Origin of the sequence: Hymenobacter ruricola (genome assembly GCF_015694525.1) — a bacterium.
Classification (GTDB): Bacteria; Bacteroidota; Bacteroidia; order Cytophagales; family Hymenobacteraceae; genus Hymenobacter; species Hymenobacter ruricola.
Map to the genome: position 1 here is coordinate 173,015 of NZ_JADQDM010000003.1, position 57,671 is coordinate 230,685.

The following is a 57,671-nucleotide window of genomic DNA, read 5'->3' on the forward strand; positions in this document are numbered from 1 at the left end:
GCTGCCAGTCGGCTTCCGTCACCAGTCCCGATACTTTGCAACTCACGTTTTCGTGCGCGGCCAGCGCCTGCAAGTCCCGGCGCCACGGCTCCATTTCGCCCGCCTTGATGAGGGGCTTGGCCAGGTGGTCGAGCACGAAGGGCTGGTTTGGAAAGGCGGCTGCCAGTTCGGCGGCGTAGCCCAGCTGGTCGGGAAAAATCAAGACGTCGTAAGTGAAGCCGTGCGCGGCCAGTGCGCCGATGCCTTGCCGAAAATTGGGCTTCAGCATCAGGGCACGGTCGGCTTCGCCTTGCAGCACGTGCCGGAAGCCTTTCAGCTTCTCGAACCGGCTGTAGTAAGCCAGTCGCTCGGCCACGTTTTGCGCTTGCAAATCAACCCAGCCCACCACGCCTCGGATGAAGTCGTGCGCGGCGGCATTGGCTAGCTGAAACTCGTTCTCGGCTTCGGTCTGGTCAGATTGCACCGCCACGCAGCCGTCGAAGCCGTGCTGCTGCAGAATGGGCGCCAAATCCGCCGGCAAAAAGTCGCGCCGGATGGTGGCCATGTCGTCGCTTATCCAGGCGTCGCGCACGGCATCGAACCGCCAGAAGTGCTGGTGGGCGTCAATTCTGGCCATAGGCTTTCACGGTTTGGCGCGAGGTGCCCAGGCCGGTGATGCCCAGCTCCACCACGTCGCCGGGCTTCAGGTACACGGGCGGCTTCAGGCCCAGGCCCACGCCGGCGGGCGTGCCCGTCGAGATGATGTCGCCGGGCAGCAGCGTCATGAACTGGCTGAGGTAGGAAATCAGGAAGGGAATCCGGAAAATGAGGTTGGCCGTGGTGCCGTCCTGCATCATCTGCCCGTTCACGCTCAGCCAGAGGCGCAGGTTGTCCACGTCGCCCACCTCGTCGGGCGTGGCCAGGAAGGGGCCCACCGGCGCGAAGGTGTCGCAGCCCTTGCCCTTGTCCCAGGTGCCGTGGCGCTCCAGCTGAAACTCGCGCTCCGACACGTCGTTGTGCAGCGCGTAGCCGGCGATGTACTCGTGGGCGTCGGCCTCGTCCACGTAGCTGGCCCGCTTGCCTATGACGACGGCCAGCTCCACTTCCCAGTCGGTTTTCACCGAGTTTTTGGGAATCACCAGGTCGTCGTTCGGGCCCACGTAGGCCGTGGTCGATTTCATGAACAGCACCGGCTCGGGCGGCGGGGTGGCGCCGGTTTCGCGGGCGTGGTCGGCGTAGTTCAGCCCGATGCAGAGCAGCTTGGACGGCCGGGCCACCGGCGGGCCCAGCCGCTCGCCGGCCGGGATTTCGGGGAGCGTGCCGTCGTTCGCTTGCAGAAACTGGGCGAGGCGCGCGAGGCCGTCGGTGGCAAAAAAGGCTTCGTTGTAGTCTTCGCCAAAAGCCGAGGCGTCGTAGCGCCGGTCGTGGAGGATGACGCCGGGCTTTTCCTGGCCGGGCTGGCCGTAGCGGATGAGTTTCATGGGGATGTTCTGGGTTGGTGTGAGAACGTCATGCCGAGCGCAGCGAAGCATCGTTACCTCGGAAGTAAATAATTACGCTGCTCGGTAAAGATGCTTCGCTGCGCTCGGCATGACGTTCCTGTAGTGTCCTGTATGGCCGGACTACCGTGAATGCGCGCTACGTGTTCAGCTTGATGAACCCGCCGTCCAGCGGGTAGTCGCAGCCGGTCACGAAGCCGGCTTCATCCGAGCTCAGGTACAGGGCCAGGGCGGCCACTTCGTCGGGCTGGCCCATGCGGCCGATGGGCTGGCTTTGGGAAAGCTTGTCGAAGATTTCGGTTTCCCGGCCGGCGTAGTTTTTGGCGATGAAGCCGTCCACGAACGGCGTGTGCACGCGGGCCGGCGAGATGCTGTTGCAGCGGATGTTGCTGCCGAGGTAGTCGCGGGCCACCGAGAGCGTCATGGCGAAAAGGGCGCCCTTGCTCATGGAGTAGGCCAGGCGGTCGGTGAGGCCCACGTGGGCCGCGATAGAGGCCATGTTCACGATGGCGCCGCCGCCCTGGGCCTTCATTAGCGGCACGGCGGCGAAGAGGCAGTTGTAGGCGCCCTTCACGTTCACCTGGTACACACGGTCGAAATCGGCCTCGGAGGTGGTTTCCACGGTGCCCACGTGCGCGATGCCCGCGTTGTTGACCAGAATATCGACCCGGCCCAGGGCCTGGAAGGTGGCCACCACAGCGGCCTGTTGGCTGACGTCGGCGGCGTGCACGGCGGCCGTGCCGCCGGCCTCTTGGATTTCGGCCACCACTGCCTGGCCGGCGTCGGCGTTCAGCTCGATGAGGTGGACGGCGGCGCCCTGGCGGGCAAAGAGCAGCGCAATGGCCCGGCCAATGCCGCTGCCGCCGCCGGTGATGACGGCGGTTTTTCCGGTTAAACTAAACATAGGGAAGGAACTAGGAAGAGAGTAGCGAATGAAGGCGAGAGGGCGTCCGGCCGTAGCCGGCCGGGGGCTCATGGCCCGCCAGATATGCCAATGCGCCGCCATCCGGGTAGGACAACGACGCATTGACAGGTAAGCTGTTAAATCAGCGTGGCCGCGGGGCCTTACATCATGGGGTCGAAGCTGCCGCCCCAGCCCTTGTTCTGCTGGATTTGGGGGTCGTTGTCGATGGCGGCCTGCGGAATGGGGAAGAAGTAGTAGTTGGCGTCCCACTTGATGCCGGTCGTCGAGATGGGCGTCGTTTCCAGCGTCTTGGACGTTATGGTGAAGTAGTTGGTGTACACGTCGTCCAGGTTCCGGGTGTCGCGCGTGGTGGCGAAATCAGCCGGCGCGGTGGTGCTCAAGGTGATGGTTTTGCCGGTGCGCTTGAGGCCGTTGAGGCTTTCCATCTTGCGCCAGCGGCGCAGGTCCCAGAAGCGCTTGCCCTCAAAAGCCAGCTCCAGCTGCCGCTCGTAGAGGATGGCGTCGAACATCTCGGTGCGGGTCATGTTGGGTTTGAGGCCGTAGAGCTGGTCGGCGCCTGGCTCGATGCCCGCCCGTAGCCGGATGGCTTTCAGTTCGGTGTACGCTTCGTTGAGCTTGTTCACGCCGCAGGCGCTTTCCGCCAGGTTCAGCAGCACTTCGGCGTAGCGGATTTCAATCCAGTCGGTGCCCAGGTACTGTACTTCGCTGGCCGACGCCGTGGGGTTGATGGCCTTGCGGGTGTAGAAGCCGGTGTTGGTAGAGCCGCCGGTTTCGACCGTGCTGCCGTTGCGGATGTACGTCCAGAGGCGGTAGCCGGTGTTGCCGTTCAGGGGCCAGGTAGAGCCGTTGTAGGCAATGGTTTTGTCGAAACGCGGGTCGCGGTTTTTGTAAAACAGCTGGTCGGTGTAGGCGTATTTGGTCGACTCGTTGCGCTTCTTGCCGTCCAGCATGGGGAAGGCCTGCACCATTTCCCAGGTGGGCTGGTTCTGGCCGCCGCCGGTGCCGTTGGCGGCGGGGCGGGTGGAGTTGTCGTACTGGTTGTTGCGCTTCAGCTGGTCGCCGGTGGCGGTGTTGTAGCTGGTCACAAACACCGCTTCCGGGTTGCCCACTTCCTGAAACCAGAGCTGGTCGAAGGACGTGTGCAGGCGGTAGCCGTTGGCCAGCAGCGTGGCTTTGGCCTGCACGTTGGCGTCGTAGGCAGCCTGCCACTTGTCGGTGGTGGTAAACTGGGGGCTGGCGGCGTACACCAGCACCCGGCCTTTGAGGGCCAGGGCGGTGCCTTTGTTCACGCGGCCCCAGTCGGCGTTGGCCGTCCATTTGGGGGGCAGCGTCTGGAAGGCCGAATCCAGGTCGGCCACGATGGCGGCGAAGGTTTCGGCGGTGGTGTTGCGCGGCAGGTAGGTCAGGTCCCGCGCTTCGGGCCCTACGCCGTTGAGGGGGCTCATCACCAGCGGCACGCCGCCGTACTGCCGCACGAGCTCGAAGTAGCGCCAGGCCCGGAAAAACTGGGCCTGGCCCCGCAGGCGGCCTTTGGTGCCGGCGGGCAGCGGGCCGTTGCGCACGTTGCTCAGGAACATGTTGATGGTCCTGATTTTGCCGTAGTTGTTGGTGGCGCTCAGGCCGGTGCCAAACTCACCGCCCACGTCCGACACGAGCAGCGTGCCGGCCAGTAGGCGGTTGCTGGAGTAGGCCTCGTCGGTCAGGCCGGCCACGTTGAAGTTGCTGGCGTTGTTGTTGGCCGTGTTGATGGTGGCGTTGATGATGGGGTCGCCCCACTCCGGCAGGTTCTGGTTGTAAATGAAGCTCAGGTTGAGGTTGGCCAGCGTGGAGTCTTTGAACACGAGCTCCGTGGTGGACTGCCCCAGGTTCTCCTTGTCCAGCACTTTCTCGCAGCTGCTCAGCCCGAACGCGGAGCCGATGGTGGCGAGGGCGATGTAATGAAATGGTTTCATGATGCGGATGGGTGGGAATTAGAAGCCGACGTTCAAACCCAGCGAGAGCGAGCGCAGCGTGGGGTACGCGTCGAAGGCGCCCGAATAGGTTTTGTAGCTGTAAGGGTTGTAAAAGTTCACGGGGTTGATGGCCGTGAAGAACACGCGCACCGAGCCCACGCCCACCCGTTCGGTGAGGGAAGCGGGCAGGCTGTAGGAGATGTTGGCGTTGCGCATGCCCGCCGAGAAGGAGTTGCGGAACCAGAACGCCGAGTTCACGTCATAGGTGGAGCCGTAGGCCGGCGCGGGGTACGCCGCGTTCGGGGTTTCGGGCGTCCAGTGGTCGGCCCAGAATTCGGGCCGGTTCGAGGTGGCCGTGCCCTGCTTGCGGGCCCCTGATTCCACCATGTCCTGGCCGCCCCAGGACATGCCCATCGTGGCCGAGATGCTCAGCGACTTGTAGCTGATGGTGGGGTTGAAACCGATGCTGTAGTGGTTGCTGGCCTTGGGGGTCAGGAAAGTCTGGTCCACGTCCGTGATTTTGCCGTCCGGGCCGGTGTAGTTGCCCGACGCGTCTTTGGGGCCGCGGATGTCCCGGTAGTAGAGCATGCCGGGCTTGGGGGCCGTCCCGAACAGGGTGTAGGTTTTGTCGTAGCCGGGGTTGGCCTGGAAGTAGGCGTCGATGTCGGCCTGGCTCCGGAACATGCCCTGGTAGTCGTAGCCCACCACGCCCATATCGGTCGAGCGGCCCGTGGGGTCGTCCCACTGGCCGAGCTGGCCGCGGCTCACGTCCACTTTCACCTGCTTGTTGTCGCTCCAGGAGAAGAAGGTGTTCACGCGGAACCCGAGGTCCTTGGTGATTTTGTCGCCGTAGCCCACCGACACTTCGTAGCCGAAGCCGTCCACCGACGAGAAGTTTTCCGAGGGCAGCGCGGCCCCAATCACCAGCGGGGCCGAGTTCACCAGCTGAGTGAGCATGTTGTAGCGGTGGTCGTAGAAGCCGTCCACGGTCAGCGAGAGGCGGTTGCCCAGGAACTGGGCGTCGATGCCGGCGTTGTACTTGGTGTCGTCGTCCCAGCGGGCGGCGCGGTTGGCCATGGCGTTGTTGGCCGCAAACACCAGCGACCGGTCGCCGTTGCCGCCGAACACGGCGCCCTGGCCGGTTTTCAGGCCGTAGCTCGTCTGCCAGTTGTAGGGCTTGGTGGCGTCGCCGCCCAGGAAGCCCAGCGAAGCGCGCAGCTTCAGCAGGTTCACAAACGACACGTTGTCCTTAAAGAACCGCTCTTCCGACATTACCCAGCCCACCGACACCGACGGGAACAGGCCCCAGCGGTACTCCGGCGCGAAGTTGGTGGAGGCGTCGTAGCGCAGCGTAGTTTCCAGCAGGTACTTGCCGTCGTAGTCGTAGTTGAAGCGGCCGGCGTAAGACAGGGTGCCCGCCTCGCTGGCGGTTTCCGTGGTGGTTTGGGCGCCGGTGGCAAAGTTCTGGTAGTCGAGGTTGGGCACATCCTGGGCAATGATGGCACCCTCGGCCATGGCCGCCACGCCGTCCTGCATGGTTTCCGACTGCTCAAACAGGGCAATGGCCGACACGTGGTGCTTACCAAACTGCCGGTCGTAGCTCAGGTAGCCGTTCAGCTGGTAGCTGTCGAAGGTGGTCGGGTTCAGGCGCACCCGGTCGCCGTTGTTCAGCACGATGGGCGCGCCGCTCACGTCGCCGCCGTAGATGTGCTTGTTGGTGCCCAGCATGGTCAGGCGGTACACGTTGTACTTCGTGCCGTACTGCTTGCCGAAGCCGTTGTCCATGGTTTTGCCAAACAGCACCCGCGCTTTCAGGCCCTTGATGAAGGGCAGCTCGTACTCGGCGCTGGCCGTCACGTTCAGGCCGGTGTTGCGGGTCGAGGTGTAGTTGTCCGAGTTCTGCACCTCAAAAAAGTGGAAGGCGTCCACCGTGTTCAGGTTGGCGCCGTTGGCGTTGGTCAGCAGCGTCGGCAGGCCGTTCACGTACGTGGGCACCCACTGCGGCGTGTAAAGCAGGCCCTTCATGTCGTTTTCCACGTTTTCACCGCCCTGCTTGAGGTAGTACATCCGCTTCTGCGACAAGTCGCCGCTCACCGACAGCGCCACTTTCAGGCCGCGGGCCACCTTCACGTCGGTGCTGGCCCGGTAGGTCCACTTGTTGGCGTTGATGTTGTCGAAGTTGGCGTTCTGGTAGTTGTAGCTGATGCCGGCGAAGTAGGTCACCCGGTCGGTGCCGCCGCTCATGTTCAGGGCGTGGCGCGTCACGGTGGCCGGTTTCCAGGCCGTTTTCAGCCAGTCGGTGTTGTTGTTGGCAAAATAGGCCAGCTCGTCCGGCGCGTAGTACGCCGTGTTGGTGGGGGCCACGTTGTTGCCGCGGTTGATGTCATTCAGGTAGGTGGCCTGCTGCACGGCATTCATCATTTTGGGCAGCTGCACCGCGTCGGTCACGCCCACCGAGCCGCTGTAGCTGAACTTGGGCGCACCCAGCTGGCCGCGCCGGGTGGCCACCAGCACCACGCCCTGGGCGCCGCGGGCACCGTAAATGGCCGCCGCCGCGTCCTTCAGCACCGAAATGGATTCTACTTCTGACTGGTCGAGCACGTTGAAGTCGTCCTCCGTCCGCACCACGCCGTCGATGACGAACAAGGGGCGCAGCGTGCCGCCGTCCTTCGACAGGATGATGGGGTTGCGCACCGTGATGGCGCCCGGGTCGCCGGGGCGGCCGGTGCCGCCCGCCACGCCCACGCCCGGCAGCTGGCCCGACAGTGCCGTGGAGAGGCTGCCTACCGGCAAATCCTGAATTTTCTGCATGTCGACCACCGCCACGGCCCCGGTCAGGGTGGCGCGGGTCTGCGTGCCGTAGCCCACCACCACCACTTCTTCCAGGGCGGCGTTGTCGTCTTCGAGGGCCACTTCCAGCGTGGTGCGGCCGTTCACGGCCACTTCCTGGCTCTTAAAGCCGATGAAGCTGAAAATCAGCGTCTCGTTGCCGGTGGGCAGGTTGAAGTGGAAGGTGCCGTCGGGGCCCGAGCTGGTGCCGCTCTTGGTGCCCTTGATGAGCACCGTCACGCCGGGCAGCGGGTTGCCCTTCGAGTCTTTCACCAGGCCGGTGAAGCCCACGGTGATGCCTTTGCCGGACTTGGTTTTGACCGGCGGGCCAGCCACGGCGGCGGCCTGAGCAGGGTCGGTGCCCAGCAACACGCCGCCCACAAGCAGCGCGCAGGCTAGCCGGGTGGGCGCCCCCGCGGGCAGGGGCAGTTGGGCTCGTAACGATTGGGACATAACAGTTTGGTGGGTTAAACTGAAAAAAAGAGGTGAGAATGCTTATTGGGGAGCGGGCGTGCCGGCGCCGGCGGCTTTGCGGGCCGCGATGCGGGCCTGCCAGTCCTTACCGGCCTGGTTCATGTCAATGCCGGCGGCCGAGAGGTAGTTGTTAATCCGGCCTTTGTACTTGCCAAACCAGGCGTGCTTTTGCTCGGAGGTGCCGCCGTCCATGGCGTGCTCGCGGGCTTCCGTCAGCCAGGCCAGCATCTGGGCGCGCTGCTCGGCGGTGAGGTTGGGCAGCATGTCGTTGTAGGCCGTCATCGTGAGGGGCAGCACGCCGTAGGTCATGCCGTCCTTCACCTGCTCAATCTGGGCCGGCGTGAGGCGGCGGCTTAGCTTCTTGAGGTACTGCGGGTGCAGCTTGGCCAGGGCCGCTTCGGTGTCGGCGTCCACCCGGGCGAGTTCGGCCTTGGTGGCGTCGGTGGCGGGCTGGGCTTTGAGGGCGGCCTTGCGGGTCTTTTGCTGCTCGTAGATGTCGTTGAGCTGGCGGTACTGGTCGGCAATGAGGTCGCGCACCAGCACCGAGTCCTTGTCTTTCAGGCCGTCGATTTTGGCCACAATCTTGGCCGCGCGCTCCGTGATGGTGCGCGTGTAGGCGGCTTCTTTGGTTTCGGCCGGCGCGGGCGCCTGCGCCGATGCCTGGCCGAGGGCAGTTGCAGCAAACAGACCCGTTAAAAACAGGCCCCGGATTGTTTTATTCATGTTTCACAGATACCGCTAGGATAGTAGCAAGTTATCTGTGTTTTTTAGGCTAATTCTGTCTGTTTTAACTAACTTATTGTACGATATTATCATGAGTATGAAGTTTCGATTAAGATTGGGCTAATATGTAAGAGAACCCCCTTCTTAAGAGGCTCTAACGTGCTTAGGTATAGAGTTTAAACAGGATACGTCCACGGCTGACCGAACGGCCGCCCAACTGCCAAATGGGCTCGAAACGGACCCAAACGTTACCATTTTCCAGGCCTTTGTAACGCGCACTGCCTTTGGAATCAGCGCTAGCTCCCGGGCACCGCCGCCAGCGGCTGTGGCACTGCTGCCGCCGCGGCAGCAGTGGCGGGCCGTTTGCGCCAGTAGTTGGCCAGAATGGAGCCCGAAATGTTCATCCACGGGCTAAACACGGCGGCGGGCAGGCCCACGGTGCCCAGCTTGCCCATGCTGCCGGCCAGCCCGGAGGCCATGCCGCCGTTTTGCAGCCCCACTTCAAAGGCCACCGTGCGGGCCGAATTCACGTCGAGCCCAAACAGCCGGCTCAGCCAGTAGCCGAAGAAATAGCCGGCCGCGTTGTGCAGCACCGACGCCAGAAACAGCAAAAAGCCCACCCGCAGCAAATTGTCGTGGCCGGCCGCCGTGGTCACGGCCGTGAAGTAGATGATGCCGAACATGGACAGGTAGGGCATCAGGCCGTCGAGCCCGGGCCGGCGCCGGGCCACCTGGTGGTAGAGCACGCCCACCACCAGCGCGGCCAGCAGGAAGCTGAAAATCTCCAGCATCTGCCGCACCTCGGCGCCGGCGAAGGTGCGCTCCAGCCAGGCCCACAGGCCCAGCGGCAGCGCCGCCAGCCACCCCGCGCCCAGCCCGGCCAGCCGGCCCACCGTGCGCCGGCCCCGCCCGGAAGCGGTTTTGAGGTAGTCGTGCAGCAGTGCGGCCAGTATGGGCACGATGACGATTTTGATGATTTCCATCATCATGTTCACGAAATGGACCTCGATGAGCGTGCCGGCCAGCAGCTTCAGCAGCAGGGGCGTGAGGAAGGGCGCCACCAGCGTGGCCATGGCCGTCACCACCACCGACAGCACCATGTTGGCCCGGGCCAGGTACACCATCACGTTGGAAGCCAGCCCGCTGGAGCAGGAGCCGATGAGGATGATGCCGGCCGCGATTTCGGGCTCGAAGTGAAACACCCGGGTGAGCGCAAAGCCCATGAGCGGCATCACCGAAAAGTGGCACAGCAGGCCAATGAGCACGCCTTTGCCGGTGCTGGCCAGCCCCGCAAAGTCCCGAATGCTCATCTGAATGCCCATGCCAAACATCACCAGCTGCACCACCACCAATATCAGCCATTTGTGGCGCAGGTCCACGCCGCCCCACTGCCGGAACGCGCCGGGGTACACCAGGCCCGCCACCACGGCCACGACTATCCAGGCCGTGTATTGGTAGCTGCGCAGCCCGGGCACGGCCTTGAAACCCAGCGCCAGGGCCACCGCCCCGGCCACGGCCGCCGGCTGCCACAGAGCCGCCTCGTGCCGGCTAAGGCCCAGCAGCAGCGCCGCCGCGGCCAGGCCGCTGAAAACCAGGCAAAGCTGAAAGACTCGGTTCATCATGGGACGCGGGAAATGAAAAATGGTAGGATGCTACAAGCCGCCGGAAGCCGTCGGCTATGCCAGCTCCGCGGCTAGATGCCGGATGGCAATGCCGGGGCTGGCCAGGATGGGCACCGGGCGGTCGGCGGGGGCCAGCGCATCCACCACCCGTGCCATCGAGGCCTGGGCCAGCACCACCACGTCTACCTTGGCCACCAACTCTTTGAGCGCCGCCGCCACAATGGCGTCGTGCCGGGCGCCGTCGCCGCTCATCAGGGCCTCGAAGGCGCCGGCGCAGAGCACGGAAGTCAGCTCGATTTCGCGGCCGGCCCGGGCGGCGCGGCGCTGCACCAGGTCGGCGGTGGGGACGAGGGTGGTGGGAAGCGTGGCAATGACGCCGATGCGCCGGCCGGTGCGCACGGCCTGGTCGGCCATGGGCTGGTCGACGCGCAGTACCGGCACCCCGCTGAGCCCGGCCGCCTGCTCCACCGCCGCGCCGATGGACGAGCAAGTGACCAGCACGTAATCGGCCCCACCGGCTTCGGCCGAAGTCACGTAGCCGACCACGCGTCGGGCGACGGCGGGCGTCAGGGCTCCCTCGCGGGTAATGGTTCGGACCAGGCTGTCGTCCACGATGTTGAAGACCTGCACGCTGGGCAGGTGCTCGGCGCAAAGCTGCTGAAACACGGGCACCAGCGTGGCGGAGGTGTGGATGAGGCCGAGGGTTTTGGTGGGCATATTAATGATTTTAAGAAGAAATAGCGTCTGGACTGACTTGTAGCGTGGACGCTGCGAGTCCGCGCCCGTTTGGTTCCGTTTCGACAATGCGCGGACTCGCAGCGTCCACGCTACCGCCTAGTGCTAACCAGCAGGCATCCGGCCTTCCAGTAGCACGCCGAAATACTCCGGCGCGCCTACCTGGCCGCCTTTGAAGTTGACTTCGAGGCCGTGCAGCGGCGAGCCGGGCGCGGAGGCGCGGCACAGCGGCGCGCCGGGGTAAAACGGCGCTATCATTTCCACCGCTTCAATGCCCATGGCACGGGCGGCGTAGCTGGAAGTGTCGCCGCCGGCCACCACCACGCGGCGCACGCCGGTTTGCCGCACAGCCTCGCGGGCGATGCGGCCCAGCGCCGTACCGAGAGCTTCGGCCGAAAGGCCCGGCGCGGGGCTGCCGGTGCCGCCGTTGGTGTGGACGATGACGCTACGGCCCTCCAGCAAGTAAGCAACGGCCGGCTGCTGCCAGGCCGCGAGCGAATCCGGCGAAGCGTTGCCACCCGCGGGCCTCGCCGCATCCAGCACCAGTTCCGCAAACCCGTTGGCCTGGGCCCAGGCCACCTGCCCGGCCGTGACGGGTGAGCAACTGCCCGACACCACCAGCAGCGGCGCGGCGCGGCCGGGCGCGGGCCAATCGGATGCGGCCTTGAGGGTGCCATTTTGTTGCCATAGCTGCCCCAGCGCCATTTCAACGCCCGACGAGCCCACCGAAAACAGCGGGCCTGACGCGCCAGCGTAGCCGTCAATGGCCGCCCCGATGCCGAGCAACTGCTCTTCATAAAGTGCATCGAAGAGGATGACTTCGGCGCCGGCCTGCACCTGCGCGGCTATTGCTTCCTGTATTTCGGCCAGCGGCCGGCTGATGTGCAGGAGGTCGAGCAGACCGGTTTGGACGTGGGTTTGGCGGGCGAGGTGCCGGCGCAGGTCGCTTTCGTCGGCGGGCGTGGTGGGGTGCCGGCTCATCGACGGGTGCCGGTCGAGCCGGAAGATGCCGCCGTTGCTGCCGATGCCCAGGCGCGCAAACAGGTTGCCAAAGGCGCAGTAGCGGCCCAGCGGCGGCGCGGCCACCAGCAGCGGCACAAAGACACCGGGAAACACTTGCCGTCCCACTTCCACCGCCCGCCCAATGCTGCCAATGGTAGACGACGAATCAAACGTGGAGCACACTTTATAATGCACGTGCCGCGGCCCGAGCGCCCGCAGCTGCGCAAAGGCCGGCTCCAAAACGGCCTGCATGGCCTCCGGCGCCATGGCGCGGGTCAGGCCGGCCACGCCAATGGCGTCCAAGCCCGGGTAGGCGGCGAGCTGGGCGGGCGTGGGCGGCTCGATGAATAAGGCGGTGCGCGCGCCGGCTCGGCTCAGGAATTCGAGCGCGTCGGTGCTGCCAGTGAAATCGTCGCCGTAATAGGCCAGGAGGAGCTGCTTGCTCATTGGCCGCCGAATTTTTGAACTGCGGCCGCGAATTCCGGGTGCCGGGCGGCGGTTTCGGTCAGGCTGCGGCCGTCCACGGCGCCTTGCCAGGCTTGCTGCAACGCCTGCACCCCGGCGGCCGGGCCCATCGGGTGGGCCAGGATGCCGCCGCCGGCCATGTAAAGCAAATCGGTGGTGCGGGTGCGGCGGTAGGTTTCAAAGGCCTGCCCGCCCCACTGGCCCGACGACACCACCGGCAGCACCGAGTAGCCGCCCAGTAGCGGCGTTTGACAAGCTTCGATGGACGCCACCACGCTGTCGTCCGACTCCCAGAATTTGTTCTGGATGCCGTTGACGTGCAGCTGGTCGACGCCCGCCAGCCGCCACAGCTTCTGGTAGGCGCGGAAATCGATGCCCAGCAGCGGGTGGCGCGTGAGCATGCCCCAGCCGTTGCGGTGCCCGTGGATGGCCAGGGCCCGCTGCTCGCAGATTTTGCGGGTGCCGGCCAGCCCCACGCTGTTGATGCTGACCATGGCGCAGGTGCCGCCGGCGCGCACCACGTACTCGTAGCGGCGCAGCATGTCGTCGATTTCCCCGCTGAGGTTGAAGGCATACATTACCTTTTTGCCGGTGCGGTCGGCGTGGCGGTTGACGACGGCCATTACGGCATCCACGCGGGCTTCGAAGGGCGAATTGGCGGCGGCCATCTGCAGCTCGTCGTCTTTCACAAAGTCGATGCCGGCTTCGGCCAGCGTGCCCACCAACTCCGCCGTTTGCCCGGGCGTGAGGCCGATGCTGGGCTTGATGATGGTGCCGATGAGCGGCCGCCCCTGCACGCCCGTCAACTCGCGGCAGCCCGCCACGCCGAACGCCGGCCCGGCAAAGTGCTGCGCGTACGAAGCGGGCACGTCAATGTCCATCAGCTTCAGCCCCGTAAACTGCCGGATTTCATACAGATTGCCTTGCAGCGTAGACACCAGCAGCGGCAGGTTGTGCCCAAAATTCTCCACCGACCACGACACCCGCACCCGCGCCCGGTGGTAGCGCCCGCTGCTGCTCTCCGCGCCGGGAATGGCTGGCTGGCTCACGGTTTCCAGGTGCTCTACCGATTCCACGCGGGCGGCGAAGCGCTGCTTGAGCTCGGCGGTTTCGCCGGGCACCGCCACGAACGTGCCCGAGGACTGCTCGCCCGCCAGCACGGCCGCCGCGTCTTCGGGGCGGAAAGGGGTTTCGATGTAGTAGGTGGCGGTGATGCGTTCCATGTGGTGGGATGTAGCGTGGACGCTGCGAGTCCGCGCATGGTTGGGCTATTCGCGTGGGCGCGGACTCGCAGAGTCCGCGCTACATCAGCTCTGGAAAATCGACTTCAAATAGGCCGCGTTGGCCCCGAAGTTCTTCTTCACGTTGCGGGCGTCGTTGGCGTCGCGCGAGCGTTCAATCACCAGCCAGCCTTCCCAGCCCATGTCGGCCAGGGTTTGCTTCACCTTGTTCATGTCCAGGCGGGTGTTGTTTTGCAGCCACACGCCGTCCTCGTCGGTGGCGTGCATCTGGCAGATGCGCTTGCGGCCCAGGGTTTTCAGCTCCTGGTGCAGGTCGCGGCCTTCCTTGAGCGGGTTCGAGAAGTTGAAGTAAATCTGGATGTGTTTCGAGCCGATTTCGCGCAGCAACTCCACCTCGCCTTTGGCATCCAGCGCCGTTTCGATGCCGATGACGACGTCCGCTTTCTGGGCCATTTTGCCCACCACTTTCAGCCGCTCCACGATGGCGGGCCGCAGTTCGGGGTTCTTGCGCAGGTCGCCCTGCGTGCCGAGGGGCAGAAAAGCAACCTTCACGTTCAGTTGCTTCATGGTGTCGATGCAGTCCTGAATCATGCGCTCATAAGTCGGGCGCGTGGCGAAGGACTGGGCGTAGAAACCGGTCATGGCCAGCGAGCAGATTTCCAGGTTCAGCTCCTTGGCCTTGTCGATGAACTGCTGGCGGATTTCGGGCTTGGCAAGCTGATTGTCGAAGGTTTCGCGCTGGCCCAGGCCGCCCATGTCGATTTCCACGCCGTCGGCCCCGATGTCCTTAGTAAGCTGCAACGCGCCCAGCTTCTGGCGCTTCAGAATCATCAAATCAACCACCGCCACTTTGTAGGTCAGCTTCTTTTTGGTGGGTACAAGGGCATTGGCCCAATTGGGCAGGAGCAGGCCGCCGGTTAATAAGGCGCTGGTGGAAAGGAAATTGCGGCGGGAAAGGGGTTGGGGCATAACAAGTTGAACGGTGTAGGGGCGGGGCCTGTCCCCGCCCGTCGTTGAGCGAAATCGTTGCAGCGGTGCAGGCGCCCGGGCGGGGACAGGCCCCGCCCCTACATCAGGGCCGGTCGGTTCTAAAAGGCCGGGCCGGCAGCCCCGCCGTTGAAAAAAGGTTGGGTTGGGCCACTTCGTCCCAGCCGAAGCGCACGGCCGTGGGGTGCGCCACGCCCGGCGCCGACACCAGCACCTGCTGACCCTCGATGCGGGCCTGCGCGGGCACAAACACGCCATCCGGGCCGGCAATGACGAAATTCGTCAGCGCCTGGCCGTCTTTGCTGACAAGCGGCGTGGCCGAGGCAAACGAAACCGCGGCCACGTTGCCCTTCACTTTCAAGCTGCGGAAAACCGGCCCTTCGGCCACCACGCCGGGCATTTTGTAAGTGTCGGCGAGCGCCAGCAAGGCCAGCCGCCGCCCAATTTCCCACTTGAAGCCGGGGTGAATGCCGCCTTCGGCGGTGGCCAAATCGGTGGTTTCTATCATGCCCGTGTGCGGCTCTTGCAGCACCGCTGCCTGCGCCTCACGGAACAGCGGCAGGGTCTCGCGCGTCAGCACCACTTTGTCGTGGGTGTCGGAGTACTTGAACGGGGCCAGCGACACGTAGTAGAACGGCAGGTTGGCGTCGTCCCAGGCCGCGCGCCAGCTGCCGATGAGCGTGCGCATTTTCTGGTTGTACGTCGTGGTTTCGGCCAGAAAGCAATTGCTTTCGCCCTGGTACCAGAGGAACCCGCGCACCGCCAGCGGCGCCAGCGGCCGCACCATCGTCTCCCAGAATTTTCCGGGGTCGCCGTCCACTTTCTTGCCCGCAAAGGCCGGGTCTTTGGCAAAAGCCTCTCCTGAAATCCAGGGCTCGATTCGGCTGCCGGGCACCGAAGTGGCCACCATGCCCACCGGCACGTCAAGGCGCTGGTTCAGCTCTTTGGCGAAGAAATACGCTGCCGCCGAAAACGAGCGAAGGGCCGAATCCTGGGCGATGGCCCAGTCGTGGTGCAGCGTATCGGGCTTGGGCAGCGTCTTGCGGTTGACCAGGAAAATGCGGATGGCGGGATTGTGGGCCACGTTCAGCTCGTCCACCGGATTGGGGCCGGGCACGTCGGGGCGCGTCACCTTGCTGTTTTTGCGCATGGTGTATTCCATGTTCGACTGCCCCGAACACACCCAAACCTCGCCCACCAAAATATTGCGCAGCCGGATGGTGTTGCTGCCGCTGATAACCAGCTCCGCCGGCGTGGCCGAGGCTTTGAGCGGCTTGAGCAGCACCTGCCACTTGCCCGCTGCATCGGCCTTGGTGCTGGCGCGCTGGCCCGCAAACTGCACCGTCACGGCCTCACCCGGCGCGGCCGTGCCCCAGATGGGCACCGGCTTCTCGCGCTGCAGCACCATGTCGTGCCCGAGAATGCGGGGCAGCGTGATGGTGGCGCGGGCGGGAATGGATAGGAAAAGAGCCAGCACGAGGTAGAGACGCAATACTTTGCGTCTCATCGTTGAACGATTGAATACGAGCCGTCCGCATTGTTTGGGCGACATCGTTCGAACGTCGTCGTTCAACGACGAGACGCAAAGTATTGCGTCTCTACACTGTTCTATCGGCCTCTTCATTTCTTCGCTAGCCAAATGACTTCCGCTCCGACACTGTTCAGCGTGACGGTTTTTCCGCCTTTCACGGTCTCTTTTGTGTTGGTTAGCGCACCGGTTTTCGGGTTGATGTGACGCACGGCGAACGTGCCGCTCATCCCCGACAAATCCACCTGCACCGGCGACTGGCCTTCCCGGTACAGCAGCAGGCCGGTTTTGCCGTCGCTCATCGCCCACTGGTCGGCGGGCTTGCCGGGCAGTTCTATGGGCTTCATCCCGGCCACGGCCGTTGCAAAGCCGGCGTCGGCCACGCGGGGCAGGCTGGCCAGCGAGCCGCCCGCCAGCAGCACGGCCCAACCGAAGGCATCGTAGCCATCAGCCGAATACAGCACCGCTTTGTCGGGAAATTGCTGGCGGTACTCGCGCACGGCCCGGTACACCTGCTCGAACGAGCTGCGCTTGGGCGGCGTGAGGCGGGCGTGCTGGCGCGGGGCCAGGTTCTGGCCGCCGGCCGGGGCGTAGGCCTGGCCGTTGAACTGGTAGTGCCAGTAGTTAATGTCGATGACATCGACCACCTTGGCCCGCGCCGCATCGGCTAGGATGGCGTCCTGCACATCCTTGGTGGTACTCAGGGCGATGGTGGCGTGCTGGCCGGTTTCGGCTTCCCATTCCTTGATGGTATCGAGCCAGAACTGCACGAAGGCCAGCGGCCCGGTAAATTCAGCCCCAATGAGGTGAATAACGCCGGTCTGGCCCTTGAAATTGGCGAGGCACTGGCGGATGTAGGCGCGGTGCAGCGGCCGGCGCGTGGCATCGGTCACGTCGTAAAACTGCTCGGCCATGAAGATGCGCTTGTCGCCGGCGTAGGGCGGCGGTTCCGGGAAGCCGGTGTTGTTCACGTTGTTCACCGGGCGCCAGGGGAAGTCGGCGTAATGCGCGCCGGCCTCGATGATATTGTGCTGGAAATAGTGCTGATTGAGCAGCACGAGGCCCTTCTGGTCAGCCAAATCGGCGAACTGGTTCAGGCGGTTCCAGTACCAGGCATTGTACTTGGTAAGGTCGTAGCGGCTGAGGCCGTCCCAGGCCTGGCCGGTGCCGCTGCGGGCGAAGGGCAACTCGTAGAACGGTGCCCATACCTCGCCGTCCATGCGGCGAATGCGCTCGTGGTCGTCGCGCCGGCGCTCGTACCACAGGCCGTAGTTGTGGTGCAGGGCCACCACGTTCTGGGCCCGCATCGAGTCGGTCATTTCCGCTAAATCATCGGTCAGCCCGCGGCCAATCTGGCCCGGCACGAAGCGCGTGATGTGCGGCCTGGGGTTGAGCAGGCCATAGGGGCGGGCGCTGCCGTTCCACCAGGGCACCTCCTGGCGGCGGCCCAGCACGAGGGCGTTGCCGCGCACCAGCACCCCCTGCGCCACTTGCAGCGGGGCCGCGTAGGTGGGCGCCGGGGCCGTTTTTATCTTCAGCTTATCGATGCTCAGGGCCGAGTTCTGGGTAGCAATGGGCTGGCGCGTGGGCGCGGCTTGCACCAATTCCCGCACGGTAGGGGCGGGGTTCACCGAGAGGCGCGTCAGCTCCTGGGCCACGGCCACTTTGGGGCTGCTGCTGGCCTCGGTGGGCACGGGCAGCAGGATGGCGCGGGCCTTGGCCACATCGCCCAGCCGCTCCTGCAGCTGCGCATAGTAGAGGCTACGCGGGTTGATGTTTTCGTTGGACTGGTCCCAGAAGCCGTTGCCGGCAAACTGGGCCCAGGTGCCAAAGGCCCAGTTTTGGGCCGTGGGCGGCTGGTAGCAGTCCACGCGGGCGGCGGTGCATTGCCAGAACACGCTGTTGGCCACGGCCCAGCCAGCCCCTTGCCCGTCCATCTCACGATTGCCGAAGCGCAGGGCCTGACCGTACTCCTTGATGATGTCGAACAGCACGCCCGAGGCCCAGCTATCTACGCCGCCGCTGAAGCTCAGGGCCTGCTCGGCCTCGCACTGCACGAAGGCATTCGGCCCCGACGCGCAAAAGCCCAAGGCAAAATCGTGGTAGCCCTGCTCAGTATAAAGCCGCTGAAACAGCGTTTGCGAGCCCAGCGTGTAGAACGTATTGCGCCGCTCGTTGCCAATTTCCGACACTGGCTCGGTGGAAATGCAGTCCTCCACCGTCAGGCGGCGCGTGGTAGCCTGCGCCAACACGGCCGAGCCCGCGAAGTGCCGAAACGCTACCTGCCGCACCCAGGCATCCTGAGCGTTTTCAATGTCAATGGCCACCCAGCGGTGGTTTTCGTCTTTCGGGTTGGCTGCGTCGAAGGTTGATTCCAGCCGCAGGTTTTCTACGCCCGCCTGCGAAATCAGGCCCGGCCAGGTGTAGCGGGCCACGGTGCCGCCGCCGTAAGTTTGGTCGAGCGCAGTGGTTAGCGGGGCATCCAGCGTAATACCGTTGGCATCCACGGCCACTACCTGCCGGTCCCAGGCAAGGTCGCGCTGGCCGGCTTTCCAGCCCAAAGAAGACAAGCCGCCGCCAAAGGTTTCCATGCCCAGCTTGTGCACCCAAGCGGCTGTGCTGGGCCGCCGCACCTGCACCCGGTCGCCCACTTTGAAAGCGCTGGCGTTAGCGACTTTCAGCGTGCGGGCATTCACCGGCACGTACTTGTCGGTGATGGCCAGCGCGGTTTCAAACTTGCGGTCGTTGCGCCCGCCCACGGTCAGCAGGTGGTCGCGGCTCACGCCCGTGCCGACGACGACGGTGCCGCCCTCGCCCATGCTGCTGCCGCGCAGCACCACGCCCGAAGCGCGGATGAACAGCCGCCCTGCTACCTCGTAGGTGCCTTTATCCAACAATACCGCCCCGCGCAGCCCATCCTTGCCCACCGGCAAGCCCGCCACGTAATCCAGCGCCGACTGAATGCGCGCCGTGGCATCGCCCGCCTTCACCGGCACCGTCACCTTGATGGCGGCCGTAGGAATGGCCGCCTCGCCCGCGCGGTAGCCGGCATAAGAAAAGTCCGGCACCCGATTGCCCAGCGAATCCGACGCGTAGCTCAGTTTGCCGTCCTTGAACTCGATGGGGCCGGGCGGCGGGGCTGGCTTGGCGGGCTTCTGCGCGGCGGCTGGGCCGGCGGCGAGCAGGCCGGAGAGGAGCAGGAAGTAAAAGGTGCGGGTGGGGTGAGGCACGGGAAGAAATTGGTTGGCGCTGACTCGTGCAGTATTCAGCACATCGTTCTGGTAAAGCGCCATCCGCCACTGGAACGACCATGCACAATGAGCACTAGCTAGGGTTGTGGACTATTTTCGGATTTCGACAAAATAGTCCACGAAATGCGGCTGATTTTTGTGGACTATTTTGTCGAAATCCGAAAATAGTCCTCACGTTCATTGCCATAAATTCAGCAGCTACTTAGGGCTTCACCGTATTCAGCGCCACCAGGCTGTTGAGGTAGTTCTCAATGTTGGCGTAGCCGTTTTTGGCAATGGCCGCCGCGTCGGCCGCATTCTTGGGGTCGAAGCCGTTCTTCTTTTCGTAGTCGTCGGGCATGCCGTCCTTGTCGGAATCGATGTAGGGCTTGCCAGCATAGGTAGGGTAGCCACCTACTTGAATGGGGTCCGTGATGATGCCTTGCTTGTAGGAATCAATCGGCAGGCGGCGGTGCTCAAACTGCGTGGTGGGCAGCTTCACGTTTTTGATGTAGTCGATTTTGCCGGTGCGCACCTGCTGAATCACGCGGGCATCCACGGGGTCGCGCTTGGGCAGGGTGGCGCCGGCGTTTTCCAGCACGTAGCTGTAGGCTTTGTCGGCCGGAATGATGGTGATTTCCGGCATCGGCAGCGGTTTGTCCACCTTCATGTCGGCCTGGTACTTGCCGGCGTTGGGCAGTTCTTCCACCTGCACGCCGCCGTTCCAGTTGTCCTTGGTCACCTCGGGGAAGCCTTCCACGATGTTGCCGGCCACGTAGGCGCGGCCGTACACCTGGTACTTCAGCTTGCTGCGGCCCGATTCGGGCTTGAGAATGCGGTGGCCGATGTTGGTGTCCTTCGGCGTGGAGGGCCCGGGCTTGTAGTAGTTGTTGATGATGTTGTAGAGGGCGCGGTAGTCGCCGCCGTCGGTGGAGCGGTGCACCCAGTTAAACATCACGTTATTGGCGAAATTGAACACCCCGTTCCAGCCAATGGACGGGTTGCGGCCGGCGTTGTCGGCCCACAGGTTGCGCATGAACGTGCAGTTCTCGCCGCCCAGCGTGCTGCCGAAAGCGTGGTTCCAAGTATCGAGCGCTTCCGAGAAAATGGAGTTCTGGATGGTGATGTTCACCGTGCCCAGCTTCTGCTCCGGAATGCCGGTGCTGTCGTTGTACATGTGGCGGTACATCGACATGTTTTCGTCCAGCCCCCAACTCGCCGAGACGTGGTCAATCATGATGTTGCCCACCGGGTTGCCGCCGATGGAGTCATCGCGCCGGCCCACGTTCGTCTCGCCGCGGCGGAAGCGCATGAAGCGCACCAGCACGTCGTGCGTGTTCAGCCACACCGACTCGCCGGCCACGCAAATGCCGTCGCCGGGCGCGCTCTGGCCCTCGATGCTGATGTAGGGCGCCCGGATGATGAGCGGTGTTTTCAGCCGGATGATGCCGGCCACGTTGAACACCACGATGCGCGCGCCGCCCTGCTCGCAGGCCTCGCGCAGGCTGCCGGGGCCGCTGTCGGCCAGGCTGGTCACCACCAGCACGCGGCCGCCGCGCCCGCCAAACGTGAAAGCGCCCCCGCCCTCCGCACCCGGAAATGCCGGGATGCTGGCCTGCGGCAAATCAATGGGTCGGGCCGCCCACGGAATGTAGGGCTTGCCCTCGCGCTGCTCCTTCTGGATGATGGGCCAGGCCTTGTTCCAGGCAATTTCGGACTGCCGGCTGGCCTGGGCCATCAGCTCGGCGCTGGCCTTCTGAATATCCGGCGGGATGGACGGGTACTGGGCGTGCGCCGCATGCTGCGTTGTGACGAAGAGGCCTAAGGCGCAGAGGGAAGCAAGCGGTTTTTTCATGGGCGGAAAGGAGGAGTTTGACCGAAGCGAAATAACGAGGCAAACCCGGCCGGCACCTATACCATTTTCTCGACCCTGTGTAGGATGTTATCATTCGCCCTTTTGAGCGGTACGAGCCGGCTGGCCGGGCGGAAATCGGCGTACACCGGCGCGGCCTTTTCCGCCGGCTTTTCCTTGCCATAAGCCTGCGGCTTGTCTTCGGGAAGCAGTGTGCAAGCAGAGAATCAGCCCAAAAACGGCAGTTTTTCGCTTCTTGTGTCGGGTGGGCCAACTCAGGGCAGGAGGTGAGGAAACGCTTACCTGAAGAAGAATCCAGTGCTCCGGCCGCGGCTTTTGGTGGCAATGGCCGCGGCCGCAACGAGGCAAGCGCCGCCGCTTTGGCCGCACTGAGGCTGCCCGTTTTGCCATGGCAACATGCTACAACACGCGGAGAAGATGGTACACGAAAGCCGGGCCGCCCGCCAATACTTTTGACCTGATGCCATTTGTCAATTCCACTTCCTGCTTCAGCAAATTGCCAGCGCGCCAGAACCGTTGGAATCACCTTGCTTGCCGCGCGTTCCTGTTTGTCGGCTTGCTACTGGGTGCGGCCCAAGTTTCCGTCGCTGCCCATGCGGCGCCGGAGCCCTCCGCAGGGCGTAGGGACGCGACCCTTCGCGTCTCTTGGTTGAACGACGATGCCTGGACGAAACCCGCACGGCGCGGCCGCCGAGACGCAACCTATTGCGTCCCTACAGCACGCCAAAAGGCTGCCAAAACCCGCACCATTCTGCTGCCCCAAAAAGCCCATTCCCGGCTGCAATACGGGGCCGGCCGGCTGGCTGCCGCCCTGCGTGCCGCCGGCTACCAGGTGCAGGTGCAGCAGGCCGATAAGCTGCCGAAAACCAAGGGCCTCATCGTAATCGGCCAGGCCGCCGACCCGCTGGTGCGGCAAGCCACGGCCGCCTTCCGCGCAACTTCTGACCAGGCGCCGGGCAAGGAAGGCTTCGCCATTACGTCGGCCAAAGACGACGCCCTGCTCATCAGCGGAGCCGATAATTCGGGCGCGCTCTACGGCTGCCTGGAACTGGCCGGGCAGGTGAAAAACCAGGGCCGGCTCAGCGACAACCTGCACCTCACCGACCAGCCCGAAATGGTGCTGCGCGGCACCTGCATCGGCGTGCAGAAGCCCACGTACCTGCCCGGCCGCGGCGTGTACGAGTACCCGTACACGCCCGAAACCTTTCCCTGGCTCTACGACAAGGCCCTGTGGATTAAGTACCTCGACATGATGGCCGACAACCGGCTGAACTCGCTCTACCTCTGGAACGGCCACCCGTTTGCCTCGCTGGTGCGGCTGAAGGACTACCCGTTTGCGGTGGAAGTGGACGACGCCACGTTTCGGAAGAACGAAGAGATGTACCGCTTCCTGACCGAGGAAGCCGACAAGCGCGGCATCTGGGTGATTCAGATGTTCTACAACATCATCGTTTCCAAGCCCTTCGCCGAGCACTACAAGATTAAAACCCAGGACCGCGCCCGGCCCATCGTGCCGCTCATTGCGGACTACACCCGCAAGTCCATCGCCGCCTTCGTGGAGAAGTACCCGCACGTGGGCCTGATGGTGGCCCTGGGCGAGGCCATGGAAGGCGCCGGCCAGGACGACGTGGACTGGTTCACGAAAACCATCATTCCCGGCGTGCAGGACGGCCTCAAGGCGCTGGGCCAGACCGAGCAGCCGCCCATCGTGCTGCGCGCCCACGACACCGACGCTCCCCGCGTCATCACCGCCGCGCTGCCGCTCTACAAAAACCTCTACACCGAAGCCAAATTCAACGGCGAAGCCCTCACCACCTACACGCCGCGCGGCTCCTGGGCCGAGCTCCACCGCCAGCTGAGCGGCATGAATTCGGTGCACATCGAGAACGTGCACATCCTGGCCAACCTGGAACCGTTCCGCTACGGCTCGGCCGATTTCATTCAGAAATCGGTGCAGGCCATGCACCGCACCTACGGCGCCAACGGCCTGCACCTCTACCCGCAGGCCTCGTACTGGGACTGGCCCTACTCGGCCGACAACGTGGCCGGCCGGCAGCTGGAAGTCGACCGCGACTGGATTTGGTACCAGGCCTGGGCCCGCTACGCCTGGCACGCCGACCGCCCCCGCCCGGCCGAAATTGCCTACTGGGGCAAGGAGCTGGGCGCAAAATTCGGCTGCGACGAGCAGGCCGGCGAGCAGATTCTGGAAGCCTATGAGCAGGCCGGCGAAATCGAGCCCAAGCTGCTGCGCCGCTACGGCATCACGGACGGCAACCGGCAGACGCTCACGCTGGGCATGCTCATGAACCAGCTGATTGACCCCAAGCGCTACGGCTTGTTTACGCTGCTGTATGAGTCGGAGGCGCCGGAGGGCGAGATGATTATCGAGTACGCCGAGAAGGAGGCAAAAGGGGAGAAGCACGTGGGCGAAACCCCGCCGCAGGTGGCCGCCGAAGTGGTGGCGCACGGCCGGGCCGCCGTGGCCGCCATCGAGCGCGCCGCGCCCGCCATCACCAGGGACAAGGCCGAGTTTGAGCGCCTGAAAAACGATATGTACTGCCAGGACGCGCTGGCCAATTTCTATGCCGAAAAGGCGCGGGCCGCGTTGCAGGTGCTGCGCTACAAGTACTCGCACAACGTGCAGGACCTGGCCGCCGCCGTGCCCCTGTTGCAAAGCAGCGTGGCGCACTGGCAGAAGCTGGTCGGCCTCACCAAGGGCACCTACCTCTACGCCAACAGCATGCAAACCTCGCAGCGAAAAATCCCGATGCGCGGCGTGGACGGCACCTACAAAACCTGGGCGGAAATGCTGCCCGTGTACCAGCGCGAGTTGGCCGATTTTCAGCACAACCTCGACTCATTGAAAACGGCGAAAAGCAGCGTAGCTACCCCGAAAGCCCAGGTGCTCCGCAACGCCCCGGTGGTGCTGCTGAACAAGAAGCCACAGCCCCTGTGGATAGCCGCCGGCCAGCCGGCTTTTGCCGATACCACGGCCCGCATCACGGCCTTTGCGCCCGAATTGGCCGGGCTGGAAGGGGTCCTGTTTAGCCGGGCGCAGCAGGTAGCCCAGGGCACCGAAATCCGGTTTTCAACCAAAAAGCCGGTGCAGGTGCTGGTTGGGTTTTTCACCCAGAAAAGCCCGCGCTACCTGCCCGTTCCCACCCTGGAAATTGACGCCAGCGCCAACGACTACGGCCAGGCCGACAGCAAGATTTTGAATGCCCTGGCAATTGAAGGAATGCCGCCCGTGAACGTGCACGCTTACTCCTTCAAAGCCGGCACGCACACGCTCAACCTGGCCCGCGGGTCTTGTGTGGTGTTGGGTTTCGTGGATGCCACGCAGCCGCTGCGCACCTATGATGCCGGACTGGGCGAAGGGGTGCGGAAGGTGGGCGAATTGGATTGGTTGTTTGAGTAGCTATGTAGCGCGGACTTTGTAGTCCGCGTCGTTGATAACCTGACCTGCCGCGGACTACAAAGTCCGCGCTACTTTCCTTGCTATGAAACCCACTCGCTTGCTTTTTGCTCTCAGCCTGCTCAGCACCGCCCTGGCCGCTGCCCAGCAGCCCGCGCCCGTGCTCACGCCCGAGCACCTGCGCGCCAGCGTGGCCCGCTTCAATGCCCTGGACAAGGAAGACGTCATCAACCTCGTGCCCAACGCCCAGGCGGCCGACTGGCTGGCCCGGCAGGTGCCGCTGTTTGAGTGCCCCGACTCGGCCATTCAGGAAACGTACTACTACCGCTGGTGGACCTTCCGCAAGCACCTCAAGCAGACGCCCGACGGCTACGTGTTCACGGAGTTCATTACGCCGATGAAGCACGCCGGGCCCTACAACACCATCAGCAGCGCGCTGGGGCACCATCTCAACGAAGGGCGCTGGCTGCACGACCCGCAGTACATCGACCAGTACACGCGCTTCTGGCTCACGGCCCGGCAGCCGCAGGTGAATGCCAAGCTGCACAGCTTCAGCAGCTGGCTGCAGGATGCGGTGTATGGCCTGTATGAAGTAAATAACAACCAGGCATTTGTGCAGGAACTGCTGCCCGCGCTCAGCGCCGATTACCGGCAGTGGGAAAAGGAGCGCCGGCTGCCCAGCGGCCTGTTTTGGCAGTACGACGTGCGCGATGCCATGGAGGAATCCATCAGCGGCGGGCGCAAGGAGCAGAACGTGCGGCCCACCATCAACAGCTACATGTACGGCAATGCCAAAGCCCTGGCCGCCATGGCCAAACTGGCCAAAAACGATACCCTGGAGCGCACATACGCCGCCAAAGCCCAGCAGCTCCGCGCCGACGTGCAAAAGACGCTCTGGGACCCCAAAGCCAGCTTTTTCAAGGTGCAGTATGCCAAGGGCGGCCTCTGCGAGGCGCGGGAGGAGCTGGGCTACATTCCCTGGTATTTCAATTTGCCCGCCGACAAGCCGCAGTACGCCAAGCAGTGGGCGCAATTGACTGATGAAGGCGGTTTCCGGGCGCCCTGGGGCCTCACCACGGCCGAGCGCCGGGCGCCGGGCTTCCGCACCCACGGCTCGGGCCACGGCTGCGAGTGGGACGGCGCCGTGTGGCCCTACGCCACCACCCAAACCCTGAAAGGCCTCGCTAACCTGCTCACCGAGTACAAGCATCACGACGGCATGAGCGCGCAGGTTTATTACGACGAGCTGCGCAAATACGCCCGCTCGCACCAGAAAAACGGCGTGCCTTACCTAGGTGAGTATCAAGACGAAAAAACCGGCGAGTGGCTGAAGGGCGACAACCCGCGCAGCAGCTACTACAACCACTCCGGCTTCGCCGATTTGGTGATAACCGGCTTGGTGGGCTTGAAGCCACGCCCGGACAACGTGGTCGAAGTTTTTCCGCTGGTGCCCGCCGGCCAGTGGGATTGGTTTGCCCTCGACCAGGTGCGCTACCACGGCCGGATGATTTCGGTGGTGTGGGACAAAACCGGCCAGAAATACGGCCGCGGCCAGGGCCTGCGCATTTTTGCCGATGGCAGGGAAATTGGACACGCCAAGGAATTGAAGCGGGTGACGGCTAAGCTGCCGGGATGAACGATGTAGAGACGCGACACTTCGCGTCTCAACGTTGAACGACCCACGCATGGCGCAGACGCCGAGACGCGAAGTGTCGCGTCTCTACATCGTACCAACCTTCTATGAAACACTTTCTTGCTGCCTTTCTCCTGCTTCTGAGCATCTCCGCCGCCCGCGCGCAGGACTACTACAACGTGCTGAAATACGGCGCCCGCAACGACAGCACGAAGCTCGCTACCGCCGCCATTGCCAAGGCCATTGATGCGGCCAGCAAGGCGGGCGGCGGCACCGTGTACTTCCCGGCCGGGCGCTACCGCACCGGCCCCATTCACCTCAAAAGCAACATTACCATTGAGATAGGAGCAGGCGCTATCCTGTACTTCAGCGACAATTTCGACGACTACCTGCCCATGGTGCCTTCGCGCTACGAGGGCATCGACGTGACCAGCTTTTCGCCGCTGTTCTACGCTTACAAGGCGCAGAACATCACCATCCGGGGCCGGGGCATTATTGACGGGCAGGGCAAAAAGTGGTGGGACTACGCCGAAGGGCAGTCGCGCAAAAGCCAGGACTCGAAGTGGCAGCAGGAATTCAAGCGGCTCAACGCCAACATCCTCAGGCCCGACGAAGCGGGCGGCGTGATTGACCGGGCGTTTCTGCGGCCGCCGTTCATTCAGCCCATGTTTTGCCAGAACGTGCTCATCGAAGGCATCACCATCCGCAACTCGCCGTTCTGGACGGTGAACCCGGAGTTCTGCGAAAACGTGACCGTGACCGGCGTCACAATCACCAACCCGAAGTCGCCGAACACCGACGGCATCAACCCCGAGTCGTGCCGCTACGTGCACATTTCGAACTGCCACATCAGCGTGGGCGACGACTGCATCACCATCAAATCGGGCAAGGACGCGGCCGGCCGCAAAATGAACGTGCCGGCCGAAAACTACACCATCACCAACTGCACCATGCTCAGCGGGCACGGCGGCGTGGTCATTGGCTCGGAGATGTCGGGCGGGGTGAAAAAAATTGTGATTTCCAACTGCGTGTTTGACGGCACCGACCGCGGCATTCGCATCAAAACGGCCCGCGGGCGCGGCGGCGTGGTGGAAGACATTCGCGTCGACAACATCGTGATGAAGAACATCCGCGAGCAGATGATTGTGCTCGACATGCAGTACGCCAAAACCACGCCGGAGCCGGTGTCGGAGCGCACGCCGCGTTTCCGCAACATCCATTTCAGCAACATCACCGCCGAGGGCAACCAGGCCGGCCTGCTGAACGGCCTGAGCGAAATGCCCATCGAAAACGTCTCGTTTTCCAACCTGAACCTCGACGCCAAGCAGGGCTTCACCATCCGCGAGGCGCGCAACATCGCCTTTCACAACGTGCAGGTGAACACCACCCTCGGCCCGGCCGTGCGTGCCGAAAGCGTGCAGCTGCTGCGCCTCGACGGCGTGGGCAGCGCCACGCCCTTGGCCGGCACCCCGCAGGTGGAGCTGAACAACGTGCAGGATGCCTTCATCTACAACTCCTTCCCGGCGCTGGGTACTGAAACCTACCTCAAGCTCAAGGGCGCCAAAACCCGCAGCATTGTGCTGCAAAACAACAATTTTAAGTACGTGAAAGCGCCCGTGTCGCAAGATGAAGCCGTGACGGAGCGCGTGGTGGGGCCGTAGTTGAAGTGAAACCTAACCGTCATGCAGAGCGCAGCGAAGCATCTCGCTTGCCGCCACTAATTCCACTTGCTGATTGAATTACGCCTGCAGGCGAGATGCTTCGCTACGCTCTGCATGACAGGTTGATTCTAAGCTGATTTCTATTTCAATGCCGCGCCTCCTTTTTTTTCTCCTATTGCTCGCCCTCCCCGCCGCGGCCCAGCAGCCGCTGAAGCTGTGGTACGCCCAGCCCGCCGAAAAGTGGACCGACGCGCTGCCCCTCGGCAACGGCCGACTCGGCGGCATGGTGTTCGGGGGTGTGGCCCAGGAGCACATTCAGTTCAACGAAGCCACGCTCTGGACCGGCCGGCCGCGCCCCTACGCCCGGCCCGGCGCCGCGCCGTACCTGCCCCAAATCCGCCAGCTGCTGGCCGAAGGCAAGCAGGCCGAGGCCGAACAACTGGCCGAGCAGCATTTCATGGGCCTGAAAGACCACGAGGAAACCTACGACGCCGAAAAAGCCGCCTGGCTGCAAAAGCTGCGCGCCGTGAGCGTGGCGCAGGCCCTGGCCCAGCCCGGCTGGAAACCCCTGGCCATCCCCACGCCCAACGGCTGGGAAAGTGCCGGCCTGGAAGGACTGGACGGCGCGGTCTGGTTTCGAACCAGCTTCGACCTGCCGGCAGCCTGGGCCGGCAAAGACCTCACGCTGAGCCTGGGCCGCATCCGCGACGCGGACGTGACCTACGTGAACGGCCAGCAAGTGGGCACCGACGAGGGCATCAGCAAGAAGCGGCGCTACCGGGTGCCGGCCGCTGCCCTCCGGCCGGGCCGCAACGAAGTGGTGGTACAGGTTATCAATTACTTCGACAAGGGCGGACTGATTGGGGTGAAGGAAAAGCAGCCGGTTTTCGTGGCCTACCCGGAAGGCGCGGCCTCCGAAACCGGCGTGGCGCTGGACCCCGCCTGGCAGTACTGGGTGCAGGATGCCAACCCGCCGCTGGCCCCCAGCTACCAGGCTTCGTACCAGCCGTTTGGGGATTTGTGGCTGGATTTCGCGCAGACGGGAGCGGTGAGCGGGTACCGCCGCGAGCTGGACATCAGCCGGGCCGTGGCCCGAACTACTTACCAGCAGGGCGGGGTGGCGTTTACGCGGGAATACTTTGCCAGCGCCCCGCACCAAACGCTGGTCACTCACCTGACGGCCGGTACCAAGGGCAAGCTCACATTCACGGCGCGGCTGGGCAGCGCCCACAGCCAGCGCAAAACCTACCGGCTCGACGACCACACGCTGGCCCTCGCGGTGCAGGTGCGCGACGGCGTGTTGCGCGGAGTGAGCTACCTGCGCATTTTTTCGGACGGCAACATCACCGTCACCGATGACCAGATTCGGATAGAAAACGCCGGCAATGCCACGCTGTGCTTGGTGGCGGCCACCAATTTCAAGAGCTACCAGGACGCATCGGGGCAGCCGGAGCAGCGGGCGCAACTCGTGCTGGACCGTACGTCCAAAGTCTTGTACGAAGACCTCAGGACGGCCCACATTCGGGACTACCAGCCGTTGTTCAATCCCTTTGCCCTCGACCTCGGCCACACGCCCAATGAGCAGCTGCCGACCGACCGGCGCATCCAGAACTTCAGCCCCGCCGCCGACCCCGGGCTGCTGGCGCTCTACCTGCAGTACGGGCGCTATTTGCTGATTTCGTCGTCGCGGGCCGGCGGGCTGCCGGCCAATTTGCAGGGCCTCTGGAACGAGTCGCTGACGCCCTCCTGGGGCAGCAAGTACACCACCAACATCAACCTGGAAATGAACTACTGGCCGGCCGAGGTGCTGAACCTCTCGGCCTGCACCACGCCCCTGTTCAAGTTTCTGGACGAGGCCGCCCAGGCCGGCCAGGCCACCGCCAAAGCCCACTACAACGCGCCCGGCTGGGTGTTGCACCACAACACCGATATCTGGGCCGGCACTGCGCCCATCAACGCCGCCAACCACGGCATCTGGGTGACGGGCGCGGCCTGGCTCTGCCAACCCATTTGGGAGCATTACCAGTTCACGCAGGACCGCCGGTTTTTGCGCGACCACTACCCCGTGCTGAAGGAAGCCGCCCGGTTTTACGCCAGCTTTTTGGTGAAAGACCCACGCACCGGTTGGCTCATCAGCACGCCCTCCAACTCGCCCGAGCACGGCGGGCTGGTGGCCGGCCCCACCATGGACCACCAGATTATCCGGGAACTGTTCAAAACCACGGCCGAGGCAGCCAAGGTGCTGGGCGTGGACGCTGACCTGCAATTGGAATGGATTGCTAAAGCCAGCCAGCTGGCCCCGAACCAAATCGGCCGGCACGGCCAGCTGCAGGAGTGGCTCGAAGACAAGGACGACCCCGCCGACACGCACCGCCACCAGTCGCACCTGTGGGGCGTGTTTCCGGGCACTGACATCACCTGGAACGAGCCCCAACTGATGCAGGCCGCCCGCACCTCCCTCACGCAGCGCGGCGACGGCGGCACCGGCTGGAGCCTGGCCTGGAAAGTGAACCTCTGGGCTCGTTTCCGCGACGGCGACCACGCCCTGCGCATCCTCGAAAAGCTGCTCTCGCCCGCCGAAAACGGCACCGGCCCCGAACAGGGCGGCGTGTACAAGAACCTCTTCGACGCCCACCCGCCCTTCCAGATTGACGGCAACTTTGGCGGGGCCGCCGGCATGGCCGAAATGCTGCTGCAAAGCCAGGCCGGCGCGCTCGATTTACTGCCCGCCCTGCCTGCTGCCTGGCCCACCGGCAGCGTGCGCGGCCTGCGCGCCCGCGGCGGCTTTGTGGTAGACCTGAAGTGGGCCGGGCACAAGCTGCAAACCGTGGCTATCAAGTCGGAAGCCGGGCGGGAGTGCGTGGTGAAGTATGGCGGCAAGGAGCTGCGGTTTGCGACGAAACCGGGCGGAATGTATAAGCTGGCGGACGTAGGGGCGGGGCTCGCCCCCGCCCGCCGTTGAACGAAGACGGAATGACGATTTTGCGGCTGCTGCAACGATTTTGGGCCACGACGGGCGGGGGGAAGTCCTGCCCCTGCATCGTGCTGCTTGTGCTTCTGCTCACAACCCAAACCCACGCCCAAACCCGCACCACCATCCCCTTGCCAGACAACTGGCGCACCACCGCCGACGACCATAATCAGCAAGCCCACCCCAATTTCGAACGCCCCGATTTCAATGACCACGCCTGGCAAACCGTGGCCGTGCCCCACAACTGGGACGCCTACGAAGGCTACCGCCGCCAGCGCCACGGCAACCGCCACGGCTACGCCTGGTACCGCAAAACCTTCTCGGCGCCGGCCGCCGCGAAAGACGCCCGCTACTTCCTGTTTTTCGAGGGCGTGGGCTCCTACGCCACCGTGTGGCTGAACGGCCGGAAAGTGGGCTACCACGCCGGCGGCCGCACCACGTTCACGCTCGACGTCACGGCCGCCCTCAGCCCCGCCGGTCAGCCCAACCTGTTGGCCGTGCGCGCCGACCACCCGGCCAACATCCAGGATTTGCCTTGGGTGTGCGGCGGCTGCTCCGAGGAGCGCGGCTTCTCCGAGGGCTCGCAGCCGATGGGGATTTTCCGGCCGGTGGCGCTGGTGGTCACCAGCCCGGTGCGGGTAGAGCCCTTCGGGGTGCACGTCTGGGCCGATTCCACGGTGTCGGCCCAGGCCGCTAACTTGTTCGTGGACACGGAGCTGCGCAACTACGGCGGCCAGGCGCAACCCCTGACCATCAGCAGCCAGCTGCTGGACCGGCAGGGGAGGAGCGTGGCCGAAATCAGCACGAAGCAAAAGCTGGCGGCCGGTGCCACCACCCAGCTGCACCAGCAGCTGCCGGCGCTGAAGCAGCCGCACCTGTGGTCGCTGCAGGACCCGTATTTGTACCGCCTCATTACCAAAATCAGCGCGAAGGGCAAGCTGCTGGATGAGGTGGAAACGACCTACGGCATTCGGTGGGTGAGCTGGCCGATTGGCCGCGCGGCCGTGGCCGGGCAGAAGCAGTTTCTGCTGAACGGCCAGCCGGTTTTCATCAACGGCATTGCCGAATACGAGCACCTGCTGGGCCAGAGCCACGCCTTCGGCAACGCTCAGATTCGGACCCGCGTGCAACTGGTGAAGGCCGCGGGTTTCAATGCTTTTCGCGATGCCCACCAGCCGCACAACCTGCGCTACCAGGCCAACTGGGACTCATTGGGGCTGCTGTGGTGGCCGCAGCTGGCCGCCCACGTGTGGTACGACACGCCGGCCTTTCGCCAGAACTTCAAAAACCTGCTCACCGACTGGGTGAAGGAGCGCCGCAACAGCCCCTCGGTGGTGCTCTGGGGCCTCGAAAATGAGAGCACGCTGCCGGCAGATTTCGCCCGCGAATGCAGTGCCCTCATCCGCCAGCTCGACCCCACGGCCTCGCGCGAGCGCAAAATCACGACCTGCAACGGCGGCCAGGGCACCGACTGGGACGTGCCCCAGAACTGGACCGGCACCTACGGCGGCGACCCCGCCACCTACGCCGCCGACGTGGCCCGCCAGGTCCTCATCGGCGAGTACGGCGCCTGGCGCACCCTCGACCTGCACACCCAAGGGCCGCCCGTGCTCAACGCCGGCCCCTTCAGCGAAGACCGGTTTGCCCAGCTCATGGAGCAGAAGGTGCGCCTCGCCGAATCGGCCAAAGACCAGACGGCCGGCCACTTTTTCTGGCTCCTGACTTCGCACGACAATCCCGGTCGCGTGCAGGGCGGCGAAGGCCAGCGCGAGCTCGACCGCATTGGCCCCGTCAACTACAAGGGTCTGCTCACGCCCTGGGAAGAGCCCACGGATGCATTTTACATGTTCCGGGCCAGCTACGCGCCGAAGGAAAAGGAGCCGATGGTTTACCTCGCCTCGCATACCTGGCCCGACCGCTGGCTGACGCCCGGCCGCCGGGACAGCATCACGGTCTACTCCAACTGCGACGAAGTCGAGCTGTTTAATGACGTAAATGCTACCTCTCTGGGCCGCAAAAGCCGCGCCGGTGGCGTCGGCACGCATTTCCAGTGGGATGGGGTGCAGGTGAAATACAACGTGCTATACGCCGTGGGCTACGTGGGTGGCAGGGCCGTGGCGAAGGATTATATCGTGCTGCACCACTTGCCCAAAGCCCCAGGCTTCGATAAATTCCTGGCCGATGCCCAGCCCCTCACCCAGCCGCAGCCGGGCCTCAACTACCTCTACCGCGTGAACTGCGGCGGCCCCGCCTATCAGGACCAGCACGGCAGCACCTGGCAGGCCGACCAGCCCCGCACCGGCCCCACAACCTGGGGCTCGGAATCCTGGACGCAGGAGTTTCCGGGTCTCTCGCCCTTCTTCGCCAGCCAGCGCCGCACCCACGACCCCATTGCGGGCACGCGCGACTGGCCGCTGTTCCAGACCTTTCGCTACGGGCGCGAAAAGCTGCGCTACGCCTTCCCGGTGCCCAATGGCGAGTACACGGTGGAGCTGTATTTTGCGGAGCCCTGGCTGGGCACCGGCGGCGGGCTGGACTGCACCGGCTGGCGCCTGTTTGATGTGGCCATAAACCAGAAAACCGTCCTCCAAAACCTCGATATCTGGAAAGAAGCCGGCCACGACCACGCCCTGAAAAAGACCGTGCAAGCCTGCGTGACGGATGGGCAGCTGGTGATTTCCTTTCCCCGCGTCGCCTCCGGGCAGGCGCTGATTTCGGCCATTGCCATTGCTACGGCCGACGCCGCGGCCAAAGCGGCGCCCGCTCCGCAGGCAGTTATTCAGGCGGTGAAAGCGCCGGGGCAGCCGACGGCTTCGCTGGCCGCATCGGCCCAAGCCTGGCTGGATACCGGCATTCCGGCTTACGCCACCGCGCCCGGCACCTTCAGCAAATTGCCTTCCGAGTTGTTCGGGGCCGAGTGGCTGCGCGGGCCGGCCGCAGGGTTCACCGTTTCCACGGCCGCCGATGTTTACGTCGCCCTCGACGCCCGCGCGGCGCGCCCCGCCTGGCTGCAAGGCTACGAGGAAACCAAGGCCTCCCTCGAAACGGCCGACGCTGCTGGCCCGCACCCGTTCCGGGTGTACCGGCGCCGCTTCCCGGCCGGGGCCGCCGTCGCTTTGGGCCCCAACGCGGCCAACGCCTTGCCCTACGTCGTGGCCGTGAACCGGGCCAGTACCATCGAACCGGCCTACGACCTCAAGGCCATCACCGGCTACAAGCCCGCCACCGCGCGCCTCAGCGGCCCGGGCATGGCGAAGGAAACCGTCAACAACAAAGAGAGCATCATCTTCCGGGAAGCCAGCGGCGGCGCCCTGGAATGGAATATCCAGGTGGGCGTGGCCGACACGTATTCGCTCACCTTCCGCTACGCCAACCAACTGGCCCGGCCGCTCACGGCCCGGCTCACCATGGCCCTGGCCGATGGCACCGTGCTCAAAACCGAAAACGTGGAGCTGCTGCCCTCCAAGCCAGGCAAGTGGAACTACCTCACCACCTCCACCGGCGGCATGATAAACGCGGGCAGCTACCGCGTGAAACTCACCGCTACGGATGCCGCCGGCCTCAGTGTTTCGGGGCTGGATGTGCAGTAGGGCCACGAAGCCAAGATGCTACAATAGGAGGGGAACATGGTATACCCGGCCGGTTTCGGGCGGGGGTAAATTTGCTAGTGTTCGGCGAAGCCGTTCTTAGCCCTAAGTCGCGGCAATTTGGTAATATGGCCTCATGAGCAATTTGCGAGTTCTTGACCTGGTCATCATCGCCCTGTACCTGGTGGCCATGATTGCCGTGGGGGCCTATTTCTCCCGCAAAAACCTGAATGCCGAGCAGTATTCCAGCGCTTCTGGCCTGATTCCGGGCTGGGCCATTGGCATGTCCATCTATGCCACTTTTCTCAGTAGCAACACCTTTTTGGGCGTGCCCGGCAAGGCGTTTGGCGCCAACTGGAACGCCTTTGTGTTCAGCATCTCCATGCCGCTGGCGGCCTGGGTGGCCACGCGCTACTTTGTACCATTTTACCGCGGCACCGGCGAAATTTCGGCCTACACCCACCTGGAGCACCGCTTCGGCAGCTGGGCGCGCACCTACGCCGTGGCCTGCTTCCTGCTCACGCAGCTGGCCCGCATCGGGTCCATCTTCTTTGGTATTGCCCTCACCCTGCAGGCCCTCACCGGCTTCTCGATGGAAATGATAATGCTGGTAACCGGCAGCTGCATCATCGTCTACACGGTGCTGGGGGGTATTGAGGCCGTTATCTGGACCGAAGTGGTGCAGGGCGTGGTAAAGACCTTCGGCGCGCTGCTCATTCTGTACCTGATTGTGACCAACATGCCGGGCGGCTTTTCGCACATCGTGGCCATCGGGCAGGAGCAGCACAAGTTCAGTCTCGGCGGCTTCGCGCCCGATTTCACGCAGTCCACCTTCTGGGTGGTGCTGCTCTACGGCTTCTTCATCAACCTCAACAATTTCGGGGTCGACCAGAACTACGTGCAGCGCTACCACACCGCCACCTCGTCGCGGCAGGCGGCCAAGTCCATCTGGCTCTGCGTGTTGATTTACGTGCCGGCCTCGCTGCTGTTCTTCGTCATCGGCTCGGCGTTGTTTGCCTACTACCAGGTGCACCCCGAGCTGATTGAGGCCGTGAAGCTGAAAGTGGCCGCCGAAAAGCTGCCCCTCACCGCCGCCGCCGCCCAGCTCAGCCAGGCCGCCGCCGCCCTGCAGCCCGCTGACTACGGCGACAAGGTGATGCCGCATTTCATGGTCACGAAAATCCCGCCCGGCTTCGTCGGCCTCATCGTGTCGGCCATCCTCTCGGCGGCCATGAGCACCATCAGCTCGGGCATGAACGCCTCGGCCACCGTTTTCACCGTCGACATCTACGAGCGGTATTTCAAGTCCAACCTCAACGTGAAGCAGACCATGCGCGCGCTGCACATCGGCACGGTGGCGGTGGGCCTGCTGGGCATGGGCGTGGGCATCGCCATGATTGGCGTGAAAAGCGTGCTCGACGTGTGGTGGCAGCTGTCGGGCATTTTCGCGGCGGGCATGCTGGGCTTGTTTCTGCTCGGCATCATCAGCCGCCACACCCGCAACGCCGAAGCCCTCACGGCCACCATCATCGGCGTGCTGGTCATCGTCTGGCTCACGCTCTCTCCCCGGCTGCCCGAAGCCCTGGCCGCCTTCCGCAACCCCTTGCACCAGAGCATGGTGATTGTGGTGGGCACGCTCACCATTTTCCTGCTGGGCCTGCTGCTCACCCGCCTCCGCCAGGGCCGCGCCGTGCCCCTGGCCCCCGAAGAATTAACCCAGTCCGTGCACTAGCCGGCCCCGCACTTTCTACCCCCGAACGGCCCGCCTGCGGCCCCGAAAACAAGCCTTTATCATTATGCAACATTCATCGAAGGGATTTATCCCGGTCATGCTCATGCCTTTTCAGAACGATGGGCAAATTGATTATCCGGCCCTTACCGGTCTGACCGAGATGTATTTAAAAGCCGGCGCCGCCGGATTATTCGCCAATTGCCTCTCCAGCGAGATGTTTGAGCTGAGCGCCGAGGAGCGCCTGCAAAGCATCCGCCACATCGTGGACGTGGCCGGCGGCGAAGTGCCCGTGGTGGCCACCGGCACCTTCGCCGGCCCGCTCACTGAGCAGGCCGATTTCGTGAAGCAAGTCTACGAGGCCGGCACCGAGGCCGTCATCGTCATCACCGGCCTGCTGGCCCGGCCGGAAGAATCCGAGGCCGTGTTCAACGAGCGGTTTCACCGCCTGCTGGACTGGACGCCAGGCGTGCCGCTGGGCTTCTACGAGTGCCCCGAGCCCTACAAGCGCGTGCTCTCGGCCGGGCAGCTGGGCCAGTTCGTGGGCACCGGCCGCGTCACCTATCACAAAGACACCTGCCTGGACATCGAGCAGATTCGGGCCAAACTCGCCGCCACCGAGGGCCACCAATTCGGCCTCTACGATGCTTACATGGGCCACGCCGTGGAAAGCCTGCGCGCCGGAGCGGCGGGCCTCTCCTGCATTCAGGGCAATTTCTTCCCGGAGCTGATTGTGTGGCTGTGCCGGAACTACGACAACGCCAGCCTGCGCGCCGAAGTAAACGAAGTGCAGGAGTTTTTCATCAAAAACATGGGCGTGATGCACGACGTGTACCCCACCGTGGCCAAGTATTCGCTCAAGCAGCGCGGCGTGGACATTTCCACCTTCACCCGCCGCAAGGTGGGCAATTTCACCAGCACCATCCGGGCCGGCGTAGAGGCGCTGTACGGCGACTACCGCGTCCTGAGCCGCCATTTGGAGCTGGTGGCGTAGGGTAGGAGAAAAGGCCCGACGCTTTCCAAAACAGCCCTTAGCAAATCCGCTCACCTTTCCTTCAAATTTCACCCGTTATGCAGCAATTTTCTACCCCCTCACGCCGCCCGACGGCTTTCGTTCACTGCGGTTTCGTCGCCGCGCTGCTGGCCCTGGCCGCCGGCTCCGCGCAGGCCCAGTTGGTGGCTTTTCCGGGGGCGGAGGGCTACGGCCGGTTTGCCACCGGTGGCCGGGGCGGGCAGGTGGTGGAAGTAACCAACCTGAACGACTCGGGCGCGGGCAGCTTTCGCGACGCCTTCAACCAGTTTCCCGGGCAGCCCATCACCATCGTCTTTCGGGTGGGCGGCCTCATCGAGCTGGCCACGCCGCTGCGCCCCACGCGCTCGGACGTGACCATTGCCGGGCAAACGGCCCCCGGCGACGGCATTTGCCTGAAGCGCAGCACGTTCAAGCTGTTCGGCAACAACATCATCGTGCGCTACATGCGCTCGCGGCCGGGCGACGTGCAGGGCTCCAACTCGCCGGCCGTATACGGCATGGACATGGAGAACTGCAAGAACTTCATCATCGACCATTGTTCCTTCAGCTGGTCCATCGAAGAAACCGGCACCTACTACGACAACAAGTACTCCACGGTGCAGTGGTCCGTCTTCAGCGAGAGCCTCAACTCGTCCTTCAACGGCAAGGGCGACCACGGCTACGGCGGCGTGTGGGGCGGCCAGTACGCCTCCTACCACCACAACCTGGTGGCCCACCACCACAGCCGTGCCATCCGCTTCAACGGCGCCCGGGCCCACGACACCACCGCCGTGGTGGACTACCGCAACAACGTGATTTACAACTGGGGCAACGCCAACGCTGCCTACGGCAACGAGATTGAAATCAACGGCGGCTCGGGGCAGCTGAACCTGGTGAACAACTATTACAAGGGCGGCCCCGCCACGCCCGCCTCCCGCGCCAGCGTCATCTTCGACATCACCGAAGCCTACGACGCCACCCGGCCGAACAAGCCCGTGGCCACCGTGTATGCCGACGGCAACTACGTGGCCGGCTACCCCGCCGTGACGGCCAACAACTGGAACGGCGGCGTCCGGCTGCACAACTACCCGGCCGCCTCGATGCCCCTGTTTCAGCAGGCGTCCCCCACCGCCGGGCTGGCGCCCGTCACCACCGAAACGGCGCAGAACGCCTACCTCTCGGTGCTGGCCGGCGCCGGCGCCATCGCCCCGGTGCGCGATGTGCTGGACACCCGCATCGTGAACGAAACCCGCGCCGGCACCGCCACCGGCAGCAGCCCCGGCGGCTCGGCCACCTACGGCCTCAACCAGGGCATCATCGATACGCAGAGCGACGTGGGCGGCTGGCCCGTCTACGCCACCGGCCCCGCGCCCACGGACACCGACCACGACGGCATGCCCGACGCCTGGGAAACCAGCCGCGGCCTCGACCCCACCAATGCCGCCGACCGCAACACGCTGAGCAGCACGGGCTACACCATGCTGGAAAACTACCTCAACGGCTTGGCTACCACCACCGTGCTGGCCAACCGGAGCAGCGCCGCGCAGCTCCTGCTCCAGGCCTTCCCCAACCCCGCGCAGGGCCGCTTCACGGTGAAGCACCCCGTTGGTACGGACGCCGCCAGCATCACCCTCTACACCTTCGACGGCCGCCAGGTGGCCACCGTGCCCGTGAAATCGGGCAGCGCCGCCACTGAGCTGGCCGTTCCGGCCCTGGCGGCGGGCAGCTACCTGGTGCGCTACGCCAGCGCCCGCGAAATGCTGACCACCAAGTTCACCAAGGAGTAGCCGCTGAGCATTGCGGTAGAAAGCAGGAATAAAAAAGAGCCTTTTGCGTCAGCAAAAGGCTCTTTTTTATTCCTAAAACCGTCCAGGTATCAGGGCGAGAGGTGGGCGTTAGGTTACGCGGCCATTGCCAGTTCGCGGTGGCTGTGCAGGTACTTTTTCTTGTATTCGAGCGGCGTCATCTTCGTGATTTTCTTGAAGTGACGGTAGAAATTCGACACGTTGTTGAACCCGCATTCAAAGCAAATAACCTCGGTGGGCAGTTTGTCTTCGATGAGCTGGCGGCAGGCCTGGCTGATGCGAATTTCAATGAGGAAATCGTAGTACGTTTTCTTCGTAATCAGCTTGAAATAGCGGCAGAACGACGTGACACTCAGGTTGCTGATGGACGCAATTTCGTCGAGTGTGATTTCCTTTTTGTAGTTCGACAGCGTGTAGTTGCACACTTTGTTGATGCGCTGCACGTCGGACTCGTTGCTTTGCTTGAAGGCGTGGTGCTCCGAGGCGATGGTTTTGGTTTCCGCGGTTTCGGACAGGATTTTCAGGATAGACAGGAAGATGATGATGCGGTCCAAATCGGTAGCGTGCACGGCCTGGCGCATGAGCGGGGCCAGCTTGGCCTTGGCCTTGCCGGTGATGAGCAGGCCGCTTTTGGCCTTCTCAAACAGCTTGGGGATGAGGTAGGCCTCGGGCAGGCCGAAGAGGTAGCGGCCCAGGCACTCGGGCAAAAACTGAATGACGATGGCCTCTACCTCCTTTTCCGGGTTGCCCTGGAAATACTCCTCGTTGCAGCGCCAGGTGTGGGGCAGGTTGGCGCCCAGCAGCACAATCTCGCCCGCCGAGAAGTTGCTGATGTTGTCGCCCATCAAGCGCACGCCTTCGCCTTTGATGACGTAGTGCAGCTCCAACTCCGGGTGGTAGTGCCACACCGTGCCGAAATTGGGCTTTTGGTCGTGCCGAACGCTGAACGAGCTTTGGGGAGCTACCGGGACTTTGTGGAAGTGGGCTTTCATGGGAAGTGAAATTTGGTGGGAATTGTGGCGGGGCGGAGGGCAGCTAGTGGGATAAATTCCGGGTTGGTTTGGATGAAACCGTTTGGGAGAGAAGGAAATGAGGCAATAAAAAGGTTTCCGGCGGCTACCAGTCAGCCGGCTTCTCTAGGATATTATCCTATCGGTTGCGTTGCAGGAAATCGCGGGTTTTGGAAGCGGAGCGGTTGGTAAGTAGTCACTAATTTCTTTGTTCCAATAGCGCCAACTCTCCTGTACTTGCCTGCTCCTGCCACCCAGGCGCATAAATGCCGGTAAAAAGAGCCGGCGGCGGAAACGAGAAGATGGTAAAAACCTACAATCCAGGGTAGCAAAGGCCCCATGCTAACATCCTACACTAAGTAGGCAAGAAGCGGTAGGGCACCGCGGCGCCCGGCTAGCAAATTTGTAAAGCCAGTATTTCACCTGGTTTTTAGGCTAGCTGCTGCTGCCCACCGGCCCGCGCCGGGGCGGCCCGCCAGGAGCTGGTTCACGCAAAAAAGTCCAGCACGCCGTGGCCTCTTTCCCGACCAAAGAAGTTCTCCTCCTCGCCAGTGGCGACCTGCGCCTCGCCGCCAACCAAAACTGCTGGGCCGCCCAGCAGGCCATGGAAAAACGCCTCACCGCCGCCCTGGCCCGGCAGGGCTGGGCGGTGAAGCGCGCCCACGCCTACGACCCCGACAAGCAGCACGGCTTCATCGACTCGCAGCGCATGGGCATGGACGTGTTTCGCAACCTCCCGCCCCGCCAGCCGCTCATCGTGGCCGAAAGCGTGTGGCAATACTCGCACCACGTGCTGGCTTGCCTCACCACCCACCAGGGCCCCATCCTCACGGTGGCCAACTGGAGCGGCACCTGGCCCGGCCTGGTGGGCATGCTCAATTTGAACGGCTGCCTCACGAAAGCCGGCGTGAAATACAGCACGCTCTGGAGCGAAGACTTCACCGATGAATTCTTCGAAAGCAGCCTGAAAAACTGGCTGTCCTACGGCCGCATCGAGCAGGACGAACGCCACGTGCTCAGCTTCGACGCCGCCACCGTGCCCGCCGCCGAGGAGGAAACCGGCCGCGCGTTTGGCCAGCGGTTCCGGCAAAATAAGGCCATTATGGGCGTGTTCGACGAGGGCTGCATGGGCATGTACAACGCCATCGTGCCCGACGAGTTGCTGCACGCCACCGGCGTGTTCAAGGAGCGGCTCAGCCAGGCCTCGCTCTACGCCGCCATGCGCACCGTGAGCGACGCCGACGCCCAGGGCGTGCTCGACTGGCTGCTGGCTCGTGGCATGAAATTCAACTGGGGCAGCAACGAAGCCACCCAGCTTACCCAAGCCCAGACGCTGGAGCAGTGCAAGATGTACATCGCCGCCGTGCGCATTGCGGCCGAGTTTGGCTGCGACACCATCGGCATTCAGTACCAGCAAGGCCTCAAGGACCTGACCGTGGCCAGCGACCTGGCCGAAGGCCTGCTCAACAACGCCGACCGGCCGCCCGTCTTCTCCGCCGAAACCGGCGAGGAGCTGTACGCCGGCCAGGCCCTGCCGCATTTCAACGAAGTGGACGAGTGCGCCGGCCTCGACGCCCTGCTCACCTACCGCCTGTGGAACGAGCTGGGCCTGCCCGGCGAAACCACCCTGCACGACCTGCGCTGGGGCCAGGCGTTCGACACCGGCGACGGCGAAGAGTTCGTGTGGGTGTTTCTGATTTCGGGCGCCGCCCCGCCCGCGCACTTCGTGGACGGCTACAAGGGCACCAGCAGCGAGCGGCAGCCGCCCATGTATTTCCGCCTCGGTGGCGGCAGCGTGAAGGGCGTGAGCCGCCCCGGCTCCATCGTCTGGAGCCGCGTGTACGTGATGGATGGCAAGCTGCACTGCGACCTGGGCGTGGGCGAAGCCGTGGCCCTGCCCGCCACCGAAACCAAGCGCCGCTGGAAGCTCACCACGCCGGAGTGGCCCATCATGCACGCGGTGCTGCGCGGCGTGAGCCGCAACCAGATGATGGCCCGTCACAAGGCCAACCACATCCAGGTGGTGTACGCGCCCTACGAGGCCAAAGCCCACCAACTCTGCCGCATCAAGGCCGCCGCCCTGGCCGAGCTGGGCGTGGAAGTGCACTTCTGCGGCGACGTGCAGGGCGTGACCAAAGCCACCGAAACCAAAATATTGCCCGCCGAGTGGGCCACGGCTGCGCGCTAAGCGCCGCCTCGATTTTTACTGATTGAGCCCTTTTTGCTACGCTCAGCACCGCCAACGAAAGCAACTTCCCGCATCCCACCGCCACGATGAACCACCGCCGCGCCTTACTCGCCGTTCTTTTCGCTTCCGCCTGCGCCGCGCCCGCCGCCCGCGCCCAGTACCCCACCATTCCGCCGGAAGTGCAGGCCAAAGCCGACGCTGCCCTGGCCGACGCCCAGAAACGCTCGGACGAAGCCTGGGAGAAGGCCCAACCCATCATTCAGGCCGAAGCCAAAGCCGGCAAGCCCTTCATTCTCTGGGCCGCCAAGCCCGCGGACTTGCCGCAGTCGAAACGCTTGGCCTTCCCAGGCGCGGAAGGTGGGGGAGCCTACGTTTTTGGCGGACAAGGCGGCAAGGTCATCGTAGTGAAAAGCTTAGCTGACAGCGGCCCCGGCACTCTGCGCGAGGCGTTGGAGCAGGGCGGCGCGCGCATCATCGTGTTCAATGTGGCCGGCATCATCAAGCTGCAAAGCCCCATCATCATCCGGGCGCCCTACGTCACCATTGCGGGGCAGACGGCGCCCGGCGACGGCATCTGTGTGGCGGGCGAGTCGGTGTGGATTAACACGCACGACGTGGTGGTGCGCTACCTGCGCTTCCGCCGCGGCGCCATGGACGTGGCGCGCCGCGACGATGGGCTGGGCGGGAACCCGGTGGGCAACATCATCATCGACCACGTGTCGGCTTCGTGGGGTCTGGATGAAAACATGTCCATCTACCGCCACGTGTACCACAACCCCGAAACCGGCAAGGCCGACAAGCTGCCCACCGTGAACGTGACCATTCAGAACTCCATCTTTTCGGAGGGCTTAGACACCTACAACCACGCTTTCGGCAGCACCATTGGCGGGCTGAACAGCCTGTTTACCCGCAACCTGTGGGCCAACAACATTGCCCGCAACCCCTCGGTGGGCATGTACGGCGACTTCAACTTCGCCAACAACGTGGTGTTCAACTGGTGGAACCGCTCGGCCGACGGCGGCGACAACCACTCGGAATACAACTTCGTGAACAACTACTACAAGCCCGGGCCCATCACGCCCGCCGGCCAGCCCATTGCTTACCGCATTCTCAAGCCTGAGTCAGGCCGCGATAAGGATGCCAAGAACCTATTTGGCAAGGCCTACGTGGCCGGTAACGTGGTGGATGGCAACGACAAAGTGACGCAGGACAACTGGGCCGGCGGCGTGCAGGTGGAAGTCCCGTCTGATGCCGACAAAATTGTGGCTGAGATTCGAACCAACAAGCCCTTCACCCTGCCCAACATGAACACGGTGCTGCCGGCCCAGGAGGCCTACCAGTACGTGCTGGCCAACGTGGGCTGCACCCTGCCCCGGCGCGACGCCGTGGACGCCCGCATCGTGGAAGACGTGCGCACCGGCAAAATCAGCTACGCCAAAAACGCCCAGTCCACGCCTAAAAGTCCCTACATCAAACGCCGCTTGCCGGAAGATTCCTATAAAAATGGCATCATCACCGACCCCGCGCAGGTAGGCGGCTACCCCGACTACAAAGGCACGCCCTACGCCGACGCCGACAACGACGGCATGCCCGACAAGTGGGAAACCGCCCATGGCCTCAACCCCAAAAGCGCCGCCGACGCCACCCAGGACCGCGACAAGGACGGCTACGCCAATATTGAAGAATATTTGAACAGCATGGTGCCGTTGCAAAACGTGCGGCCGAATGCCGGAAAAGCGAAGTCGTAGGCCTGTAGCGTGGACTCTGCGAGTCCGCGCATGCACGTCCCTTTCATGCGCGGACTCGCAGAGTCCACGCTACACTTACCCCGCATGACCCTAAAAACACGCTTCTCTGCGCTGCTCCTGTTGCTGCTAGCTGCCTGGGCCCCAGCGACCGAGCCCACCGGCCCGCTCAAAGTGTCGCCCAACGGCCGCTACCTGATGACGGGCAGCGGCAAACCCTTTTTCTGGCTGGGTGATACCGGCTGGCTGCTTTTCAGCAAGCTCAAGCGCGAAGAAGCCGAAACCTACCTCGAAGACCGCCGCAAAAAAGGATTCAACGTCATTCAGGTGATGGTGCTGCACCAGGTGCCCATTGCCAACGTGTATGGCGACTCGGCCCTGACGCACGCCAACGTGGCCCGGCCCCTCACCACGCCCGGCAACTCGCCCACCGATGCGGCGCAGTACGACTTCTGGGACCACGTTGACTACATTGTGGACCTGGCGGCCAAAAAAGGCCTCTACATGGGCATGGTGCCGGTGTGGGGCACCAACGTGAAGAATGGCAAAGTCAATCAGCAACAAGCGAAAACCTACGCCACCTTCCTGGCCGAGCGGTATAAGAACCGTCCGAACATCATCTGGCTGAACGGCGGCGACATTGCCGGCTCCGACTCCCTGAAAGTCTGGAGAACCATCGGTGCCACGCTGAAGGCGGTGGACCCCAACCACCTGGAAACCTACCACCCGCGGGGCCGCACGCAGTCCTCGGACTGGTTCCATCAGGAAAAGTGGTTGGATTTCAACATGTACCAGTCGGGCCACCGGCGCTACGAGCAGGACACCTCCAAGAACGAAACGAACCACTACGGCGAAGACAACTGGCGCTACCAGCAAGCCGACTACGCCCTGAAACCCGCCAAGCCTTCGCTGGACGGCGAGCCGTCGTACGAGGGCATCCCGCAGGGTTTGCACGACATCACCCAGCCCCGCTGGACCGCTGCCGACGTGCGCCGCTACGGCTACTGGTCGGTGTTTGCGGGCGCGTTCGGCTACACTTACGGCCAGAATTCGGTGATGCAGATGCACAGCAGCTTCGACAAGGGCAGCGCCTACGGCTCGAAGGAGCTGTGGTCGTCGGCCATCAACGCACCGGGCGCGGCCCAAATGCAGTATTTGAAGCAGCTGATGCTGTCGCGGCCCTACTTTGAGCGCGTGCCCGACCAGTCGCTCATTGCCGGCGAAGTGGGGGAGAAGTACAACCGCCAGTTTGCCACGCGGGGCAAGAATTATGCCTTTGTGTACACCTACAACGGGCGAAATATGAAGGTGAACCTGGGCAAAATTGCCGGTGCGAAAGTGAAAGCGTCGTGGTATAGCCCGCGCGACGGGAAAACTACGGCCATTGGTACCTTTCCAAATAAAGGCACCCAGGAATTCAACCCGCCCGGCGAACAGAAGGATGGCAACGACTGGGTGCTGATTCTGGATTCCATCAGCTAACGTACCGTGGTCAACACCTTCACCAAATCCCTCTTCATCCTCGGCGGCGCCGCGCTGCTGAGTTCCTGCGCCAAAGAGGCGTATATGTTCACTTCCTTCCGCGAGCCGGCCACCGACGGGCTCCACTTCCTCTATAGCTACGACGGCTACAAGTGGCAGGACGCCGGCAAGTCATTCCTCACGCCGCAAGTGGGGCCCAGCAAGCTCATGCGCGACCCCAGCATCGCGCAGGGGCCGGATGGCACCTACCACCTGGTCTGGACCTGCGGCTGGAAGGGCGACAAGGGCTTTGGCTACGCTAGTTCTAAGGATTTAGTACATTGGTCGGAGCAGCGTTTCATCGACGTAATGAGCCACGAGCCCAGCACGGTGAACGTGTGGGCCCCCGAAATTTTCTTCGACCCGCCCACGCAGCAGTTCCTTATCGTGTGGGCCAGCACCATCCCATTACGTTTCCCCAAAGGCCAGGAAGAAGAGGATAACAACCACCGCCTCTACTACACCACTACTAAGGACTTCAAGACTTTCTCGGCTACCAAGCTCTACCTCGACCCCGGTTTCAGCGCTATCGATTCGGAAGTGCTGCGGCGCGGCGTTGATGACTACGTGCTGGTGGTGAAGGACAACACCCGGCCCGAGCGCGACATCAAAGTAGCTTTCGGCCCCACCGCCACCGGCCCTTTTCTGAAAGTATCTGAGCCCTTCACAGCCAACTTTACCGAAGGCCCCAGCGTGGCCAAGCTGCCGCATAATCAGTGGCTGATTTACTACGACGCCTACCGTGAGAAGAAGTACGGCGCCGCCAAAACCAGCGACTTCCTAACTTTTACCGACGTCTCGGCCCAAGTCAGCGTACCGACCGGCCACAAGCACGGCTCCATCTTCATGGTGCCGCGCAAGACGCTTAAGAACCTGTTGCAAACCGCGCCGGCCGGGGCTTCGGGGGCAACTTCAGCTACTGGAAAACAATGAGTAAATCCCAACTGCCGGCAGCATGTAGCGTGGACTCTGCGAGTCCGCGCCCGGGCGAACGTTTTAACAGGACGCGGACTCGCAGAGTCCACGCTACAATGCTGGCGGCGCTACTACCCGCCCTCGCCCAAGCCCAAACCACGCCCGCCGAAACCATCCGTTACACCGGCACCACGCTCAGCAACGTGGACTACCACCACGGGCAGCTGCGGCCGGCCATCGGTACCCACGCCCGGCAGGTGCTGCGCGCCAACCGCGAGCACCCCGACGCGGCCAACGGTGAGGGCTGGACCTATAATCACGCCCCTATGCTGGCTTACTGGCAGGGGCAGTTTTATTACCAGTACCTCAGCAACCCCGTGGGCGAGCACGTGCCGCCCGGCCGCACCCTGTTGCTGACCAGCAAGGACGGCTACACCTGGACCAACCCCACCGTCATTTTCCCGCCCTACAAGGTGCCCGACGGCTTCACCAAGCCCGACCAGCCCGGCAAAGTGGCCAAGAACCTGGTGGCCGTGATGCACCAGCGCATCGGCTTCTACACCTCGAAGAAAAACCGCCTGCTGACCCTAGGGTACTACGGCGTGACCCTTGATGCCAAGGACGACCCCAACGATGGGCAGGGCATCGGCCGGGTGGTGCGCGAGGTGCTGCCGGGCGGCAAGTTCGGCCCCATTTACTTCCTGCGGAATAACGCGACGTGGGACAAGTCGAAATCCGCTTATCCCTTCTACACCACCAGCAAAGACAAGGGCTTCGTGGCCGCCTGCGAGGAAATCCTGGCCAACCCGCTGATGATGCAGCAGATGGTGGAGGAGCAGGACAAGGATGACCCGCTCATTCCCATTAAGAAGGATTACAAAGCCTTCAGCTACTACCACTTGCCCGATGGCAACCGCGTGGTGGGCCTCTGGAAGCACGCGCTGACGACTATTAGCCCCGACGGTGGCAAAACCTGGCCTAACCCGGTTATCCGGGCGCCGCACTTCGTGAACAGCAACGCCAAAATCTGGGGCCAGCGCACCTCCGATGGCCGCTACGCCACGGTGTACAACCCTTCCGAGTTCCGCTGGCCGCTGGCCATTTCGACCAGCGAAAACGGCCTCGACTACACCGACCTCTGGCTGGTACACGGCGAAATCACACCCATGCGCTACGGCGGCAATTACAAGAGCTACGGCCCGCAGTACGTGCGCGGCATCCAGGAAGGCGATGGCCTGCCGCCCGATAAAAAGCTGTGGGTGAGCTACAGCGTGAACAAAGAGGACCTGTGGGTGGCCTCGGTGCCCGTGCCCGTGCGCGCCACCGCCAGCAGCCACGCCAATGAGGTTTTCGCGCAACTACCGGCCGGGCAGGAACTAGACCAGTGGAATACCTACAGCCTCGTGCAGGCCCCGGTAGAAATCGGCAAACTACCCGATGGCTCGAAAGGCCTCGTGCTCAAAGACTCCGATAAATTCGACTACGCCAAGGCTGAGCGCATCATCCCCGAAAGCAAGCAGCTGGTGGCCGAACTCTCAATGGTGCCCGGCCAAAATGACCACGGCCTACTGCAAATTGAGTTTCAGGACGCTAAGGGCCAACCCGCGGTGCAGCTCAGCTTCGACTCCACCGGCACACTCAGCTACAAAGCCGGCGCCCGCTTCAAAGGCGTGACCAAGTACCAGGCCGGCCAGCCGCTGGACATGAAAGTGACCCTGGACGCCCCCAACCGCACCTGCACCATCACGACCAACGGTAAAACCAGCACCTTCATCTTCTTCGCCCCGGTAGCATCCTTCGAGCGGGTGATGTTCCGCACCGGCCCCGCCCGCCACTTCCCCACGCCCGACACCCCCGCTGACCAGGCCTATGACCTACCGAAAGCCGGCGAGTCGGAGCCGCCGGCAGTGTTTTACCTGAAGTCGCTGAAGACGTCGTCGCCTGACGCGGCTACGAAAGGCCTAGGCAAAAACTAAAACGACTACAATCCAGAGCGGTCAGGCAGAGCGCAGCGAAGCATCTCGCGTGCCGCACTACTCATACTAATTGCAACGAAGCCGAGCAAGATGCTTCGCTGCGCTCTGCCTGACCGCTCTTTTTTGACTTTTGACTACCTATAACTTCCCCTGTGCTCAAATACCTACTAGCCTTCTTGCTCCTCCCGCTGAGTCAGCTCCACGCGCAACGCACTGAAAACCAGATGCTGTCCGGCACGGGCAACGACAAAACCGTGAAGTGGCAATTCTACTGCACGGCCGGCCGCAACTCGGGCAAATGGACCACCATCCCGGTGCCCTCCAACTGGGAGCTGCAGGGTTTCGGCAAATACAACTATGGGCACAACAAAGACACCGCGCGCGGCAAGGAAAGCGGCCTCTACAAGTACCAGTTCAAAGTGCCGGCCAACTGGCAGGGCAAGGTCGTGAACATCGTGTTTGATGGGGCGATGACCGATACGGAGGTGAAAATCAACGGCCAATCGGCCGGGGCCATTCACCAAGGCTCATACTACCGCTTCAAATACGACATCTCGAAGCTGCTGAAATACGGCAAAACCAACCTGCTCGAAGCCACCGTGGCCAAGCACTCAGCCAACGAATCGGTGAACGATGCCGAGCGGCGCGGCGACTTCTGGATTTTCGGCGGCATCTTCCGGCCGGTGTTTCTGGAGGCGCTGCCGGTGAGCCACATCAGCCGCGTGGCCCTGGACGCGCGGGCTGATGGCAGCTTCAAAGCTGATGTGTACACGGGCGGCGAGGCCGATGAAGTCGTGGGCCAGCTTTACACAATGGACGGGCAGAAAGTAGGAGGGGAGTTTAAAGCTGCGGTAGCGGCTGGCGGCACAGTCACGCACTTGCAAACTACCGTTTCCAACCCGCAGCTTTGGACGCCCGAAACGCCCAACCGCTACCGCTTGGCCCTCACGTTGCGCAAGAGCGGCCAGACTGTGCATACGCTCAACCAGCGCTTCGGTTTCCGCACCGTGGAGCTGCGCGAGCGCGAAGGTTACTATGTGAATGGCGTGAAAGTCAAGTTTAAGGGCGTGAACCGGCACTCGTTTTGGCCCAGCTCGGGGCGTGCTACCAGTAAGGCGCTTAGCATCATGGACGTGAACCTGATGAAGGACATGAACATGAACGCCGTGCGCATGTCGCACTACCCGCCCGACGACCATTTCCTGGCCGCCTGTGACTCCCTAGGTCTGTTTGTGTTCGATGAAGTAGCCGGCTGGCACGCCGCCTACAACACGCCCACCGGCACCAAGCTCACCGAGGAAATGGTGGTGAAAGACGAAACCCACCCCAGCATCATCGGCTGGATAAACGGCAACGAGGGCGGCCACAACTTCGACCTCGACCCCGTGCTCGACCGCATGGACCTGCAAAAGCGCCCCGTGGTGCACGCCTGGCAGGTATTCCGCGGCACCGATACCCAGCACTACATCAACTACGACTACGGCAACGGCACCCACCTGCACGGCCACAACATCGTGTTTCCCACCGAATTCCTGCACGGCCTCTACGACGGCGGCCACGGCGCGGGCCTCGAAGATTACTGGGAGCAAATGTGGCGCGAGCCCCTCTCGGCCGGCGGCTTCCTCTGGGACTTCTCCGACGCCGCCGTGGTCCGCACCGACAAAGGCGGCATCCTCGACACCGATGGCGACCACGGCCCCGACGGCATCCTCGGCCCCTACCGCGAGAAGGAGGGGAGCTACTTCACCATCAAAGAAGTGTGGAGCCCCGTGTTTTTCGAGCGCCGCGAAATCACGCCCGCCTTCGACGGCACTTTCCGCATTCAAAACCGCTTCATCTACACCAACTTAAGCGCCTGCAAATTCACCTGGAAGCTGGCGCTGCTGCCCACGCCCGGCAGCAGCGCCGCGCCTGCCCCGCGCACTGGCGCCATTGCCGCGCCCAGCATCGCGCCCACAGAGTACGGCCCGCTCAAGCTGGCGCTGCCCGCCGACTGGCAGCAGGCCGACGTGCTCTACGTGACTGCCACCGACCCTAGCGGCCGCGAAATCTATACCTGGAGCTGGCCCATTGCCCGCCCCGCGCAGGTGGCCCAGCGGCTGGTGCTCACCACCGGCTCCGGCTCGGCCACCATCACCGAAACCGATTCGCTCTACACCGCCAACGCCCACGGCGTCACGCTCACCTTCAGCCGCAAAACCGGCCTGCTGCGCCAGGTGCGCAACGCCAAGGGCCTCATCCCGCTCACCAACGGCCCCGTGCTGGCCGAGGGCGAAACTGCCTTCGAAGGCCTCAAGCAGCACCAAGATGGTGCCAACGTGGTCATCGACGCCACCTTCGGCAAGGCCAGCCGCTACCAGTCGCTGCAATGGACGGTGTACCCCTCGGGCTGGGTACGCATGACCGCCAAGTACTTCCCCAAAGACTACGATTACGCCCTGGCCGGCCTCAGCTTCAACTACCCCGAAAAGGAGGTGCGCGGCATCCAGTGGCGCGGCGACGGCCCCTACCGCGTCTGGAAAGACCGAATGAAAGGCACCAACCTAGGCGTGTGGACCAAGGCCTACAACAACACCAGCACCGGCGAGCCCGACGGCACCCAGAGCCCGCTCTACCCCGAGTTCAAGGGCTACTATTCCAACTTCTACTGGCTCACGCTCCAAACCACCGGTCAGCCCCTCACCATCATCTGCGACCAGGAAGACGTGTACCTGCGCCTCTTCACGCCCCGCTTCGCGCCCAAGCCCTACAACACGGCCCCGGCCTTCCCCAGCGGCAACCTCTCGTTCATGCACGGCATCACGCCCATAGGGACCAAGTCGCAAAAAGCCGAAAACATGGGCCCCATGGGCAAAAGCAACATGTACTACGACTACAGCAAAGACCCGTCCTACGCCAAGGAAATCACCCTCTACTTCGATTTCACCGCCAAGCCCGCCGCCAAAGCCGTCGGGAAACGGTAGGAGGGAACCCGCTTCGTAAGTGCCAGCGTACAAGTAGCGGGCAGCAAACCAGGTGGTATGCTGCCCGCTATTATCTTTATCCAGGTCTGCTAGCTCAGCAGCGTTAACAGCACAGTCATGGCAAAGCTGACACGATACACAAGCTTCGAGGCGCTGAAATCGGATATTCAGCCCAATACACGCACCGAAGCAGAGCGGGATAGAGTGTATACAGAACTCGAAGAATTTATCAAGCTTTTACAGCAGGATTTAGCTGCCAAGAAGAAAGCGAAGCGTTCTGATGGACAATAAGCTAATCAGCGCCCTGCTGACGGTTTGTAGTGTCCTCAATAAGCACGGCGTTGATTACCTCGTCGTTGGCGGAATTGCGGTTGCGCTACATGGCTATTTCCGGCGTTCAATTGCTTCAAATGGCGTAGTTGCGGATAAGGTCGATTTAGATATCTGGTATAATCCGACTTACGGCAATTACTTCAAGGTACTGAAGGCATTGGAAGAGCTTGGCCAGGATGTCGCGAAATACGAACAAGAGCAGACCCCGAATCCTAAAAAGTCTTTTTTCAAGTATAGTTTCGAAGACTTTACGCTTGACCTGCTGCCGGAGCTGAAAGCGCCGCTAAGATTCGGAGTGTCTTTCGCAAGTCGAGAGGCTGCTGCTTTGGGCGGAGTCAGTATCCCCTTTATCAGCTTTGATGATTTGCTGGCGGACAAAGTAGTAAATGGCAGGCCGAAGGATATTGTTGACATTGAGCGATTAAAAGCCAAAAGAAAATCAGACGAGTTATAGGGAAATAAATGTTTTCCATGAAGAGGACTTTGCCAAAGGCGCTATTGATAGTAATTCCTCTGGTCTTGCTAGCTCTTTATTTCACGTCGAATTCTCGCAATCCTTACGCCGAAGTAGAATGGGTAGAATACTGGCCCGGTGCTGGTGATAGATACCGAACATTTACCCCTGTTCTGAAAGCCGATAGTAAGACAGCAGTAGGGCCAACAATTGGGGCCGACTATGGGGCTTTGTCCTTTGAGGACACCGATAACGACGGCGTAAAAGAGGCAGTCATCGAAAGCGACGGTTCTTTTACCTTAGAAGAATTCTCGCATGAAAGGCACACGCTGAAATACCAGCGCGATTCACTGGGTAGGGCTAAGTTTACGCTGCTTAAAAGCGAAATCTTGAAGTAGCCCAACCTCTCCCACCCGTATGCAGCCCACCCCACTACCCACCAAGCCCCATTACCCCATCCTAGACGGCCTGCGGGGCGTGGCGGCGCTGATGGTGGTGGCCTTTCACCTGTGCGAGGCCCACGCCACTAGCCACCTCGACCAGGTGATTAACCACGGCTACCTGGCGGTGGATTTCTTCTTTCTGCTGTCGGGGTTCGTGATTGGCTACGCCTACGACGACCGGTGGGGCCGCCTCACGGTGGGCGGTTTCTTCAAGCGGCGGCTGGTGCGGCTGCAACCCATGGTGGTGCTGGGCATGGTGATAGGGGCGGCGATGTATTACTTCCAGGCGTCGGCGCTGTTCCCCATCATCGGCCAGACGCCGGTGTGGAAGATGCTGCTCGTGATGCTCATCGGCTGCTTTATGGTGCCGGTGCCGGTGTCGCTCGACCTGCGGGGCTGGCACGAAACCTTTCCGCTCAACGGGCCGGGTTGGTCGCTGTTTTTCGAGTACGTGGCCAACGTGCTGTACGCGACGGTGGTGCGCCGCTTCTCCAACGTGGCGCTGGGCATCTTGGTGGTGCTGGCGGCGGGGGCGCTGCTGCACCTGGGCCTCACCAGTCCGCAGGGCGATGTCATTGGGGGCTGGTCGCTGGAGCCCGTGCAGCTGCACATCGGCTTCGCCCGCATGGCGTACCCGTTTTTTGCGGGGCTGCTGCTATTTCGGCTGGCGCGGCTGCGGCCGGTGCCGCAGGCCTTTTGGTGGTGCAGCCTGGCGGTGGTAGTGGTGCTGGCCATGCCCCGCATCGGCAGCCCCACGCAGCTGTGGCAAAATGGGCTCTACGATGCGCTCTGCATCATTTTCGTCTTCCCCGCTATCATCTTCTTCGGGGCCAGCGGGGCGGTGCGCTCGGGCGCGGCCCAGCGGCTGTGCCGCTTCCTGGGCGATATTTCGTATCCGATTTACATCACGCACTACCCGCTCATCTACACCTACACGGCCTGGGTCGCTACCCATAAAGTGTCCTTGCGCGAGGGCTTGCCCGTGGCGGCGCTGGTCTATCTGGCGGCGGTGGCGCTGGCGGTTGGGTGCTTGAAGTTTTACGATGAGCCGGTGCGAGAGTGGCTGAGGAAGAGGGCGTTGAAGGTTAATGGTGGGAGTGAAGTAAAAGCGGAGAAAGTCGCTTTGGCAACGAAGCAACCCTAGCACCTTGATTTCATAGCTAACCGCGTATTTTAGCAGCCGATGCTCGACAACCGTTACATATTTGACATTTCGCCCGATGTGTTGACCTTCGAGTTTGACAGCGTGGGACCCAACGGAACAGTCGCCAAAGTGGTGCGCTATACCGAAGTCAACATCAAGAACTTCTACAACCTTGGGTTTGGCGACAAAGACCCGCAGTCGGGCTACATCAGCGACTTGAGCATCACGAATAACAACGACAGCCAAAAGGTGTTGGCCACCGTGGCCCGCACCCTCTACGTGTTCACGGAACAGTATCCCGAGGCAATCGTGTTTGCCGCTGGTAGTACCCTGGCCCGCACCAGACTTTACCGCATGGGCATCACCACTAATCTGGCGGCCATTGAGCAGGATTTTAAAATTCTTGGTCTGACAACCGACCAGGAGTGGGAGCCCTTTCGTAAAAATGTAACGTACCACGCCTTTTCCGTTCAGCGAAAAGCTAAAACCAATCAGCCATGAAAAAAACCGCCAAAAAGCCGATTAAGCTTAAAGAATCGGCTGATTACAAAATCAACCCCGACCTGCAAGGTAAATACGATGACCAGCCACTGTTTCAGGACAAGGTGAACCGCGTGAATCATATCCTGAAAACAGTCGGCATCCCGAAGTTTTCCTGAGGTTTCAACCGGAACAGGAGATGCAGTTCAGTAGTACAGCGTCAGTAATGGTTGGCCATGATTAGAGAACCTAAAAACGTTGATTTCGTCACTACTGGCCGGCAGCCCTCCGACGAAGAGTTTGCCCGCATCAGCGAGTGGATTAAGCAGGACAAGCAGAAACAAGCCGCCCGCAAGCCCGCCAACCCAACTCCGGCCGCCAAGGTGCCGGGTAGCCGGGAGGCCGCTTAGCTCCGCGCAGTCACGCACTACCCGCTCATCTACCCCTACACGGCCTGGGTCGCTACCCATAAAGTATCCTTGCGCGAGGGCTTGCCCGTGGCGACACTGGTCTATCTGGCGGCGGTGGCGCTGGCGGTTGGGTGCTTGAAGTTTTACGACGAGCCGGTGCGGGAGTGGTTGAGGAAGAAGGTGTTGATAAGTAGGGGAGAAGCTCAGGCAGCGGAGGTTCCTGCTGTAGTAAAGTAAGTGAGTTACTGCGTGAAATTATGGATTTAAATGGATGGTTGACGGTAATAACTGTATTCACGGCAATATTTGCTTTGATTCCTCGGCCGGAATTATTGCTTTCGTTTTACAGAATAAAAAGTATCGAAAAATGGACGGTATTTATCGTTGTTATTTTTGTAATACCATTCATTATTCTTTTTCCTAAATTAACTGATACCTTTAGATTTTTAAATATATTTTATGTTCAATGGGGATTCGAGCCTAGTATAGTAGCTTTCGCAATTTTTTATCTGTCACTCTTATGGATTATTGCTCATCTATTTGTTATTAAGCCGGAAATAACAAATAACAAAAAATCTATTCCATACCTGCTGCAATTGCTGGATGAAAAACCGTTTGAAGAATTCTTTAATATATTTACTAAATATACTTCGAAAGTCGGAATAAAAAATAATTGGGTTTTATATAAGAAAATATTTTTTAAACCGAAGTTTTTAAAAAATATGACATCTGACAAAATTAATTACTTTCTTCCATTTTGGAGTAAAGTATCGAATGAGGAGAAATTCAAAGAGGTGTTTTTCTTATTTTTAGAAGATGAAAAGTCTGTATATTATAGCGAAATCAAAGAGCATTGGAATTCATATTCTCTTGTCAATGGTAAGCCTTTCCTAAAGAAGGTGCTAGATAAGAGCTTAAAAAATTCTATAAATAATGGGTTGTTACTTGTGATTTCTGACTTTATGAATGCTCATATGCACATGGAGCATGGTAAAATTGGCATTTATAATAAGCCTCATAATTATCCTAGATTAAGAGGTGAAGAGGGATTTGACTTGCCTCTTTATTATCATCTCTTATTTATCGGTATTTTATATGCAACAGCAATTAAAAATAAATTTGATATAGCTGAATATCCTATTCGGTATTCACATATGTATTCTATCTATTCCGGTGTTTTTGAAAATATCATTAAAAACATTGATATAGCAAAAAATGATTCAGCGGGAGTATACCCTACTAACTACCATTGGTTGATTAGCCAAAGCTTGTCTTTTGTTGGGAATTGGCTTGTAACATTTTCTGAAAAAGAATACTTTGTTGAAGGTAGTAGTTATGTGAATTTTATTCCCTCTGTTTTCTCTATGTGCATGGATGAATTATATAAAGGTTTTGTGAAGGGTAAAATATCCCAAGATTTTATAAATAATATTTTGTATTATAATATGCTTTCTTCTTATTTTGATTATGATATTGATGTTTCTATAATGGTCTCCATTGAAGAAAATGTTATTCAAAAGATACCTAGAAAGCATATAAAGCCTGTTCTGTCCTTCATGCTGAATGAAAAATTTGCGTTGCAGTACCAAGACCTAATAGGAGGGTCATATCATGGTTTGAGCAAAGAAGAATCTTTAGCTCTAAATAGATTTAGAGAGTTTCTGCTTGAGAAAGGAATGATTTAAGGATTGTGTAATTTTTTTATTAAACCCACACCCCATTCCACCATCCTCCCCACACCATGCACAAATCGACCAGATTCGTGCTAACATCCTAGAATAACGGGAAGCAAAAAAGTCCGAACTATGTGGGTGCCGAACTGCGCCCCGCGCACCCCCCAGCCGGCCCGGTGGCCGAGGCGCTTGCTCTACGTTGGGGCGGGCGCAGGGGGGAGGCTCCGACTATGACCGCCCGACTCCTGTTACTTCTGCTTACTTGTTTGTCACTCACGGCGTTGGGGGCCGCGCCGCCTGCCGCCGTGCAGCTTCAGCAGCTGCGCTGCGAGCTACTGACCAACCCCGAAGGCATCGACGCCACCGCCCCGCGCCTGAGCTGGGAGCTGAGCAGCGCCGCGCGCGGCCTCACCCAAACCGCCTACCAGGTGCTGGTGGCCTCGACCCCCGAGAAGCTGGCCGCCGACGAAGGCGACCTCTGGAACTCGGGCAAGGTGGCGTCGGGCCAATCGGTGCATGTGGCCTACGCCGGGGTGCCGCTCCGCAGCCGCGCCCGCTGCTACTGGAAGGTGCGCACCTGGACCGACCAGGGCGAAACCGCCTGGAGCCCGCCCGCCCGCTGGAGCATGGGCCTGCTCAACTACCTCGACTGGAAAGGCCGCTGGATTGGCCTGGACCGCGCCTTTCCCTGGGACGATGAATCGACCCACGCCCGGCTGTCGGCCCGCTATTTCCGCAAGGAATTCAAGGCCGACAAGCCCGTGACGCAGGCCACCGCGTCCATCATCGGGCTGGGGCTGTACGAGCTGTACCTCAACGGCCAGCGCGTGGGCGACCAAGTGCTGGCGCCCGGCCCCACCGACTACACCCAGGGCGTGAAGTACAACACCTTCGACGTGACCGCGCTGCTGCGGCCCGGCGCCAACGCCCTGGGCACGGTGCTCGGCAACGGCCGCTTCTACGCCATGCGGCAGCACTACAAGCCGTACAAAATCAAGACTTTCGGCTACCCCAAGCTGCTGATGCAGCTGGACGTGACTTACGCCGACGGTAGCCACGAAGTCATCAAAACCGACGAAACCTGGCAAGCCACCGCCGACGGCCCCATCCGGGCCAACAACGAGTACGACGGCGAAGAATACGACGCCACCAAGGAAATGCCGGGCTGGGCCACCGCCGGTTTCGACGCCAAAAAGTGGCTGAAAGCCGAGCTGGTGCAGGAGCCCGGCGGCACCTTCGAGGCCCAGATGAACGAGAACATGAAGGTGATGGAAACCCTGAAACCGGTGGCCCTCAAGCCGCTGGCGGGCGGGAAGTTCATCCTCGACCTGGGCCAGAACCTGGCCGGCTGGCTGCGGCTGCGCGCCACCGGACCCAGGGGCCAGAAAATCACGTTGCGCTTTGCCGAGACGTTGCAAAAAACCGGCGAGCTGTACGTGGCCAACCTGCGCGACGCTCGCGTGACCGACGTGTACACGCTGCGCGGCGGCGCCCGCGAAACCTGGGAACCGACGTTCGTGTACCACGGCTTCCGCTACG

38 protein-coding genes (2 of these 38 running past the window's edge) are annotated in these 57,671 nt (G+C 62.2%); 23 read left to right on the forward strand and 15 right to left on the reverse strand.

The genetic code is table 11. From position 1 onward, the window contains the following. The 14 genes from I2H31_RS08720 to I2H31_RS08785 form a co-directional block, all read right to left on the reverse strand. Window positions 1-616, reverse strand: the 5' portion of a protein-coding gene (locus tag I2H31_RS08720; RefSeq protein ID WP_196292642.1) for an amidohydrolase family protein. 215 nt of this gene lie to the left of the window's left edge; the window shows 616 of its 831 coding nt (coding positions 1-616); the start codon lies at window positions 614-616; the stop codon falls past the left edge of the window. Then, a complete protein-coding gene (locus tag I2H31_RS08725) occupies window positions 603-1,460 on the reverse strand; it encodes a fumarylacetoacetate hydrolase family protein (protein ID WP_196292643.1) in 858 nt (285 codons plus the stop codon). Before I2H31_RS08725 ends, I2H31_RS08720 begins: the two co-directional genes overlap by 14 nt. Window positions 1,461-1,617: 157 nt before the next feature. Next, window positions 1,618-2,382, reverse strand: coding sequence for an SDR family NAD(P)-dependent oxidoreductase (locus tag I2H31_RS08730; RefSeq protein ID WP_196292644.1), 765 nt, complete (start codon window positions 2,380-2,382; stop codon window positions 1,618-1,620). 161 nt (window positions 2,383-2,543) lie between these two features. Beyond that, window positions 2,544-4,355 carry a RagB/SusD family nutrient uptake outer membrane protein gene (locus I2H31_RS08735; RefSeq protein ID WP_196292645.1) on the reverse strand — a complete coding sequence of 604 codons (1,812 nt, stop codon included), beginning with the start codon at window positions 4,353-4,355 and terminating at the stop codon, window positions 2,544-2,546. A gap of 18 nt (window positions 4,356-4,373) precedes the next feature. Continuing rightward, a complete protein-coding gene (locus I2H31_RS08740; protein ID WP_196292646.1) occupies window positions 4,374-7,637 on the reverse strand; it encodes a SusC/RagA family TonB-linked outer membrane protein in 3,264 nt (1,087 codons plus the stop codon). A 42-nt stretch (window positions 7,638-7,679) separates the two neighbouring features. Next, window positions 7,680-8,381: a DUF3826 domain-containing protein gene (locus I2H31_RS08745; protein WP_196292647.1), complete on the reverse strand. Its 702-nt coding sequence runs from the start codon at window positions 8,379-8,381 to the stop codon at window positions 7,680-7,682. A 296-nt stretch (window positions 8,382-8,677) separates the two neighbouring features. Then, entirely contained in the window at window positions 8,678-10,003 is a 1,326-nt protein-coding gene (locus I2H31_RS08750; protein ID WP_230687605.1) for a bile acid:sodium symporter family protein, read from the reverse strand. Between the two features lie 54 nt (window positions 10,004-10,057). Next, window positions 10,058-10,720 (reverse strand): aspartate/glutamate racemase family protein, encoded by a 663-nt coding sequence (locus I2H31_RS08755; RefSeq protein WP_196292648.1) that lies wholly within the window; start codon window positions 10,718-10,720, stop codon window positions 10,058-10,060. Window positions 10,721-10,843: 123 nt separating this feature from the next. Next, a complete protein-coding gene (locus tag I2H31_RS08760) occupies window positions 10,844-12,187 on the reverse strand; it encodes a four-carbon acid sugar kinase family protein (RefSeq protein WP_196292649.1) in 1,344 nt (447 codons plus the stop codon). After that, on the reverse strand, window positions 12,184-13,428 hold the full coding sequence (locus tag I2H31_RS08765) for a ribulose-bisphosphate carboxylase large subunit family protein (RefSeq protein WP_196292650.1): 1,245 nt from the start codon (window positions 13,426-13,428) through the stop codon (window positions 12,184-12,186). The genes I2H31_RS08760 and I2H31_RS08765 overlap by 4 nt, the downstream gene beginning before the upstream one ends. Before the next feature lie 84 nt (window positions 13,429-13,512). After that, a complete protein-coding gene (locus I2H31_RS08770; protein ID WP_196292651.1) occupies window positions 13,513-14,415 on the reverse strand; it encodes a sugar phosphate isomerase/epimerase family protein in 903 nt (300 codons plus the stop codon). 103 nt (window positions 14,416-14,518) lie between these two features. Continuing rightward, complete coding sequence (locus tag I2H31_RS08775) at window positions 14,519-15,940, reverse strand: sialate O-acetylesterase (protein WP_230687606.1); 1,422 nt, start codon at window positions 15,938-15,940, stop codon at window positions 14,519-14,521. A gap of 113 nt (window positions 15,941-16,053) precedes the next feature. After that, on the reverse strand, window positions 16,054-19,191 hold the full coding sequence (locus tag I2H31_RS08780) for a DUF6298 domain-containing protein (RefSeq protein ID WP_196292652.1): 3,138 nt from the start codon (window positions 19,189-19,191) through the stop codon (window positions 16,054-16,056). 223 nt (window positions 19,192-19,414) lie between these two features. Continuing rightward, window positions 19,415-21,046 (reverse strand): pectate lyase family protein, encoded by a 1,632-nt coding sequence (locus I2H31_RS08785; RefSeq protein ID WP_196292653.1) that lies wholly within the window; start codon window positions 21,044-21,046, stop codon window positions 19,415-19,417. A gap of 667 nt (window positions 21,047-21,713) precedes the next feature. On the opposite strand from I2H31_RS08785, the gene I2H31_RS08790 reads away from it, so the two are divergent. The 8 genes from I2H31_RS08790 (at window position 21,714) to I2H31_RS25475 (ending at window position 38,859) form a co-directional block, all read left to right on the forward strand. Then, entirely contained in the window at window positions 21,714-24,482 is a 2,769-nt protein-coding gene (locus tag I2H31_RS08790) for an alpha-d-galacturonidase (RefSeq protein WP_230687607.1), read from the forward strand. An 82-nt stretch (window positions 24,483-24,564) separates the two neighbouring features. Then, the gene (locus tag I2H31_RS08795) at window positions 24,565-26,115 is read left to right on the forward strand and encodes an MGH1-like glycoside hydrolase domain-containing protein (RefSeq protein WP_196292654.1); all 1,551 of its coding nucleotides are present in this window, start codon (window positions 24,565-24,567) and stop codon (window positions 26,113-26,115) included. Window positions 26,116-26,219: 104 nt separating this feature from the next. Further along, window positions 26,220-27,773, forward strand: a complete 1,554-nt coding sequence (locus tag I2H31_RS08800; protein ID WP_196292655.1) for a glycoside hydrolase family 28 protein — start codon at window positions 26,220-26,222, stop codon at window positions 27,771-27,773. Between the two features lie 175 nt (window positions 27,774-27,948). Further along, on the forward strand, window positions 27,949-30,735 hold the full coding sequence (locus tag I2H31_RS08805; RefSeq protein ID WP_230687608.1) for a glycoside hydrolase family 95 protein: 2,787 nt from the start codon (window positions 27,949-27,951) through the stop codon (window positions 30,733-30,735). Window positions 30,736-30,824: 89 nt separating this feature from the next. Further along, window positions 30,825-34,334, forward strand: coding sequence for a malectin domain-containing carbohydrate-binding protein (locus tag I2H31_RS08810; protein ID WP_317192201.1), 3,510 nt, complete (start codon window positions 30,825-30,827; stop codon window positions 34,332-34,334). 133 nt (window positions 34,335-34,467) lie between these two features. Continuing rightward, entirely contained in the window at window positions 34,468-36,063 is a 1,596-nt protein-coding gene (locus tag I2H31_RS08815; RefSeq protein WP_196292657.1) for a sodium:solute symporter, read from the forward strand. 64 nt (window positions 36,064-36,127) lie between these two features. Beyond that, window positions 36,128-37,054, forward strand: coding sequence for a dihydrodipicolinate synthase family protein (locus tag I2H31_RS08820; RefSeq protein ID WP_196292658.1), 927 nt, complete (start codon window positions 36,128-36,130; stop codon window positions 37,052-37,054). 77 nt (window positions 37,055-37,131) lie between these two features. Continuing rightward, window positions 37,132-38,859, forward strand: coding sequence for a T9SS type A sorting domain-containing protein (locus I2H31_RS25475; protein WP_196292659.1), 1,728 nt, complete (start codon window positions 37,132-37,134; stop codon window positions 38,857-38,859). Window positions 38,860-38,972: 113 nt separating this feature from the next. Here I2H31_RS25475 and I2H31_RS08830 read toward each other — a convergent pair whose 3' ends face one another. Next, window positions 38,973-39,869 (reverse strand): AraC family transcriptional regulator, encoded by an 897-nt coding sequence (locus I2H31_RS08830; protein WP_196292660.1) that lies wholly within the window; start codon window positions 39,867-39,869, stop codon window positions 38,973-38,975. Between the two features lie 529 nt (window positions 39,870-40,398). Here I2H31_RS08830 and I2H31_RS08835 point away from each other — a divergent pair. From I2H31_RS08835 to I2H31_RS08905, 15 genes are all read left to right on the forward strand, one after another. Further along, on the forward strand, window positions 40,399-42,075 hold the full coding sequence (locus tag I2H31_RS08835) for a fucose isomerase (protein WP_196292661.1): 1,677 nt from the start codon (window positions 40,399-40,401) through the stop codon (window positions 42,073-42,075). 86 nt (window positions 42,076-42,161) lie between these two features. Further along, complete coding sequence (locus I2H31_RS08840) at window positions 42,162-43,823, forward strand: pectate lyase family protein (protein ID WP_196292662.1); 1,662 nt, start codon at window positions 42,162-42,164, stop codon at window positions 43,821-43,823. Window positions 43,824-43,907: 84 nt separating this feature from the next. Beyond that, the gene (locus I2H31_RS08845; protein WP_196292663.1) at window positions 43,908-45,302 is read left to right on the forward strand and encodes a glycoside hydrolase family 140 protein; all 1,395 of its coding nucleotides are present in this window, start codon (window positions 43,908-43,910) and stop codon (window positions 45,300-45,302) included. Between the two features lie 6 nt (window positions 45,303-45,308). Continuing rightward, window positions 45,309-46,274: a glycoside hydrolase family 43 protein gene (locus I2H31_RS08850; protein WP_317192202.1), complete on the forward strand. Its 966-nt coding sequence runs from the start codon at window positions 45,309-45,311 to the stop codon at window positions 46,272-46,274. Between the two features lie 98 nt (window positions 46,275-46,372). Next, complete coding sequence (locus I2H31_RS08855) at window positions 46,373-48,232, forward strand: sialidase family protein (RefSeq protein ID WP_196292664.1); 1,860 nt, start codon at window positions 46,373-46,375, stop codon at window positions 48,230-48,232. 152 nt (window positions 48,233-48,384) lie between these two features. After that, on the forward strand, window positions 48,385-51,195 hold the full coding sequence (locus I2H31_RS08860; RefSeq protein ID WP_317192203.1) for a glycoside hydrolase family 2 protein: 2,811 nt from the start codon (window positions 48,385-48,387) through the stop codon (window positions 51,193-51,195). 117 nt (window positions 51,196-51,312) lie between these two features. After that, window positions 51,313-51,486: a hypothetical protein gene (locus tag I2H31_RS08865; RefSeq protein ID WP_196292665.1), complete on the forward strand. Its 174-nt coding sequence runs from the start codon at window positions 51,313-51,315 to the stop codon at window positions 51,484-51,486. Further along, complete coding sequence (locus I2H31_RS08870; RefSeq protein ID WP_196292666.1) at window positions 51,476-51,982, forward strand: hypothetical protein; 507 nt, start codon at window positions 51,476-51,478, stop codon at window positions 51,980-51,982. The genes I2H31_RS08865 and I2H31_RS08870 overlap by 11 nt, the downstream gene beginning before the upstream one ends. A gap of 17 nt (window positions 51,983-51,999) precedes the next feature. Beyond that, window positions 52,000-52,380, forward strand: a complete 381-nt coding sequence (locus I2H31_RS08875; protein ID WP_196292667.1) for a hypothetical protein — start codon at window positions 52,000-52,002, stop codon at window positions 52,378-52,380. Between the two features lie 19 nt (window positions 52,381-52,399). Next, window positions 52,400-53,569: an acyltransferase family protein gene (locus tag I2H31_RS08880; protein ID WP_196292668.1), complete on the forward strand. Its 1,170-nt coding sequence runs from the start codon at window positions 52,400-52,402 to the stop codon at window positions 53,567-53,569. Between the two features lie 39 nt (window positions 53,570-53,608). Further along, window positions 53,609-54,070 (forward strand): DUF6934 family protein, encoded by a 462-nt coding sequence (locus tag I2H31_RS08885; RefSeq protein WP_230687610.1) that lies wholly within the window; start codon window positions 53,609-53,611, stop codon window positions 54,068-54,070. Continuing rightward, a complete protein-coding gene (locus tag I2H31_RS08890) occupies window positions 54,067-54,228 on the forward strand; it encodes a hypothetical protein (protein ID WP_196292669.1) in 162 nt (53 codons plus the stop codon). The genes I2H31_RS08885 and I2H31_RS08890 overlap by 4 nt, the downstream gene beginning before the upstream one ends. A 57-nt stretch (window positions 54,229-54,285) precedes the next feature. Next, window positions 54,286-54,459, forward strand: a complete 174-nt coding sequence (locus I2H31_RS08895) for a hypothetical protein (RefSeq protein ID WP_196292670.1) — start codon at window positions 54,286-54,288, stop codon at window positions 54,457-54,459. A 257-nt stretch (window positions 54,460-54,716) separates the two neighbouring features. Then, entirely contained in the window at window positions 54,717-56,144 is a 1,428-nt protein-coding gene (locus I2H31_RS08900) for a hypothetical protein (protein ID WP_196292671.1), read from the forward strand. A gap of 254 nt (window positions 56,145-56,398) precedes the next feature. After that, window positions 56,399-57,671, forward strand: the 5' portion of a protein-coding gene (locus I2H31_RS08905; protein ID WP_230687612.1) for an alpha-L-rhamnosidase. The gene runs 1,448 nt beyond the window's last position; only the first 1,273 of its 2,721 coding nucleotides appear in the window; the start codon lies at window positions 56,399-56,401; the stop codon falls past the right edge of the window.

Coding starts and splice junctions, on each gene's coding strand:
- I2H31_RS08725 (WP_196292643.1), bottom strand. CDS start 1,460: ATGAAACTCATCCGCTACGGCCAGCCCGGCCAGGAAAAGCCCGGCGTC.
- I2H31_RS08730 (WP_196292644.1), bottom strand. CDS start 2,382: ATGTTTAGTTTAACCGGAAAAACCGCCGTCATCACCGGCGGCGGCAGC.
- I2H31_RS08735 (WP_196292645.1), bottom strand. CDS start 4,355: ATGAAACCATTTCATTACATCGCCCTCGCCACCATCGGCTCCGCGTTC.
- I2H31_RS08740 (WP_196292646.1), bottom strand. CDS start 7,637: ATGTCCCAATCGTTACGAGCCCAACTGCCCCTGCCCGCGGGGGCGCCC.
- I2H31_RS08745 (WP_196292647.1), bottom strand. CDS start 8,381: ATGAATAAAACAATCCGGGGCCTGTTTTTAACGGGTCTGTTTGCTGCA.
- I2H31_RS08750 (WP_230687605.1), bottom strand. CDS start 10,003: ATGATGAACCGAGTCTTTCAGCTTTGCCTGGTTTTCAGCGGCCTGGCC.
- I2H31_RS08755 (WP_196292648.1), bottom strand. CDS start 10,720: ATGCCCACCAAAACCCTCGGCCTCATCCACACCTCCGCCACGCTGGTG.
- I2H31_RS08760 (WP_196292649.1), bottom strand. CDS start 12,187: ATGAGCAAGCAGCTCCTCCTGGCCTATTACGGCGACGATTTCACTGGC.
- I2H31_RS08765 (WP_196292650.1), bottom strand. CDS start 13,428: ATGGAACGCATCACCGCCACCTACTACATCGAAACCCCTTTCCGCCCC.
- I2H31_RS08770 (WP_196292651.1), bottom strand. CDS start 14,415: ATGCCCCAACCCCTTTCCCGCCGCAATTTCCTTTCCACCAGCGCCTTA.
- I2H31_RS08775 (WP_230687606.1), bottom strand. CDS start 15,940: ATGAGACGCAAAGTATTGCGTCTCTACCTCGTGCTGGCTCTTTTCCTA.
- I2H31_RS08785 (WP_196292653.1), bottom strand. CDS start 21,046: ATGAAAAAACCGCTTGCTTCCCTCTGCGCCTTAGGCCTCTTCGTCACA.
- I2H31_RS08795 (WP_196292654.1), top strand. CDS start 24,565: ATGAAACCCACTCGCTTGCTTTTTGCTCTCAGCCTGCTCAGCACCGCC.
- I2H31_RS08800 (WP_196292655.1), top strand. CDS start 26,220: ATGAAACACTTTCTTGCTGCCTTTCTCCTGCTTCTGAGCATCTCCGCC.
- I2H31_RS08815 (WP_196292657.1), top strand. CDS start 34,468: ATGAGCAATTTGCGAGTTCTTGACCTGGTCATCATCGCCCTGTACCTG.
- I2H31_RS08820 (WP_196292658.1), top strand. CDS start 36,128: ATGCAACATTCATCGAAGGGATTTATCCCGGTCATGCTCATGCCTTTT.
- I2H31_RS25475 (WP_196292659.1), top strand. CDS start 37,132: ATGCAGCAATTTTCTACCCCCTCACGCCGCCCGACGGCTTTCGTTCAC.
- I2H31_RS08830 (WP_196292660.1), bottom strand. CDS start 39,869: ATGAAAGCCCACTTCCACAAAGTCCCGGTAGCTCCCCAAAGCTCGTTC.
- I2H31_RS08840 (WP_196292662.1), top strand. CDS start 42,162: ATGAACCACCGCCGCGCCTTACTCGCCGTTCTTTTCGCTTCCGCCTGC.
- I2H31_RS08845 (WP_196292663.1), top strand. CDS start 43,908: ATGACCCTAAAAACACGCTTCTCTGCGCTGCTCCTGTTGCTGCTAGCT.
- I2H31_RS08855 (WP_196292664.1), top strand. CDS start 46,373: ATGCTGGCGGCGCTACTACCCGCCCTCGCCCAAGCCCAAACCACGCCC.
- I2H31_RS08865 (WP_196292665.1), top strand. CDS start 51,313: ATGGCAAAGCTGACACGATACACAAGCTTCGAGGCGCTGAAATCGGAT.
- I2H31_RS08870 (WP_196292666.1), top strand. CDS start 51,476: ATGGACAATAAGCTAATCAGCGCCCTGCTGACGGTTTGTAGTGTCCTC.
- I2H31_RS08875 (WP_196292667.1), top strand. CDS start 52,000: ATGAAGAGGACTTTGCCAAAGGCGCTATTGATAGTAATTCCTCTGGTC.
- I2H31_RS08880 (WP_196292668.1), top strand. CDS start 52,400: ATGCAGCCCACCCCACTACCCACCAAGCCCCATTACCCCATCCTAGAC.
- I2H31_RS08885 (WP_230687610.1), top strand. CDS start 53,609: ATGCTCGACAACCGTTACATATTTGACATTTCGCCCGATGTGTTGACC.
- I2H31_RS08890 (WP_196292669.1), top strand. CDS start 54,067: ATGAAAAAAACCGCCAAAAAGCCGATTAAGCTTAAAGAATCGGCTGAT.
- I2H31_RS08895 (WP_196292670.1), top strand. CDS start 54,286: ATGATTAGAGAACCTAAAAACGTTGATTTCGTCACTACTGGCCGGCAG.
- I2H31_RS08900 (WP_196292671.1), top strand. CDS start 54,717: ATGGATTTAAATGGATGGTTGACGGTAATAACTGTATTCACGGCAATA.